The 40,930-nt window shown below is 72.9% G+C and carries 37 protein-coding genes and 3 tRNA genes; 20 read left to right on the top strand and 20 right to left on the bottom strand.

All coding sequences use genetic code 11. The annotated features are described in order from the left end of the window. Positions 1 to 203: 203 nt before the first annotated feature. The gene (locus ACZ4A5_RS28135; protein WP_467590156.1) at positions 204 to 671 is read right to left on the bottom strand and encodes a heme-degrading domain-containing protein; all 468 of its coding nucleotides are present in this window, start codon (positions 669 to 671) and stop codon (positions 204 to 206) included. 82 nt (positions 672 to 753) lie between these two features. Next, the gene (locus tag ACZ4A5_RS28130; RefSeq protein ID WP_467590142.1) at positions 754 to 1,860 is read right to left on the bottom strand and encodes a Gfo/Idh/MocA family protein; all 1,107 of its coding nucleotides are present in this window, start codon (positions 1,858 to 1,860) and stop codon (positions 754 to 756) included. A 278-nt stretch (positions 1,861 to 2,138) separates the two neighbouring features. Between ACZ4A5_RS28130 and ACZ4A5_RS28125 the strand changes: the two genes are divergently transcribed. From ACZ4A5_RS28125 to ACZ4A5_RS28065, 13 genes are all read left to right on the top strand, one after another. After that, positions 2,139 to 3,203: an ROK family transcriptional regulator gene (locus ACZ4A5_RS28125; RefSeq protein ID WP_467590153.1), complete on the top strand. Its 1,065-nt coding sequence runs from the start codon at positions 2,139 to 2,141 to the stop codon at positions 3,201 to 3,203. A gap of 218 nt (positions 3,204 to 3,421) precedes the next feature. Next, positions 3,422 to 4,204 carry a hypothetical protein gene (locus ACZ4A5_RS28120; RefSeq protein WP_467590139.1) on the top strand — a complete coding sequence of 261 codons (783 nt, stop codon included), beginning with the start codon at positions 3,422 to 3,424 and terminating at the stop codon, positions 4,202 to 4,204. A gap of 26 nt (positions 4,205 to 4,230) precedes the next feature. After that, positions 4,231 to 5,016: a GntR family transcriptional regulator gene (locus ACZ4A5_RS28115; RefSeq protein WP_467590150.1), complete on the top strand. Its 786-nt coding sequence runs from the start codon at positions 4,231 to 4,233 to the stop codon at positions 5,014 to 5,016. Between the two features lie 132 nt (positions 5,017 to 5,148). Continuing rightward, positions 5,149 to 6,270, top strand: a complete 1,122-nt coding sequence (locus ACZ4A5_RS28110) for a TIGR03364 family FAD-dependent oxidoreductase (protein ID WP_467590136.1) — start codon at positions 5,149 to 5,151, stop codon at positions 6,268 to 6,270. Between the two features lie 14 nt (positions 6,271 to 6,284). Further along, positions 6,285 to 7,004, top strand: a complete 720-nt coding sequence (locus ACZ4A5_RS28105; protein WP_467590133.1) for a phosphonatase-like hydrolase — start codon at positions 6,285 to 6,287, stop codon at positions 7,002 to 7,004. Further along, positions 7,001 to 8,068, top strand: a complete 1,068-nt coding sequence (locus ACZ4A5_RS28100) for an ABC transporter ATP-binding protein (protein WP_467590131.1) — start codon at positions 7,001 to 7,003, stop codon at positions 8,066 to 8,068. Before ACZ4A5_RS28105 ends, ACZ4A5_RS28100 begins: the two co-directional genes overlap by 4 nt. A gap of 184 nt (positions 8,069 to 8,252) precedes the next feature. After that, positions 8,253 to 9,239 carry a 2-aminoethylphosphonate ABC transporter permease subunit gene (locus ACZ4A5_RS28095; RefSeq protein WP_467590128.1) on the top strand — a complete coding sequence of 329 codons (987 nt, stop codon included), beginning with the start codon at positions 8,253 to 8,255 and terminating at the stop codon, positions 9,237 to 9,239. After that, complete coding sequence (locus tag ACZ4A5_RS28090; protein ID WP_467590125.1) at positions 9,226 to 10,023, top strand: ABC transporter permease; 798 nt, start codon at positions 9,226 to 9,228, stop codon at positions 10,021 to 10,023. Before ACZ4A5_RS28095 ends, ACZ4A5_RS28090 begins: the two co-directional genes overlap by 14 nt. A 46-nt stretch (positions 10,024 to 10,069) precedes the next feature. Continuing rightward, entirely contained in the window at positions 10,070 to 11,125 is a 1,056-nt protein-coding gene (locus tag ACZ4A5_RS28085; protein ID WP_467590122.1) for a 2-aminoethylphosphonate ABC transporter substrate-binding protein, read from the top strand. 91 nt (positions 11,126 to 11,216) lie between these two features. Next, the gene (locus ACZ4A5_RS28080; RefSeq protein ID WP_366004169.1) at positions 11,217 to 11,996 is read left to right on the top strand and encodes an HAD-IIA family hydrolase; all 780 of its coding nucleotides are present in this window, start codon (positions 11,217 to 11,219) and stop codon (positions 11,994 to 11,996) included. A gap of 114 nt (positions 11,997 to 12,110) precedes the next feature. Then, entirely contained in the window at positions 12,111 to 12,671 is a 561-nt protein-coding gene (locus ACZ4A5_RS28075; RefSeq protein WP_467590118.1) for a hypothetical protein, read from the top strand. 19 nt (positions 12,672 to 12,690) lie between these two features. After that, on the top strand, positions 12,691 to 13,353 hold the full coding sequence (locus ACZ4A5_RS28070) for a class F sortase (RefSeq protein ID WP_467590115.1): 663 nt from the start codon (positions 12,691 to 12,693) through the stop codon (positions 13,351 to 13,353). Positions 13,354 to 13,516: 163 nt separating this feature from the next. Then, entirely contained in the window at positions 13,517 to 14,569 is a 1,053-nt protein-coding gene (locus tag ACZ4A5_RS28065; RefSeq protein WP_467590113.1) for a glycoside hydrolase family 6 protein, read from the top strand. 170 nt (positions 14,570 to 14,739) lie between these two features. On the opposite strand, the gene glxA is transcribed toward ACZ4A5_RS28065, so the two are convergent. The 3 genes from glxA to ACZ4A5_RS28050 all read right to left on the bottom strand — a co-directional run bounded on the left by glxA (position 14,740) and on the right by ACZ4A5_RS28050 (position 18,969). Then, entirely contained in the window at positions 14,740 to 16,695 is a 1,956-nt protein-coding gene (glxA, locus tag ACZ4A5_RS28060) for a radical copper oxidase GlxA (protein ID WP_467590110.1), read from the bottom strand. Then, positions 16,692 to 18,560, bottom strand: coding sequence for a glycosyltransferase family 2 protein (locus ACZ4A5_RS28055; protein ID WP_467590108.1), 1,869 nt, complete (start codon positions 18,558 to 18,560; stop codon positions 16,692 to 16,694). Before ACZ4A5_RS28055 ends, glxA begins: the two co-directional genes overlap by 4 nt. 335 nt (positions 18,561 to 18,895) lie before the next feature. Further along, positions 18,896 to 18,969, bottom strand: a tRNA-Lys gene (locus ACZ4A5_RS28050). A gap of 216 nt (positions 18,970 to 19,185) precedes the next feature. Between ACZ4A5_RS28050 and ACZ4A5_RS28045 the strand changes: the two genes are divergently transcribed. Continuing rightward, on the top strand, positions 19,186 to 20,106 hold the full coding sequence (locus tag ACZ4A5_RS28045) for a C40 family peptidase (RefSeq protein ID WP_467590105.1): 921 nt from the start codon (positions 19,186 to 19,188) through the stop codon (positions 20,104 to 20,106). A gap of 317 nt (positions 20,107 to 20,423) precedes the next feature. Beyond that, positions 20,424 to 21,014 (top strand): lytic polysaccharide monooxygenase auxiliary activity family 9 protein, encoded by a 591-nt coding sequence (locus ACZ4A5_RS28040; RefSeq protein WP_467590102.1) that lies wholly within the window; start codon positions 20,424 to 20,426, stop codon positions 21,012 to 21,014. A 62-nt stretch (positions 21,015 to 21,076) separates the two neighbouring features. Here ACZ4A5_RS28040 and ACZ4A5_RS28035 read toward each other — a convergent pair whose 3' ends face one another. The 6 genes from ACZ4A5_RS28035 to ACZ4A5_RS28010 form a co-directional block, all read right to left on the bottom strand. Continuing rightward, positions 21,077 to 21,916, bottom strand: coding sequence for a cytochrome c biogenesis CcdA family protein (locus tag ACZ4A5_RS28035; protein ID WP_467590099.1), 840 nt, complete (start codon positions 21,914 to 21,916; stop codon positions 21,077 to 21,079). Further along, on the bottom strand, positions 21,913 to 22,659 hold the full coding sequence (locus ACZ4A5_RS28030; RefSeq protein ID WP_467590095.1) for a DsbA family protein: 747 nt from the start codon (positions 22,657 to 22,659) through the stop codon (positions 21,913 to 21,915). Before ACZ4A5_RS28030 ends, ACZ4A5_RS28035 begins: the two co-directional genes overlap by 4 nt. 78 nt (positions 22,660 to 22,737) lie before the next feature. Continuing rightward, entirely contained in the window at positions 22,738 to 23,148 is a 411-nt protein-coding gene (locus ACZ4A5_RS28025) for a hypothetical protein (RefSeq protein ID WP_467590092.1), read from the bottom strand. Positions 23,149 to 23,242: 94 nt separating this feature from the next. Next, a complete protein-coding gene (locus ACZ4A5_RS28020; RefSeq protein ID WP_467590089.1) occupies positions 23,243 to 23,725 on the bottom strand; it encodes a hypothetical protein in 483 nt (160 codons plus the stop codon). Positions 23,726 to 23,945: 220 nt separating this feature from the next. Continuing rightward, positions 23,946 to 24,019: transfer RNA gene (locus tag ACZ4A5_RS28015), tRNA-Lys, on the bottom strand. Positions 24,020 to 24,097: 78 nt separating this feature from the next. Then, positions 24,098 to 24,856, bottom strand: a complete 759-nt coding sequence (locus tag ACZ4A5_RS28010) for an IclR family transcriptional regulator (RefSeq protein WP_467590086.1) — start codon at positions 24,854 to 24,856, stop codon at positions 24,098 to 24,100. A 318-nt stretch (positions 24,857 to 25,174) separates the two neighbouring features. On the opposite strand from ACZ4A5_RS28010, the gene ACZ4A5_RS28005 reads away from it, so the two are divergent. Then, on the top strand, positions 25,175 to 26,260 hold the full coding sequence (locus ACZ4A5_RS28005) for an LLM class flavin-dependent oxidoreductase (RefSeq protein ID WP_467590083.1): 1,086 nt from the start codon (positions 25,175 to 25,177) through the stop codon (positions 26,258 to 26,260). A 45-nt stretch (positions 26,261 to 26,305) separates the two neighbouring features. On the opposite strand, the gene ACZ4A5_RS28000 is transcribed toward ACZ4A5_RS28005, so the two are convergent. Continuing rightward, positions 26,306 to 27,955 (bottom strand): putative bifunctional diguanylate cyclase/phosphodiesterase, encoded by a 1,650-nt coding sequence (locus ACZ4A5_RS28000; RefSeq protein ID WP_467590147.1) that lies wholly within the window; start codon positions 27,953 to 27,955, stop codon positions 26,306 to 26,308. A gap of 522 nt (positions 27,956 to 28,477) precedes the next feature. On the opposite strand from ACZ4A5_RS28000, the gene ACZ4A5_RS27995 reads away from it, so the two are divergent. After that, positions 28,478 to 29,701, top strand: coding sequence for a M6 family metalloprotease domain-containing protein (locus ACZ4A5_RS27995; protein ID WP_467590144.1), 1,224 nt, complete (start codon positions 28,478 to 28,480; stop codon positions 29,699 to 29,701). A 59-nt stretch (positions 29,702 to 29,760) separates the two neighbouring features. Here ACZ4A5_RS27995 and ACZ4A5_RS27990 read toward each other — a convergent pair. From ACZ4A5_RS27990 to ACZ4A5_RS27960, 7 genes are all read right to left on the bottom strand, one after another. Further along, positions 29,761 to 29,834 (bottom strand) — tRNA-Lys (locus ACZ4A5_RS27990). Positions 29,835 to 29,890: 56 nt separating this feature from the next. After that, a complete protein-coding gene (locus ACZ4A5_RS27985; protein ID WP_467590080.1) occupies positions 29,891 to 30,565 on the bottom strand; it encodes a bifunctional DNA primase/polymerase in 675 nt (224 codons plus the stop codon). 133 nt (positions 30,566 to 30,698) lie between these two features. After that, on the bottom strand, positions 30,699 to 31,064 hold the full coding sequence (locus ACZ4A5_RS27980; RefSeq protein WP_398868400.1) for a hypothetical protein: 366 nt from the start codon (positions 31,062 to 31,064) through the stop codon (positions 30,699 to 30,701). A gap of 450 nt (positions 31,065 to 31,514) precedes the next feature. Continuing rightward, the gene (locus ACZ4A5_RS27975; RefSeq protein WP_467590077.1) at positions 31,515 to 32,906 is read right to left on the bottom strand and encodes an AAA domain-containing protein; all 1,392 of its coding nucleotides are present in this window, start codon (positions 32,904 to 32,906) and stop codon (positions 31,515 to 31,517) included. Positions 32,907 to 32,937: 31 nt separating this feature from the next. Continuing rightward, entirely contained in the window at positions 32,938 to 34,569 is a 1,632-nt protein-coding gene (locus ACZ4A5_RS27970) for a hypothetical protein (RefSeq protein ID WP_467590074.1), read from the bottom strand. Positions 34,570 to 34,615: 46 nt separating this feature from the next. After that, a complete protein-coding gene (locus tag ACZ4A5_RS27965; protein ID WP_467590071.1) occupies positions 34,616 to 35,815 on the bottom strand; it encodes a hypothetical protein in 1,200 nt (399 codons plus the stop codon). Further along, on the bottom strand, positions 35,736 to 36,725 hold the full coding sequence (locus ACZ4A5_RS27960) for a phosphatase PAP2 family protein (RefSeq protein WP_467590068.1): 990 nt from the start codon (positions 36,723 to 36,725) through the stop codon (positions 35,736 to 35,738). Before ACZ4A5_RS27960 ends, ACZ4A5_RS27965 begins: the two co-directional genes overlap by 80 nt. 289 nt (positions 36,726 to 37,014) lie before the next feature. Between ACZ4A5_RS27960 and ACZ4A5_RS27955 the strand changes: the two genes are divergently transcribed. Beyond that, positions 37,015 to 37,608 (top strand): histidine phosphatase family protein, encoded by a 594-nt coding sequence (locus tag ACZ4A5_RS27955; protein ID WP_467590065.1) that lies wholly within the window; start codon positions 37,015 to 37,017, stop codon positions 37,606 to 37,608. Positions 37,609 to 37,780: 172 nt separating this feature from the next. On the opposite strand, the gene ACZ4A5_RS27950 is transcribed toward ACZ4A5_RS27955, so the two are convergent. Then, on the bottom strand, positions 37,781 to 39,157 hold the full coding sequence (locus tag ACZ4A5_RS27950; RefSeq protein WP_467590062.1) for a tetratricopeptide repeat protein: 1,377 nt from the start codon (positions 39,155 to 39,157) through the stop codon (positions 37,781 to 37,783). A gap of 307 nt (positions 39,158 to 39,464) precedes the next feature. Here ACZ4A5_RS27950 and ACZ4A5_RS27945 point away from each other — a divergent pair, with 307 nt between their 5' ends. Both ACZ4A5_RS27945 and ACZ4A5_RS27940 read left to right on the top strand, forming a co-directional pair. Further along, positions 39,465 to 39,911 (top strand): hypothetical protein, encoded by a 447-nt coding sequence (locus tag ACZ4A5_RS27945; protein WP_467590060.1) that lies wholly within the window; start codon positions 39,465 to 39,467, stop codon positions 39,909 to 39,911. 56 nt (positions 39,912 to 39,967) lie between these two features. After that, a complete protein-coding gene (locus ACZ4A5_RS27940; RefSeq protein WP_467590057.1) occupies positions 39,968 to 40,837 on the top strand; it encodes a spermidine synthase in 870 nt (289 codons plus the stop codon). The last annotated feature ends 93 nt before the right edge of the window (positions 40,838 to 40,930 follow it).

Below are 40,930 nucleotides of genomic sequence, written 5' to 3'. Positions count from 1 at the left end.
CCCCCCCCCCCCCCCCCCCCCCCCCCCCCCCCCCCCCCCCCCCCCCCCCCCCCCCCCCCCCCCCCCCCGCGCCCGCAGGGCGCTCCCGCCGCAGGCGGCAACGAAACCCGCACCTGACAGCCGGCACCCCCCCCAAGGCTCCCGCCGCAGGCGCAACGCCCCGCAGAATCACCCGCACCCAGCGGAAACCGCCCCCGACACCCTCAGCCCCCCGCCGCCCCCAAAAACCGCTCCAACCCCGCAACAACCAACGCATGATCCTCCCCCTGAGCCAGCCCAGAGACAGCTACCACGCCCACAACCCCCGTACCACGCAGCCGAATCGGAAACGCCCCACCATGCGCCGCATAGCGATCAGGATCAAGACGGGAGTGAGACTCGAAGGTACGCCCCTTGGCCCGGAACCGCGCCCCGACCAAGAAGGAGGACTCCGCATACCGCTCAACCACCCGGCACTTGCGGTCGACCCACGCGTCGTTGTCGGCGGACGTCCCCGGCAACGCGCAGTGGAAGAGCCGCTGCGAACCCCGCCGGATGGAGACGGTCACCGCCGCACCACGCTCGCGGGCGAGAGAAACGAGCAGTGACCCAAGCTCCCAGGCGTCGTCGTTCCCGAACCGGTCAAGAACGAGCCGCCGTTCATCGTCCTCCAGGCGGGCAACCTCCTCCATCACGCCTCAGCCCCCTCAACCCGCACGGCGCACCGCTCGACGCCATCGATCTGAAGCGCTTCCAGGCAAGCAACCCCAGCCATCACGCCGAAGCCTCGATCCGCACGACACGCCCCTCATCCGCAGAGACCCGAGCCGCTTCCAGCACCCGCAGAGCCGCCGCAGCCTCCCGAGCCGACACCGGCGGCCGACCACCCGAGAGGAGGGCCTCCACCACGGCCGAGTAATAAGCGGGGTAGTCACCAGGCAGAGTGCGGACGGGTTCGCCGCCACCGGTACGGGGAGACTCGCCGGCACCGATCCGCCCCCAGGCGGACTCGGGTTCGACGCCCCAGGCCGTACGGTCGTCCGACGGGCGGAGCCCCTCGCGCAGGGCCGCTTCCTGGGGGTCGAGGCCGTACTTCACATAGCCGGCGGCGGTGCCGAGCACCCGGAAGCGCGGCCCGAGTTGGGCGGTGACGGCACTCACCCACAGATGGGAGCGGACACCATTGGCGTGGGTGATGGCGATGAACGTGTCGTCGTCGGCCTCGGCACCGGGCCGGCGGATGTCGACCTCGGCGTACACGGTGGCGGCGGGCCCGAAGAGGGCGAGGGCCTGGTCCACGACGTGGCTGCCCAGGTCGTAGAGGAGCCCGCCGATCTCGGCCGGGTCGCCGGACTCCCGCCAGCCGCCCTTGGGCCGGGGCCGCCACCGCTCGAAGCGGGATTCGAAGCGGAGGACGTCGCCGAGCGCGCCGTCGCGGACGAGCTGCTGGACGGTGCGGAAGTCGTTGTCCCAGCGGCGGTTCTGGAAGGCGCTGAGCAGCAAGCCGCGTTCGTCGGCGAGGTCGGCCAGGGCCTCGGCCTCGGCGGCGGTCGCGGCGAGGGGCTTGTCCACGACGACGGGCAGCCCCGCTTCGAGGGCGGTGCGGGCGAGCGCGACATGCGTGCGATTGGGAGAGGCGATGACGATGAGATCGAGCTCGTCGGCGCGGGCGAAGAGGGCGTCCGTGTCGGCGACGGTACGGACACCGGGGTGCTCGGTGACGGCCTGGCGCTGCCGCTCGGGGTTGGCGGTCACGACGGTGTCGAGGGCGAGACCGTCGGTCGCGGCGATCAGCGGGGCGTGGAAGACGGAGCCCGCGAGGCCGTAACCGATGAGCCCGACGCGGTAGGGGGTGCGGGGGGTGTCAGGGGTGCCATCCATGCCCCCCACTTTGGCAACGCTGTTGCGGAAGTGCAAGCGGTGACGACAATGGTGAGGTGAGCAGCACGAACAACCCCGACTCGGACGCATCCCCGGACGCTCGCCCGGCCACGGACCCGGGTGCCCGCCCGGCCACGGGTCCGGACGCCCGCCCGGCCGTGCGTCCAGGCACCGTCCCGGCCACCCGCCACGACGTCGGCCCAGGCGTCCACCCCGGCACCTGCGGAGACCTCGGCCTGGGCGGCGGCCTGGGTACCCGCCCGGACACCCGCCCGGACATCCGCCCCGTCGGCCCCACGCCACTCGGGCCCGCCGGGGCGAACCTCGCCGCGCTGCGGGATCACAACACCGCCGTGGTCCTCGGCCTGCTGCGTGACGCGGGGCCGGAGGGCGCCAGCAGGGCCGAGCTGGCGGCGGGCGCCGGCCTGACCCCACAGGCCGTGAGCAAGATCGGCGCGCGGCTGCGGGCGGCCGGGCTGGCCACGGACGGCGGACGCCGGGCCTCGACGGGCGGCAAGCCGCCGATGCTGTTCCGTCTGGTGCCGGAGGCGGGCCACGCCGTCGGCCTGCATCTGGACCGGGACGCGATGACGGCGACCCTGGTCGACCTGTCTGGCGCCGAGGTGGAGACGCGTACGGCTCCGCTGGCCTTCGGGTCGGGGGCGGAGGCGGTGCTGGCCGAGATCGGGGCGCTGCTGGACGGTCTGCTTCCGGCCGCCGTCCTGGGCGTCGGGGTCGCCGTGCCGGGCCCGCTCGACCACCGTGGCGGCGTGCTGGGGAAGGTGACGGGCTTCCCGAGGTGGGACGGATACCCGCTGCGGGACGCGCTCGCCGGGCGGCTCGGCGTGCCGGTGGTGATCGACAAGGACACGAACGCGGCGGCGCTGGGGCTGCTGCCGCGCGGTGGGGCGTCGTCCTTCGCCTATCTCCACCTGGGTACGGGGCTCGGCGCGGGGCTGGTGCTGGGCGGTGCCGTGCACCGGGGGGAGCGGACGGGAGCGGGGGAGTTCGGCCACCAGGTGCTCCAGCTCGACGGTCCGCTCTGCGCGTGCGGCAGCCGTGGCTGCGTCGAGGCGCTCTGCCTGGAGGCGGTGGCGTCGGGGGATGTGGGGCGCGCGGCCTGGCTGTTGGGCGTGGCGGTGAAGAACCTGGTGCGGCTGCTGGACATCGACCTGGTGCTGCTCGGAGGGAGGACGGTGCTGGCGGATGCCGCCCGGTTCGAGGAGGGGGTGCGGGCGGTCGTCGGCGAGGTGACCCGGGTGGAGGTGGCGGAGGCGAGAGCGGTAGTGGCGGGTGCGGCCGAGCTCGCGCTGGCACCGCTGTTCGGCGGAGCGGCTGGTTAGAGCTGGTCAGAGAGGGGGCCTCGTCCCCGATCCCCACGGAGCTCCGCCCGGCCCTGTGCCCGGCCGGAGGCGCCCCGCCCGTACGGATCAAAAGAAAATACGCACATCGGGCGGAATCGCACCCCCACTCGGCCCACCCGAGCCGTGCCGGGCCTTCGGCCTCGGGCCCGCGCTGCCAGCGTGACTCGCGTTCCCGGACCCTCCGGAAAGGTCTCGCGATGTACCTGCCCCGTGCGCTCGTCGTCGGCGCCGTCGCGCTCGCGATCGTTTCGTCGGCGGCACCCACCTATCCCCGGCCGCCCCTCGACCGGGCGCCGGTCCAGTCGCGCTGCGGCCGTCCGGGGAACGCCACCTTCCCGATCGCCGCGCGGCTGAAGGGCGGGCCGGTGACGTACGAGCGCGGCGGTGACCAGCAGGTCTGGGAGCTGGAGCTGCGCAACGGCACGGCGGCCGACTGCCGGGACGTGCACCCGGTGGCGGTGTTCGCGGACCGGGCGCGCGCGCTGCGGCCGGGCGACATCCGGTTCGACTTCTACGACACGGCCGCCGCCCGCTGGCGGCCGGTGCGCTTCGAGCGCACCGACGAGGCCGAGAACGTCGGCGTTTTCGAGGGCACTTCGCCGGACTTCCCCGGCTTCGCGGTGCCCGCGCACGCTTCCGTGCCCGTACGCGTGCGGCTCGGCTTCACCGGCGGCGCGCCCGAGGGCCCGGTCACGTTCAATGTGACCGCCGTGCAGCGGCGCGGTGGGGACGGGGACTGGGTGGGGGAGTCCGACAACTACACCTTCGGCGTCGCGGGCACCGCCGCGAGCGCGGCCCCCGGCGCGGGTCGCGCCGATGACGAGGCGCCCGGCGAAGGGGAGGCCGCAGAGACAGGTCACCGCTCCCTGCTCGCCGACACCGGCTCCCAGCGGCCGCTCTTCGCGATCGGCGCGGCCGCCTTCGCGCTGCTCCTCGCCGGCGGTTCCATGATCTTCGGGGCGCGGCGCGCACGGCGCTGAGGTGCGAGGATCGCGCCGTGGACTTCATGGACTACCCCGGCGGCACGGGGGAGCAGACACCCGGCGCCGCACCCGGCGCCCCCATCCGCGCGGGCATTCCCGAGCACGGCCGCATCCCGAAGTACTACGCGGTCAAGACCCGAGTGGCCGCCCTGCTCGACGAGTTGGGCGAGGGTGAGCTGCTGCCGACCGAGCGCGACCTCGCGGTGCGCTTCGAGGTGTCACGCGAGACCGTCCGCCAGGCCCTGCGTGAACTGCTGCTGGAGGGGCGGCTGCGGCGTGCGGGGCGCGGCACGGTCGTCGCGGGCCCCAAGCTGGAACAGCCCCTCGCCCTCGCCAGCTACACCGAGGGCGTCCGCAGGCAGGGCCGCCGGCCCGGCCGCTCCCTCATCGGGCTCGACCGTTTCCCCTGCCCGCCCGCGCTCGCGCCCGATCTCGGCGTCCAACAGGGCGCGCCTGTCTGGCACATGGAGCGCGTACTGCTCGCCGACGACGAGCGGGTCGGCCTGGAGAGCACCTATGTGGCGGTCGAGCGCGTGCCGCGCCTGGACGCCGACTTCGAACCGGACTCCTCCTTCTACGGCTATCTCCGCGACCGCCTCGGCATCTCCTTCGGTGACGCGGACGAGCGGCTGGAGACCGTACTGGCCACACCGCGCGAGGCCCTCCTCATCGGCACCCCGCCCGCGCTGCCGATGCTGCTGATCCACCGGCTGTCCCGGGACACGGAGGGCCGCCCGCTGGAGCGGGTGCGGTCGCTCTACCGGGGCGACCGCTTCTCCTTCACCACACATCTGGGAACGAAACGGTAGAAGGTGACCGCCCGACAGCCCCTTGGTATGTAACGCAACGATAACGGGTCTAGGCCAAGTTTGACAGCCCGTTCACTGTCCCGTCGCTGTGCGGACCGCTTCGGGTCACTCGCCCCGAGGAGCGTTCCCGGCATGCGAGTCATAGTCGTCGGAGCCGGCGTGCTGGGAACCCTGCACGCCTGGCATGCGGTCCAACGCGGCCACGAGGTCGTCCACATCGAGCGCGAGGCCGAGGCCAGGGGAGCCTCCGTCCGCAATTTCGGCCTGGTCTGGGTCAGCGGCCGGGCCGGTGGTGAGGAGCTGGACACCGCGCTGCGCGCGCGGGAGCTCTGGGCGGAGATCGCCGACGGCGTCCCCGGCCTCGGTTTCCGGGCCAACGGTTCGCTGACAGTCGTCACCAACGAGGCGGAGCTGGCCGTCGCCCGCGCCGCCCTCGCCCGCCCCGACGCGGCCGCCCGCGGCTTCGCCCTCCTCGGACCCGAGGAGACCCGCGAGCTCAACCCCGCCCTGCGCGGCGACTTCCGCGGCGCCCTGTGGTGCCCGCGCGACGCCGCCGTCGAACCGCGCACCGCCCAGCGCGCCCTCAAGGACGCGCTCCTCGCCTCCGGCCGCTACACCTTCCTCGGCGGCCGCGAGGTCCGCGAGACCATCGGCGAGCACGCCGTCCGCGACGACCATGGAGTCACCCACACCGGCGACGCCGTCGTCCTCTGCACCGGCGCCTGGCTGGGCGGTCTGGTCCGCGAGCTCGCCCCCGACCTGCCCGTACGCCGCGTACGCCTCCAGATGATGCAGACCGCGCCGCTCGGCGAGCCGCTCACCACCTCCGTCGCCGACGCCGACAGCTTCCGCTACTACCCCGCCTACGGCGGCCCCGCCCTGGACGCGCTCGCCGCCGCGCAGAGCCAGCCGCCCGTCGCCGCCGGGCACCGGATGCAACTGCTCATGGTCCAGCGGGCGGACGGCGGGCTGACGATCGGCGACACCCACGAATACGAGGCGCCGTTCGCCTTCGACGTCGACGAGGACCCGTACGAACACCTGACGGCCGTCACCGAAACGCTCCTCGGCCGGCCCCTGCCGAAGATCCGGCGCCGCTGGGCCGGGGTGTACGCGCAGTGCGTCGACACCACGCGCGTCGTGCACCGGCAGCAGGTGCGCGACGGCATCTGGCTGGTGACCGGGCCCGGCGGCCGCGGCATGACCTGCGCGCCCGCCATCGCCGAGACCACCGCGAACGCACTGGGCTGGTGAAGGAGATGGCTTCCGTGACCGAGGGGAATAACGTGACCGACGGGAAGAACGCGCCGATCGGGCTCGTCGTCCTGGACATGGCCGGCACGACCGTCGCCGACGAAGGACTCGTCGAGCGGGCCTTCGAGAGCGCCGCGGCCGAGCTCGGCGTACGGCCCGGCTCGGCGGAACACGCCGCCCACCTCGCCCATGTCCGCGCCACCATGGGCGAGTCGAAGATCTCCGTCTTCCGGCACCTCTTCGGCGACGAGGAGCGGGCGCGGCGGGCCAACGCCGCCTTCGAGGCGGCCTACGGACGGCTGGTCGGCGAGGGGCGCTGCGCTCCCGTGCCCGGCGCCCGCGCCGCCATCGAACGGCTGCGGGCCGAGGGCCGGACCGTCGTCCTCACCACGGGCTTCGCCCGCGTCACCCAGGACGCGATCCTCACCGCCCTCGGCTGGACCGGCCTCGCCGACCTCACCCTCTGCCCCGCCGACGCGGGCCGCGGCCGCCCGTACCCCGACATGATCCTCACCGCGCTGCTGCGCACCGCGGCCGTCGACGCCGTCCAGCGGATCGCGGTCGCGGGCGACACCTCCTACGACATGCTCTCCGGACGGCGGGCCGGTGCGCCGCTCGTGGCGGGCGTGCTCACCGGGGCGCACGACGAGACGGCCCTACGGGCCGCCGGCGCCACAGCCGTCCTGTCGTCGGTGGCCGAACTGCCCGGCCTGATAGCGGAGTACGAGTCGTGACGACCACCACCACGAGCGGCGGCATCCGCTTCGACGAGGTGTCCGTCGCCTACGGCGGCACCGTCGTGCTCGACGCGCTCGACCTCACCGTCGAACCCGGCGAGGTCATGGCACTCCTCGGCCCCTCCGGCTCCGGCAAGACCACCGCGCTGCGCGCCGTCGCCGGGTTCGTCCGGCCGGCCTCCGGGCGGGTGCTGATCGGCGGCCGGGACGTGACGGAACTGCCGCCGCACCGGCGGGGCATCGGCATGGTCGTCCAGCAGTACGCGCTCTTCCCGCACCTGCGCGTCGACGCCAACGTCGCCTTCGGCCTCAAGGCCCGAAAGGCACCCCGCGACCAGATCGCCGGGCGGGTCGCCGACGCGCTGGAGATGACCGGCATGAGCGCGTACGCCAAGCGCTACCCGCGCGAACTCTCCGGCGGTCAGCAGCAGCGCGTCGCCATCGCCCGGGCACTCGCCGTCCGGCCGGGAGTCCTGCTCCTCGACGAACCCCTCTCCGCGCTCGACGCGCGACTGCGCGGCGACATGCTCGCCGAGCTGGCCCGCTTGCACCGGGACCTGCCGGACGTCTCCATGCTCTACGTCACCCACGACCAGTCCGAGGCCCTCACCCTCGCCGACCGTATCGCGGTGATGGACCGCGCCCGCCTCCAGGACTGCGGCACGCCAAGGGAGTTGTACCGGAATCCGGGCAGCGCGTTCACGGCGTCGTTCGTCGGCAGCGCGAATGTGCTGCGGGGCGCGTGGTCGGGCCCGGGAGTGGTCGAGGTGGGCGGTGCGCGGCTCCGCGTCCGCGAGGGAGCGGGCGCGGGGGAGGTGACGGTGTGCGTACGGCCGCACCTGATCCGGCTGGGGGAGTCCGACGATCCGTCGGTGAACGTGGTGCGGGGGGTGGTGACGGGGCTTCAGTGGCGCGGGGCGTCGCATCGGGTGACCGTCACTGTGGCTGAAGGTTTCGAAGTGACGGCTGAGGTGCCGGAGCTACGCGTGGTGCCGGAGTTGGGGGAGCGGGTGGCTGTGCGGTTCGCTTCCGGGGACGTTGTGGTGGTGGCCGATGCGTAGGGTTGGGGCCGGTGGCTTTTCCCCTGCCCGCCCCTTCCCGAAACTGGGGGCAGGCCCCCAGCCCCCCGGCGGCCCGCGGTTCTCGGACCACGGTCCGCCCGGTCGAGCCCGTCCGGCGTTCGAGGACACCGCGCTAAGCGCGGTCAGGAGGCCCGGGGCCTCCCCGGTTCCGGGAAGGCGCGGGGTGGGGGAAAAAGCGCCGCAGGCGGCAACGGCGGGACAGCCGGGGGCCCGGGGCACGCGCCCCCCACGCGGCGGAGCCGCACCTCAGACGCAGCCGGGAAGGCGCGGGGCGGGGAAAGGGCCCGCAGCGGGTGGCGCACCGGCCCGCCGCCGGCGCCCCGTACGCGCCCTATGGGTCCTGCCCCCGCTCTGCGCCCTGGCGTTCTTCTTCCTCTATCCCCTCGCCCTCGTCATCCGCCAATCCGACGGCTACGGCGAGACCTTCCGGCAGACCGCCTTCCGGGAAGCCCTCCGGAACACGGTCACCATCGCCGCCGGCGCCACGGCAGGAGCTCTCGTCCTGGGGTTCACCCTCGCCCTGGTCATCGCCTTCGTGCCGTTTCCGGGCGCCAGAGCGCTGAGCCGGTTCATCGACATCTTCCTCGCGTTCCCCTCCTTCCTGATCACGCTCGCCCTGCTCTTCGTCTACGGCTCCCGAGGCATGGCCAACGGACTGTGGACGGACGTCACGGGGGCCTCCGACGGACCGTTCGACTTCCTGCACACGCCCTGGGGTGTGCTGCTCGCGGAGATCACCTACTTCACACCGCTCGTCATGCGGCCCCTGCTCGCCGCCTTCTCGCAGGTGGAGACCGCGCAACTGGAGGCCGCGGCCTCGCTGGGCGCGCGGGCGCCGCGGATCGTGCGGCAGGTGATCCTGCCCGAGGCGATCCAGGCGCTCGCCGCGGGCGGCAGCCTCGTACTCGTCATGTGCCTCAACGAGTTCGGGATCGTGCTGTTCACGGGGGCGAAGGGCGTCACGACCCTGCCGATGCTGGTCTACAGCAAGGCGATCCTGGACGGCGACTACACCGGCGCGTGCGTCGTGGCCGTGGTCAACGTCGCCCTGTCCGTCGCGCTGTACGGCCTCTACCACCTGCTCCTCGCCGGGAAGCCCGGGAGATCCCGCACCTCCGGAAAGGGGGACACCCGCCGTGCTCGTGCATAGCCGCCGCGCCCGCTGGGCCGCGTGGACCGTCTTCTTCGCGCTCTTCCTGCCCGTCTTCGCCCTGCCGTTCCTGGTGGTCCTCGCCGCGTCCCTCGCCACCAACTGGAGCGGCGCGCTCCCCTCCGGCGCCACACTGACGCACTATCAGGACATCGCGCGCGGCGACTCGCTGAGCGCGCTGACCACCAGCCTGCTGACCGCCGTCGCGGCGAGTGCCCTCGCCCTCGTCACCGGCACCTGGGCCGCCCTCGCGGCCGAGCGCCTGGGGCGCCGCGTACGCCGTGTGGTCGACGCGCTGTTCATGCTGCCGGTCGCCGTGCCGTCCGTCGTGGTCGGGCTGTCGCTGCTGGTCGCGTTCTCGGAGCCGCCGCTGCTGCTCAACGGCACCCGCGCGATCGTCGTCATCGCGCACACCGTGCTGGTCACGGCCTTCGCCCACCAGTCCGTGACCGCCGCCCTCGCCCGCCTCGACCCGGCGTACGAACAGAGCGCCGCGAGCCTCGGCGCCCGCCCCTCCTACGTCCTGTGGCGCGTGAGGCTGCCCCTGCTCCTGCCGTCCCTGACCGCGGCCGCGGGGCTCTGCTTCGCCCTGTCCATGGGGGAGTTGAGCGCCACGATGATGCTCTACCCGCCGGACTGGCTGCCGCTGCCCGTCAAGATCTTCGGCACCACGGACCGCGGCGCCCTCTTCGCCGGAGCCGCGCTCGCCGTCGTCCTGATGGTGACGACGCTCGCCGTCCTGCTCGGCGTCGCCCGGATCCGCACCAGGGCGTCCTACCGCTGAGCGCACCACCCTCCCCGTCATTCCCACGCAAGGAGCCCGACACGTCATGCCCCGCCTTCACCGGTCGCTCACCGCCCCCGCACTCGGCGCGGTGGTCCTCGCCGCCACCCTGACCGGCTGCGGCGGCACGTCCGCCGACGCCGATGAGATCACCGTCTACAGCGCGGACGGCCTCAAGGCCGAGGACGGCTCGGGCTTCTACGACACGGTCTTCACGGAATTCCGGGAAAAGACCGGCATCAAGGTGAAATACGTCGAGGGCGGCTCCGGTGAAATGGTGCAGCGGCTGGCCCGGGAGAAGTCCCGTACGAAGGCCGACGTGATCGTCACCCTGCCGCCGTTCATCCAGCAGGCCGACGGCAAGGGACTGCTCGCCGCCTACCGCCCCGCGGGTTCGGACAAGATACCCGTCGGCGACCGCTCCGCCACCGGCACCTGGACCCCCGTCGTCGACAACTACCTGTGCTTCATCCACAACACCCGGGAACTGAAGGACCCGCCGAAGACCTGGGACGACCTCCTGGACGGTCGGTTCAAGGGCAAGGTGCAGTATTCGACGCCCGGAGTCGCCGGTGACGGCACGGCGGTGCTCGTGAAGGCCGTCCACGACTTCGGCGGCGAGGAAGCCGCCATGGCCTATCTGAAAAAGCTCCAGAAGAACAACGCCGGCCCGTCCTCCTCCACCGGACAACTCGCCCCCAAGACGGACAAGGGCGAACTCCTCGTCGCCAACGGCGATGTCCAGATGAACTACGCGAACATGAAGTCCATGCCTCACCAGGGCATCTTCTTCCCCGCCGACAGCAGCGGAAAGCGCACCACACTCGCCCTCCCGTATGCCGCCGGGCTGGTGAAGAACGCCCCGCACGCCGACCGGGCGAAGAAATTCCTGGATTTCCTGCTCTCCGCAGAGGTACAGCGGCAGGCGTCCTCCGTCGCCGGCGGATTCCCGGTCCGTACGGACGTCAAGGCCACCGACAAGAACGCCGCCGCCCTCGCGGAGATCATGCAGGGCGTCGAGATATTCCGCCCGGACTGGGCCGAAATAGACAAGAACCTCGCCTCGTACGTCGACGCGTGGAAGTCGGCCACCGGAAGCTGATTAGGCTGGAGGTGTCGGGGCGGCGCACGAGTGGCGCTGTCCCGGCGTTCCCCCGCCCCGGCACGGGGCGCAAGACCGCAGGAGTCCCACCGTGGCAGAGCGCAAGCCGATCGAATCCTGGCTCACCGACATGGACGGTGTGCTGATGCACGAGGGCATTCCGGTGCCCGGGGCCGACGCCTTCATCAAGCGGCTCCGCGAATCCGGCAAGCCCTTTCTCGTCCTGACCAACAACTCCATCTACACCCCCCGCGACCTGCACGCCCGCCTGGAGCGGATCGGGCTGGACGTGCCGGTGCAGAACATCTGGACCTCCGCGCTGGCCACCGCCAAATTCCTCGACGACCAGCGGCCCGGCGGCACCGCCTATGTCATCGGCGAGGCCGGGCTCACCACCGCGCTGCACGACATCGGCTACGTCCTCACCGACGCGGAGCCGGACTACGTGGTGCTCGGCGAGACCCGCACCTACAGCTTCGAGGCGCTCACCAAGGCGATCCGGCTGATCAACGGCGGCGCCCGCTTCATCGCCACCAACCCCGACGAGACCGGCCCCTCCGCCGAGGGTGCGCTCCCGGCGACCGGCTCCGTGGCCGCGCTGATCACCAAGGCGACCGGCCGGGAACCGTACTTCGTCGGCAAGCCGAACCCCCTGATGATGCGGGCCGGGCTGAACGCGATCGGCGCCCACTCCGAGACGAGCGCGATGATCGGCGACCGGATGGACACGGACGTCCTGGCCGGCCTGGAGGCGGGCATGGAGACGTTCCTGGTCCTGACCGGACTGACGCGCCCGGAGGATGTCGACCACCACCCCTTCCGCCCCTCCCGCGTCGTCGACTCCATCGCGGACCTCGTCGACCTCGTCTGATCGCCGCGGTCCGGCATTGGGCTGGTTCCGCGACCGTACGGAGCAATGGCGCCACGCAGCGGATGCGGCGCCCCGCGAAGGCGAGTGAGTCTCTGGGATACCAGGAGGTTTCCCATGGACCCAGCCCGATCCGCTCTGTGCGGCGCCCTGGCGGCAATCGCCGTGTGCGCGGCGCCCGCGTACGCCCAGGACGGCCCCGTGACCAGGCCCGGCGCGGTCTCCCTCGCGCCCGTCACCGGCACCCCCGGCTCGCGCGTCCAGCTGCGGGTCGCGGGGTGCGCCACCGACAAGGCGACCGCCACCTCCCCGGCGTTCGTCACCGACGCGCGGCTCGCCAAGGACGCGGCGGGGCTGCTCGCGGAGACCACCGTCCGCTCGACCGCGGCGCCCGGCACCTACGCGGTCAAGGTCCGCTGCGACGGCCGCGACGGCACGGCCGAGGGCCGGCTGACGGTCGTCGCCCCTCAGGGCGCCCGCTCCCCCGAGCACACCGGCCGCGCCCTGCTCCGCCCCCCGGTGGCCTCGCCCGTGGCGCCCGTACCGGCCGGTGGCGGCGGCACCGTGGCGGCCGCCGATCCCCCCGGCGTCCCCGGGCTCGTCCTCGCGGGCGGCACCGCGCTGGCCGCCGCCGGGGTCACCTGGTACCGCCGCCGGACCGACGCCGGCCGACGGTGACGGAAGGGCGGCCGCCGAGATGTCCGAAGAGCGCAGCAGCGGCCACGGCCGCCTCCTGACCGGAGTGGCCTGGGCCGCGCTACTGGTGGCCCTGTGGCTCTGGGGCCGTGAGATCACCGACGGGACCGTGGCCGCCACCCCCACGGCCGGTGACGTCGCCGCCGCGGGCCGCCCGAGCGCCCACCCGCTGCCCCCGGCCCACGCCCCGCTCCCGGCGGCCCACCCCCGCGGCCTCGTCATCAGGTCCGTCGGGGTCAGGGCGCCCATCGAGGACCGCGGCCTCGACCTGTCGGGCGCGGTCGACCCGCCCCCGTACCAGCGGGCGGGCGCCGTCGGGTGGTACCGCGGCGGACCCCGGCCCGGCTCGCCCGGCGCGGCCGTCCTCGTCGGCCATGTCGACACCGACCACGCGCCGGCTGTCTTCTACGACCTCGCCGGCCTCAAACGCGGCGCCACCGTCACCGTCGACCGGGCGGACGGCTCCACCGCCGAGTTCACGGTCGAGGACGTCTCCGTCTTCACCAAGGAACACTTCGACGCCCACCGCGTCTACGGCCCGCGCCGGGCCGACCGCGCCGAGCTGCGCCTGATCACCTGCGGCGGCACCTACGACCGTGCCCGCCGCTCCTACAGCGCCAACGTCGTCGTCTCCGCCTACCTCACCGGCGCCGGACATGTCTGACCCCGCCGCACGCCCCTCCCCTGCTCCAACAGGGCGACTTGACAGCGGGTCGTCGTCCGACCACCCACGGACGCGGCGATTTCTGTGCAAGCATGGAAAAGCCCGGTCATGTCCCGTGGGGCCGGGGGGAGACCCCACAGGAAGTACACCCAAGGGGGAATGGATGTACGGCAGCTACGCCGGCCGCACATGTCGTGCCCGTACGGCCCGCAGAGGAGCCGGTGCCGCGGTGGCGGCCCTGCTGCTGCTCGCCGGATGCTCATCCGATTCCTCCTCCGCGGAGCCGCCCAGGGCCGCCGACGCGCCGCCCCGGCAGCCCGCCCAACTGCCCAAGTCCCGGGTTCCCTTCTGGGTGAACCCCGAGTCCACCGCCTCCAAGCGGTCGGCCGAGCTCCGCAAGGGCGGCAGCGCCGACAAGGCGGACCTCCTGTCGAAGATCGCGACCCAGCCCGTCGCGGAGTGGATCGGGGTGGACGACCCCGAGGGCCAGACCCGCGGCTATACGGAGGCCGCGGCCGCGGCCGACCGGGTCGCGCTGCTCGTGCTCTACAACATCCCGCACCGCGACTGCGGTCAGTACAGCCAGGGCGGCGCCTCCGACGGCAACACCTACCGCGACTGGCTCGACAAGGCGGCCAAGGGCATCGGCGACCGCGCCGCGACCGTGATCCTGGAGCCGGACGCCCTCCCGCACATGGAGGACGGCTGCACGCCCCAGCAGTTCCACGAGGAGCGGTACGCCCTGCTCAAGGAGGCCGTGGGCAAGCTCAAGGCACTGCCCCGCACCAAGGTCTATCTGGATGCCGGCAATTCCAGCTGGGTCACGCCCGCCGACCGGATGGCGGATCCGCTGAAGCGGGCCGGCATCGACCAGGCCGACGGATTCGCCCTCAACGTCTCCAACTTCCAGACCACGCAGGACAACAAGGAATACGGGCACACCCTCTCCGCCCTCCTGGGCGGCAAGCACTTCGTCATCGACACCAGCCGCAACGGCAACGGCCCGCTGTCGGGCGCGGACCACGAGAAGTCCTGGTGCAATCCCTCGGGCCGAGCGCTGGGCGAGCCGCCGACGACGCGCACGGGTGACGCGCTCGTCGACGCGTATCTGTGGGTCAAGCGGCCGGGGGAGTCGGACGGCACGTGCAAGGGGGGACCGGAGGCGGGGCAGTGGTGGGAGAGGTACGCGTTGGAGCTGGCGCGCAACGCGAAGTGAAGTGACGGGGGTTGGGCGCGGGCCGGTTGCCGCCTGCGGCGGGCTTGTTCCCCAGCCCGCAACACGCTTCGCGCGTTGTCCTCAATCTCCCCCAGCGGTAGCTGGGGGAGATTGAGGACGCTCCCCCAGACTTCGTCCGGGGGGACCCCCAAGGGCGCTCCCGCCGCCCCCTACGCCTCCTTGACCTTCAGCCACACCGCAGGCGACGGCACCCCCCGGTCGTCCACGGCATTGAGCATGTACCAACCAGGCGGCACCAGCGACGGATCCTTGGGGAGGGTCACAGCGATACCGTCCCGCTCCTTCGTGAAGTCCAGTGCGATCGACCGCTGTTCCACATTCGTGACGTGAGTGAAGGACCCGGGCCGGATCAACCGCACCTTCGCGATCGGCCGCGGCCCACCCGCCCCGTACGTCACCTTGTCGCCCAGCGACAGCGTCTTCGGCCCGCCGGTGTCCTTGAGTTCGGGCCGGGCGCCGCTCTTGAAGAGGTACGGCGGGGTGTAGAGGTCGATCTCCTGCTGGAAGGTCGCGGGCCTGCTGTTGGCCTTGTCGCCGAAGAGGGAGTCGGAACCGAAGGTCATCACCCGGCCGTCGGGCAGCAGCAGGGCGCCCGAGTGGTAGTTGCGTCCCACCAGCGGATCGGCGGCCGGGTGCCGGGAGTTGTCCTTCGGGTCGTAGATCTCCGCCTTGAGGATGTTGGAGTCGCTGCGTCCGCGGTAGTCACCCGAGCCGTTGGTGGTCAGGACCGTGTCGTCGGGCAGGATGACGCTGCTGGGATAGCGGGCCTTGGCGTAGAGATCGGGCCCGTTCTTGAAGCGCGGCTGCGGTGCGTGCAGGTCGACGATCCGGGTGCGGGCGGTCGCCTTCTTGTCCTCGCCGACCCCGCCACCGCCGAGGACCATATAGCGCTGGTCCTGGGCGGGCGGCAGCAGCACGGACATCGAGGTCTCCAGGGCGTCCGGGTCGCTCATCCCCGGCACCTCGGTGAAGTCGTTGCTCCCCAGGTCCCACACGCCGGGGACACGGCCCTTGTCGGCCGGCCCGTAACCCGCGTTGGAACCCGTGTAGAAGATCCGCCCCTTGTCCGTGAGGAAGAGCGCGGGATAGGTCGGGAAGAAGCGCTCCTTGGGCAGATAGGCCCACTTCTTGGTCTTCGGGTCGTAGATCTCGTTCTTCCCCGGCACGACCTGGCCGATCTCGTCGAGACCGGAGACGGAGAGGACCTTGCCGTCCTGGAGGGTGGTGAGGGTGGGATACCAGCGGGCCTCGTTCATCGGGTCGACCGTGACATAGCGCTCGGCGACCGGGTCGAACTCATAGGCGTCCTTGATGCCTTGGAAGTCCTTCTTGTCGAACGAGAGCTTGTTGGCGATTCCGTAGACGTTGCGGGTGTCGGTGCCTTTCAGGCCCTGGATGCTGTAGTTGTCGGTGAGCCCGGTCTCGTACTGGTGGCCCTTTTGCAGAGCCTCCACATAGACGCGCGCGGTGCTGACCGTGACGGTGACCTTGTGGCTCTCGTCGTCCTGCACCTTCTTGGCCCGGGGGACGAGCACGGCGTCCTTCGACTCGAACGTCTTCCCGTTGTTCTTGCCGGTGAATCTGGTGCCCACGGGCAGCGTGATCGGTTTGTCCGGGTCCTCGTTGTGCACGACCATCAGCCCGCCGGCCTTGGTGACGTCACCGCCCAGCTTTTCGTAGCGCTGAGTGCCGCCCGCCACCAGGAGATTCCCGTCGGGCAGCTGGGTGTGCCCGGCGCAGAAGAGGTCCTTCGGGGTCGGGATGTTCTCGAAGGTGTTCTTCTCCGGGTCCCACAGGACCGAACGGAACGACTTCGCCTTGAAATTGGCGGCGTTGTTGCCCGACCCGGCGACCAGCAGCACCTTGCCGGTGTGCAGCAGGGCCGCGTGAATGGTGTTGATGCGGTATTCGTCGGGGACGTCGACCATGTCCCAGTGGCCGTTCTTGGCCTTGTACTCCGGCTGGTTGATCTTGTAGTCGTGGTATTGGTCGGAGGCGTAGCCCCACAGCGCCGGTCCGTTCATCCCCGCCAGGGCGAGCACCACCGCCGAGCCGACGGCCATGCGTCGGGTGCGGCGGCTGACACGGAAACGGGGCTGGTTCATCGGCTGACCTCCACGGCTTGCTTGGCGTTGCGTACGGTCCACCACCACGCGAGGACCGGCGCGACGGTGATGGCGAGGGCCAGGGCCGCCCACGTCCGCATCGCCACGTGCGTGTGGCCGAGCCAGAACGAGGCCAGCAGCGAGCCGCCGAACACCACCAGGAAGAACAGGTGGACGCGAAAGGTGCCGAAGAGGGTGTCCGGGCTCGCCGAGTCGCCCTTGGGGGTCACCACGAAGGTGCTCCTGCGGCGCAGCACCGCGTCCATCAGTGAACGGGCGTAGATCGGCGCCGACAGCGCGGACATCACCATGCCCGCGAGCCCGCCGGAGCCCTCGGGCTCGTGCGGGGAGACGTTGTGCCGGCGATTCCAGATGTAGAGCCCGATCTGGAGGGCCGCGGCGTCGCTGTAGAGCATCATCCAGACCTCGGAGTCGATCTGGATCCCCGAGGCGCCGAGTCCCAGGAAGAGCGCACAGCTCATGGCGCCCAGCAGCCAGTTGAGCGCGGTCATCGGATAATAGATGACCATCAGCGTGTAGTTGACGAATGTGCCCGGCGACAGGGTGAACGGCCCTTTCCAGAACTGCTTGATGATGGTCTCGTACGTGCCCCGCGACCAACGCAGTTGCTGGGTGAAGAAGTCCGTCCAGGAATTCGGCCCTTCGCCGACCGCGAGGACGTCCGGGGTGTACACGGAGCGCCATTTGCGACCGGTCGCGGGATTGCGGTGGCGGTGCAGCTCGAAGCCGGTGGCCATGTCCTCGGTGATCGAGTCGTAGAGCCCGCCGATGCCCTTGAGCGCGCTGATCCGGACGGCATTGTTGGTGCCGACGAACATGGGTGCGCCATAACGGTTTCCGGCGCGTTGGATCAGGGCGTGGAACAGGAACTGCTGGCTCTCGGCGGCCTTGGTCACGGCCGCATCGTAGTTCCCGTACACCTGCGGTCCAACGACAAACGCGATATCCGGGTCACGGAAGTAGCCGAGCATGCGCTCGAGGAAGTTGGGCAGTGGCACGTGGTCGGTGTCGACGGAGGCGAAGAAGTCGTAGTCGTCGCCGTGGGCTTCCAGCCAGGCGTTGTAGTTCCCGTGTTTCGTTCTCGCGCGGTGCGGGCCCTTCGGCTGATTCCACTTCTCGACGCCCTTGCGGGAGAAGTGATGGACGCCGAGCCGTCTGCACACCTCCCTGACCCCGGGGTCGTCGCCCTCGTCCAGCAGCCATACGTGCAGGGGCCCGCGGTGCCGCAGTCTGGTGGCCGCCTGGAGGGTCCGGGTGACCATCTCGAGGGGCTCCTTGCCGGGCACGAACGAGGTGAGGAAGGCGACCTTGGTGCCGCTCTCGGGCACCACCGGCACGGGGTCGCGCGCGACGAGCGTGGCGTGCGCGTTGGACACCACGTTCAGGGTGCGGAAGAGCTCGATCAGCCCGATGGACACCAGCATCACGGTGTCCAGGGACCGCATCAGAGGAGTGGAGTGGTCGCGGTGTGTCCAGTGGGCGGGCTGCATCAGCCACAGCAGCAGGCCCAGGGAGACCACGGGCGCGGCGCCGAGCAGGAGGGCGCCGAGGACGCGGTGCGTCTCGTCCGCGAGCAGGCTGCGGTAGCGGACGCGGTACGGCCGGCCCGGCTCGGGCTCGGTGAGCGGGCCGGCCAGCCTGCTGTAGTGCTCGTAGTCGAAGCGCGGGCGCGCTTCGGGCGGACGGACGGGCGACCGGACCGTGGTCCGGTCGCCCGTCGTATCGCCGGGTGGTGTCGTCCTGGGCCCGGCGGGCTGCTGGGGCACGCCGGGTGCCCGTGGCGGGCCGCCGACGGCCGCTGGGGCGTGGGTCTGCTGCCGGGCATCGGCAGGCGTGGTCGTCATGGTCATTCCCCCCGCACGCATGCTGATCGCGTGTGTCCGTCGTGAGTCCGTCGGCCCCCCACAGCCGCATGGACCCTGTGCGCACCGGCTCCCCACCGGCACGCGTGACTCATTGGTCACTTATTGACGTTGAGTCATTGCTCTCCGCTCAGGATCTCGGACGGCGCATCATGATCACAAGGGCGAAACGAGGTGTTTACCGGGCAAAGTGGTGTGTGATGCGAAGATACGTACGAATGAGGGTGAAGTATTCGGAAGCGGCACCCGGTCCTCCGGGGATCTTCCGGGCGCACGAAGAAGGCCCCCCACCGAGGTGGGAGGCCTTCTTCTGTCTGTGCGCCGCCAGGGACTCGAACCCCGGACCCGCTGATTAAGAGTCAGCTGCTCTAACCAACTGAGCTAGCGGCGCCTGCTGACAGAGAAAACTCTACCTGATCCCAGAGGGTGCTCCTGACCACCTCCCGGGCCGGTGGGAAGGGGAAGCGCCTGCGTGCGGCGCTGTGCGGGCGGTGCGGGCGGGGGTGCGGGGTCTTCGCCCCCTGGGGGGATCGTCCGCAATTTCCGGCATGCGGTTTTCCGTGGCCCTTGAGAAGCTGTGCCGAGTACGACGGAAGGCAGCGGTGCCGTGCGAATACCGGCTTTCACCGAGGCGATACCTGGCGACTGCGCGTGTGCGCTCTGCGTCGACGGGGCCGCCGCGGTGGCCGTGGGGAAGCGCCGGCCGGCCGCCGGGCCCGTACGGCACCGGTGTGCTCTCCGGGGTGCGGTGGCGGTGGCGGTGGGGGCGGTGGTGCTGGCGGGGCCCGGGGTGGGCGCGGCGGTGGCGTCCCCGCAGCCGGGTCCGGGGCAGGCGGAGAGCGCGATCGCCCCACTGGGGCCGCCGAGCCCGCACCCGGGCGCCGTCTCCGCGGGTGGGGATGCGGAGGAGGAGCAGGGCGCGGTCGAGGCCGTGCCGGAGTCGGAGGCGGATCCGGACACCGTCGACGCCGAGGCGGCCCCCGACGGCGAGGTCGAGGAGGGCGACGCCGAGGAGGAGGGTGTCGAGGAGGGGGACGACGAAGGGGCCGCCGAGGAGGAGGCGGAGGCGCCCGCCGAGGAGTCCGGCCAGGAGGAGACGCGGGAGCCCCCGGCGCCCCCCGAGCCGGCGCGGCCCCAGCATCCCCAGCGGCCGGCCGCCGGGCGGCGGGATCTCGAACCCGCGATCGCCTTCGCGATGGCCCACATCGGGGATCCGTACGTGCTGGGCGGCAACGGCCCGCACCGCTGGGACTGCTCCGGGCTCATCCAGAAGGCGTACCGCAAGGCGGGGGCCAGGCTGCCGCGGATAGCGGCCGACCAGTACCGCGCCACGACCCGCATCCCGCGGTCGGCCCTGCGCCGCGGCGACATCGTCTTCTGGTCGACCAACGGCAAGGCGTCCGGGGTGCACCACGCCGCGATCTATCTGGGCGGCAAGCGGTACATCGAGGCGCCGAGGCCCGGCAAGAAGGTCCGGGTCTCCACGTTCGCGCACTACGACCCGAACCTGTACGGCCGGGTGCGCTGACCCTGGCCCGGCCCGTCGCCCGTACCGCCGCGGTACGGACTGTCCGCCCGGTGGTCCGCGTCAAGGGCGCGTCCTTGAATCACGAAGTGCCGCGAGGCCGGCGCGTGCCCGGACGCGGGACAACCGTCCTCCGGCGGCGAACCGGTGACGTCCTCGCGGGTGAACTTCGGCCGGATGACTTCCTCCATTGGCCTGGACATGACTAAAGGCTGGTACTAGCCTCCGCCTTGGTCTAGACCGCAGTTTTTGTTTGGTCACAGCACTCGGCTCACAGCACTCGGCTCACAGAACCCCCCACGTTCTTCGAGGAGCGAAGCATGCGCAAAAAGATCAGTGCGGCGATCATCGGCCTCGGCATCGCCGCCGTCTCCCTGCTCGGCACGGGCAGTGCCGGCAGTCACGGCTACACCGACTCTCCCACCAGTCGCCAGGAGTTCTGCGCGAACGGCACCGCGCAGGACTGCGGTGACATCCAGTGGGAACCCCAGAGCGTCGAGGGCCCCAAGGGGTTCCCCTCGCACGGGCCGTCCGACGGGACGATATGCGCGGGCGGCAACAGCCGCTTCGCGCAGCTCGACGACCCCCGGGGCGGGCAGTGGCCCGCGACCCCGGTCACGGCCGGGCAGGACTACACCTTCCGCTGGCGGCTCACGGCCCGGCACGCCACGACGGACTTCCGCTACTACCTCACGAAGCCCGGCTACGACCCCACCCGGCCGCTCACCCGGTCGGACCTGGAGGACGAGCCGTTCCTGACCGTCCCGTACGGCGGCCGGATCCCGGACGCGACCGTCACCCACCAGGGGACGATCCCGGCCGGGCGGACGGGCAAGCAGCTGATCCTGGCGGTGTGGACGATCGCGGACACGGGCAACGCCTTCTACGCCTGTTCCGACGTGCAGTTCTGACCGGTCCCGGTGCGCCGGCCGGGCCCGATCCAAAGGGGTCGGGCCCGGCGGCCGGCCGGCCGTCAGTCCTGTCCCGGCTCCGGCCGCTTCTCCGGGCGCAGGGCGATCCGGGCCAGTACGCCGGCCACCACCAGCGCGACCACCGCGAGCAGCGCGTAGTCCGGCACCGCGTTGCCCACCCGGGACGCGAGCTCCTCCAGGCGGAACTCCTGGTCGGCGTCCAGGATGCCGGGCAGGCCGGTCGTCCCGTCGTAGGCGAGGAAGAGCACGCCGATGCCGATGAAGAAGAGGCCGGACACCAGCGAGGTGGTGTGCAGCCGCAGCCGGCCCACCCGGAGCTCGCGGCCGCGCAGCCAGCGGCGGCGGCCGAGCTGGAAGCGGTCCCAGAACAGGGCCAGCACGAACAGCGGCAGGGCCATGCCCAGGGCGTAGACGGCGAGCATCGACGCGCCGAGCGCCGGGTTGCCGGTCGCGGCGGTCAGGGTCAGCACCGCGCCGAGGATCGGCCCGGCGCAGAACCCGGCCAGTCCGTACACACAGCCCAGCAGGAACGTCGACGCCGCGGACCGCGGAGTGATCCGCCCGGCCGCGGCCTGCGCCCGCTTCGACGCGAAGCCCAGGCCGAGGATCTGCGCGACGCCCATCGCGATCACCAGCCAGCCGCCGACGGTGATCAGTACGTCGCGGTGGCCGTTGAAGAGGCGGCTGGCGGCGGTGGACGCGGCGCCCAGAGGGACGAGCGTGGTCGCGAGCCCGAGGTAGAAGACGCCGGTGCGGGCGAGCAGCCGGCCTGGGCTCGCGAGGGAGTACGCGAAGAACGCCGGCAGCAGCAGCGCGCTGCACGGGCTGACCAGGGCGAGGGTGCCGCCGAGGAAGGCGGCGAGGTAGCCGATGTCGGTCACTTGTCGCTCTTCTTCGCCGCCTCGGCCTGCGCGATGGCCTCGTCGAAGGCGCTCATGGGCTGGGCGCCCGCGATCGGCCGCCCGTTGACGAGGAAGGTCGGGGTGGACTGCACGCCGATGGAGTACCCCTCCTCCTGGTCCTTCTTGACCGCGGCCGCGGAAGCGGAGCCGTTCAGATCGGCGCGGAACTTGTCGAGGTCCTCGACGCCACCGGTGCGTGCCATGTCGACGAGCTTGTCCTCGGCGAGCGCGTCACCCTTGCGGGTCTTGGCGTAGACCTCGTCGTGGAACTGCCAGAACCGGCCCTGCTGCCCGGCGGCCCAGGACGCGCGGGCGGCCCGCTCGGAGTCCTTGCCGAAGATCGGGAAGTTGCGGAACTCGATGCGCAGCGTGCCCTCGTCCACGTACTTCTTGATCAGCTCGGGCTGGCTGTCGCGGGTGAACTTGCCGCAGTACGAGCACTGGTAGTCGGCGTACTCCACGAGCACCACGGGCGCGTCGGCCTTGCCGACGGCCAGCGGGTCGTCGCCGCCGCGGCGGACGCTGGCCTTCTCCAGCTGCGCGTAGACCTTCTGCCGCTCGTCGGCGGAGGGGGCCGCGTCAGCGGCGGCGGGCTGGCGCTTGCCGGAGCCGCCGGCGTTCTTGCCGATCGCGATGCCTGTGGCGACGAGCGCGACCACGAGGGCGACCACCGCGCCGATCGCGGCGATGCGGCGGGAGGGTGAGGAGAGACGTGCGGACATGGGGGAGTGCTCCCTGGGGCGTACGGAAATCTGGACATGCCGGGGCACGGCCCGGTGCGCGGGCCGTGGGCGGACGGTCTAGATCCGTAGGACGGGGAGGAGCTCGGCGCAGCCGCCGACCGGGACGGGCGGCGCGCGGGGGGCGCCCGGCCGGGGCGCGTGGCCCTCGGGCAGGGCGGTGCGGCCGGTGCCCGGGCCGGTCAGCGGGTCGGTGTGAGCGTGGGGGACGACCGCCTGGGTGCCACTGAGGGGCGCGTCCTGCTGCTTGCAGGTGCCGCCCGAGCCGAAGGCGTCCGCGGCGTGCGGCCGGGCCGCGGAGCCGGGCGCGGACACAGGGGTCTGCCGGGCGGCCTCCGCCACCTTCGAGACGGCGGTCCCCTTCCCGGACGCGGACGCGAAGGGGCCCGTCCCGGCGAGGGACGGGCCGAAGACGACCGTGAGGAGGAGCAGGAGCACGGCGGCGGCCGATGGACGGCGGTGCTGCGGCACGTACTGCTCCTTCCTGTCGCTCTGCTCGCACGGGCTCGGCGACGCGGGCTTCTCGTGCGAGCGGGGTGGGCCCTCCATGCTACGGGCCCGCCCCTCACGCCTCCCGGGCGGCGAGCTCCGCCGTGCGGGCGTCCTCGGCGGCGAGCGCCCGCAGCGCGGTGCGCTGGGCGAACCAGAGCAGCGGGCCGGATATCGCGGCCATCACCGCGGCGAAGGCGAGGTGGCCCGCGGTGGAGACGACCGACAGGCCCAGCAGGGCCAGCGCGAAGTGGCTGCCGAGCCGGAGGGCGAGCAGCCCGAGGGCGATCTTGCGGGTGCTCTTGCCGCGCCACAGCCGCTTGGCCAGCTGGAGCCGGGAGCGCAGGACGGTCAGCGAGACGACGAGGTTGACCACGGCGAGCGCGCCCAGCACCCAGAGGATCTGCGGGAACGCCTTGTAGAGGTCGTACGCGCCGGAGGCCACGGCCTCGAAGCCGAAATACCACAGCGGCAGCGGCTTGATGTCGGCCGGCTGCGCGGGGGTGGTGGCAGCGGCGGTGCCGGTGGCGGTGGCGGGTGCGATCGTCGCGTTGTCCATGGGAAAAATTCTGTCGGCGGGGGTGGCCCGGCGGCAGGCCCGGACATCATGGGTCCGCGATGACTTTTGTCATGATCCCGGTCACGTACCGGATTCCGTACCTGGATTCCGTGCGCGGCCCCCGTGGTCCGTGCCCCGTACCCCTGGCGCCCCGCCCCGTACCCCTGGCTCCGCGCACGAAGAAGGCCCCTCACCGGAGTGAGGGGCCTTCTTCTGTCTGTGCGCCGCCAGGGACTCGAACCCCGGACCCGCTGATTAAGAGTCAGCTGCTCTAACCAACTGAGCTAGCGGCGCCTGCTGACAGAGATAAATATACCTGGTCCGAACGGGTGCTCCCGACCACCCGCCTGCCCGGGGCCCGGACCGGCGGGATCAGAGGGCCATCGACAGCAGCACGGGCGTCGCCCGCCGGTTCAGGGTGTCGGCCGCCTGCCGCAGCCGGTGGGCGTGGGACAGCGGGAGCGAGAGCGCCAGGCAGCCGACCGAGCGCCCCGCGGTGATCGGCACGGCCGCGCACACCGTGCCCACCGCGTACTCCTGGAGATCGAGGACGGGCACGGTCGCGGGCTGGGCGTCGAGCCTGCGGAAGAGGGCCTTCTCGCTGGTGATCGTCCGGGAGGTGAGCCGGGCCGTCTTGTGGCGCGAGAGATGGTCGCGGCGGTCGTCGTGGTCGAGCTGGGTGAGCAGGCACTTGCCGATGGCGCTGGCGTGGGCGGCGGAGCGGAAGTCGACCCATTCGTGGACCTTGGGGGTCTGCGGACTGTCCGCGAAGTCCGTGATCCTGATCTCGCCGTCGACGTAGCGGCTCAGATAGACGGCGGCGCCGACCGAGTCGCGCAGCTCCGACAGCGACCGCCGCAGCTTGAGCCGCAGGGCCTGGGTGCGGTCGTCGGCGGAGCCCAGCAGGGCCAGGGTGTCGCCGGCGGCATACGCGCCGTCCGCGAGCCGCTCGACGTAGCCCTCGCGGCGGAGCATCAGCAGCAACGGCGCGAGGTGCTCGGTGGACAGGCCGGTCTCGCGTGCGATGAGCGCTTCGGTCACACCGCTGGGGCGATTCGAGACCGAGTCCAGCACCCGGAGGGCGTACTGCACCGAGTGGAACGGCGCGGTCGGCTCGTGTTTGAGCGCCACGGTTTCCCCCCTAGCGGGCTTGCCGTCAAGTTTCCCGCTCTCACGATAACCGCGAAAGGGCTACCAGGGAGAGGGTGTTGACCAGACCGCGGCCAACGGGCAAGGCGCTGTCCTGGGGCGCGGCACTTTGGCATATGCGCTTGTCATGTGGGTACGGCGAGACCGGGGGAAGATCGGGGAAGCGGCCTGCCACGGGAATAAGCGGAGAGTCGCTCCGGTTGCTCCCGGCGAAAGCGAGACGACCGGAGCGCGGCACGGGAGTGCCGCGGGCGATCAGGAAGGCGGACCACCGTGGCCGATGTACAGGGCGGTGCCCCCGTGAGTGACGGTATCCGGGGCACGGCGGAGGGCAGCGCGCCCGTCCCTCTGTCCGTACTGGACCTGGCGACCGTCGGCAGCGGCCGGACCGCCGCGCAGGCGCTCCGCACCACCGTCGAGCTGGCGCGGCTGGCCGAGCGGCGGGGCTTCCACCGCTTCTGGGTCGCCGAGCACCACTCGATGCCCGGCATCGCCAGTTCCTCCCCGGCCGTCGTCCTCGCCCACATCGCGGCCCATACCGACCGCATCCGCCTCGGCTCGGGCGGCGTGATGCTGCCCAACCACGCGCCGCTCGTCATAGCCGAGCAGTTCGGCACCCTCGAGGCGTTCGCCCCGGGGCGCGTCGACCTCGGCCTGGGGCGCGCGCCCGGCACGGACGGCGCGACCGCCGCCGCGCTGCGCCGCGCGGACCGGCTCCGGGAGGACGCGGACGACTTCCCGCAGCAGCTCTCCGAGCTGACCCGCTTCCTGGACGACGACTTCCCCGACGGGCACCCCTACTCCCGCATCCACGCGGTGCCGGGCCCCGTCCAGGGCCGGGTTCCCGGCGGGGTGCAGCGGGCCGACCGCCCCTCCATCTGGCTGCTCGGCTCCTCCGGCTTCAGCGCGCGGCTCGCCGGTGTGCTCGGACTGCCGTTCTCCTTCGCGCACCACTTCTCCTCGGCGAACACGATCCCGGCGCTCGACCTCTACCGCGAGTCCTTCCGGCCGTCCGAGATCCTCGACCGGCCGTACGCCAAGATCGGCGTCCAGGCGTTCGCCGCGCCGGACGCGGCCGAGGCCCTCCGCCAGGTGCGCACCGGGGCGCTCTCGATGCTGCGGCTGCGCACGGGGCGGCCCGGCCTGATCCCGACGCCGGAGGAGACGGAGTCGTACGACTACCGCGCGGGCGAGCGGGAGTTCGTCGACAGCTGGCTGGCGAACGTCGTCCACGGCACGCCGGACGAGGTGGCCGAGGGGCTGCGGGGCCTGGTCAAGCGGACGGGCGTGGACGAGCTGATGATCACTTCCAACGCGCACGGCGCGGACGCGCGGCTGCGCAGCTTCGACCTGATCGCGGACGCCTTCGGGCTGCCGGGAAAGTAGGGCGGCTCGTTCTGCCGGACGGGCACCCCGTCCGGCAGAACGCCCTCAGAACCGCCCCACCCCCACCGTCCCCAGCAGGGCCGAGATCGAGTCCGCCGCGACGGGGCGGGAGTAGAACCAGCCCTGGCCCGTGTCGCAGCCGATGCGGCCCAGCCGTTCCGCCTGCTCCGCGCTCTCCACACACTCCGCCGTCACCTTGATGCCCAGCCGGTGCGCCAGTTGGACCAGCGCCTCGACGATCGTCTCGTCCGCCGGGTTCGGCGGCTCCTCCGAGCGGAAGCCGTGGACGAAGGAACCGTCGAGCTTGAGCGTGGAGACCGGCAGCCGGCTGAGGTAGGCGAGGTTGGAGTAGCCCGTGCCGAAGTCGTCGATGGCGATGGCCACGCCCATGTCGCTGAGCTGCTGCAGCTGTTGCAGCGGCCGTCCGGCCGAGCCCATCACGGCGGACTCCGTGAGCTCCAGCTGGAGCAGCCGCGGCGGCAGCCCCGTCTCGGCGAGGATCGCCGCCACATCCGCGACCAGGTCGGAGTCCCAGACCTGCCGCACGGCCACATTGACGCTGACGACGATCGGCGCCCGCGGGTGGTCCAGCTGCCAGCGCCGCGCCTGGCGGCAGGCGGTCGCGAGCACCCAGCGGCCGAGCGGGACGATCGCGCCCGTCTCCTCGGCCAGCCCGATGAACCGATTCGGCGCGAGCATCCCGAACTGCGGATGGCGCCACCGCACCAGCGCCTCCACGCCGCGCACGACCCCGTCGCCCAGCCCCACCAGCGGCTGGTACTGGAGCACGAACTCGCCCCGCTCGACCGCCGGGCGCAGCGTGCTGGAGAGGGCCTGACGGGTCATCCGGTGGGCGTTGCGCTCGGGGTCGAAGAGGGTCCAGCGGGCCTTGCCGTCGGCCTTGGCCCAGTACAGCGTGGTGTCCGCGGCCTGCATCAGCTCCGTGGCGTGCGTACCGGCGGCCGGCCGCTCGACGACCCCGATGCTCGCCGACACGGACAGCCGCTGGCCCGCCACCTCGAACGGCCGTTGCAGCTTGGTCTGTACGGCCGCGGCGAGGGCGATGAGCTGCTCCGTGCCCGCCGACTCCTCGACCAGCAGGGCGAATTCGTCACCCCCGAGGCGGGCCACCAGATGGCCGCCCGGCGCCGCGCACTCCGTCAGCCGCTTCGCCACCGCGCTCAGCAGCCGGTCGCCGGCCCGGTGGCCGAGGGTGTCGTTGATCGCCTTGAAGCCGTCGATGTCGAGATAGCAGAGCCCGATCCGGCCGCGCCCGCCGTGCGCGACCGCTCCCGTGGTGAGCGCCGTCGTCAGCCGCTCGAAGAACAGGCTCCGGTTGGGCAGCCGGGTCACCGGGTCGTGCATTCTCAAGTGCCGCAGCCGGGCGCGCAGATCGCGCCGGTCGCTGATGTCGGCGACCGACAGCAGGGTGTCGCAGCTGTCGGGCAGCGGCGTGACGATCACTTCGGCCCACATCCCCTGTCCGCCCCGCGGCCGCAGCCGGCGGGTGCAGTGCAGCCGCTCGCGGCGGCCGAGCAGCACCTCGCGATAGGCGAGCCAGGTGCGCGAATCCTCGCGCAGCCCGGTGAGATCGGCGGCCGGCGCGTCGGCGAGCCGGGCCGGGTCGGTGCCCAGCAGCTCGCCGAGCGCGTGGTTGGCGGTACGCACCAGCCCGTCGCGGCCCACCACGGCCATGGCGAGCTGCGCGGCGTTGAAGGCGGCGCGAAAATCGCTGGATTCATTACGTTGCGTGACGACTGTAGGCGTTGAACCGGGCGCGCCGCCCTGGCTGTCGAGGGTTCCGCTCACCGCTCGCTCCCGCATGGCATTCGTTCCGCACTGGCTTCGTATGGGTCTCATGGATCTCGTACGTACGTCCGAACACACGGCTGGCGGCCGCCTGTCCGGGGGAATCCGTGCTGGAAATGTGGCGATCATAGAGCGCGCACGTGGCCCGTTCCAGCGGCCCGGCCCTCGGGGCTCCGGGTGCCTTCTCCCCTTTGTCCCTTCCTGATCGACCCTGCGCGCTCCTGGCTGAGCTGATGGCGCCACGCCGTCTCGATTGACCGTCAGTGACTGAGTGTGATGTACCCAGAAGTCGGCTTAGTCACTCGACCGGGGTAACAGAAACGGGCATATCACCACAAATCCAATGAGGCTGGGTGAGGTGTCCCGAATCCGTCCCGGGAGGTCGACGTGGTGCGTCCGCAGACACCCATGGGGGTGGACCGGCCGCGGCCGCGACTGCGCCGCGTCGGAGCCGTCCTGACCGCCCTTTGCGCGATCGCTACCACCGTCGTCGCCGGGCCGGCGCACGCGGTGGGGCCCGGCGGGCCGTGCGCGCTGCCCCGCAGCCAGGCCCACCACTCCGAGGGGCTCGACACCTGGAACCCGGCCTACCCCCGGCCCGTCGGCCGGCTCGACGCCGTGATGATCTTCCTGTCCTTCCCGGACTCCAGGCCCGAGGTCGCCCCGGAGCGGCTCGCGGCCGATCACTTCCCCGCCACCTCCCGCTTCTTCGAGCGGGCCTCCTACGGGCGGTTCTCCCTCGAGGCCCACCCGCTGAAGAAGTGGCTGCGGATGCCCCGGCCCGCCACCTCGTACCACATACAGCGGGACTGGGACGGCGACCAGCGCTCCGAATACCTGCGGGACGCCATCGCCGTGGCCGACGGCGACGTCGACTTCAGCCGCTACGACCTCGTCTACTTCGTCGCCGACCCCGACGCCCCCGGCGTCGACTCCGACGCGACCAAGGTCGTCAACCTCGACCACCCCGTCCAGGTCGACGGCACCACGCTGCGCCGCGTCGTCACCGTCTTCGAGCACCACCCGCCCGACCGCAACGTCCTCGCCCACGAGACCGGCCACGTCCTGGATCTGCCCGACCTCTACCACCGTCCGCAGGACGGCAAGGGCGACTGGGACACCCACGTCGGCGACTGGGACCTCATGGGCAGCCAGTTCGGGCTGGCCTCGGACCCCTTCGGCTGGCACAAGTGGAAGCTCGGCTGGCTCGGCTCGCGGCAGGTCGCCTGCGTCCGGGGGCGCGGCGGCAGCCTGCACACCCTCCAGCCCCTGGAGGCCCCGATGAAGCCGGGCGGCGACAACCGGACCCGCCTGATCGTGGTTCGCACGAGCCCCGAGAGCGCCATCGCCGTCGAGGCCCGCTCCGCGTCCGGCAACGACGCCGCCACCTGCACGGAGGGCGTGCTCGTCTACCGCGTGCAGAGCGACACCGCCTCCGGCAACGGACCCGTGCAGGTGCTGGACGGTCACCCCGGCCACCAGGCGTGCTGGGGCGAGTCGGTCTACCCCGCGCTCGCCGACGCGCCGCTCGGCGTGGGGGAGTCCCTGCGCTCGGACGCCGACGGGGTGCGGGTGTCCGTACGGGGCCGGACGGCGGGCGGCTCCTGGACGGTCGCGGTGACCCGGGACTGACAGCGATTTCCGCGCACGAAGAAGGCCCCCCACCGAGGTGAGGGGCCTTCTTCTGTCTGTGCGCCGCCAGGGACTCGAACCCCGGACCCGCTGATTAAGAGTCAGCTGCTCTAACCAACTGAGCTAGCGGCGCCTGCTGACGTGGAAGACTCTAGCACCCTGATCCGGTGGAACGAAAATCCGCATGTTTCAGCCGGGAGAATGCGCGGGTGTGCTGGTCACACGGGTGGCCGGGGCATCCTCGGGGTACGCGCGGCCGCTCCTGAGATCCGGGCCGGCGGCCTCCCGGGTGACCCGTACGCACGCCCACAGCAGCACCTCGGCGTCCGGCAGCCAGGGGTGGCGCGTCTCCGGGGCGACCAGCCAGCGTGAGGCCGGGGGCACGGGCTCGTCGTCGGCGGGCGGATAGAGCGGGGGGACGGTCACCGCGTCGCCCGTCCCGTGGCACAGCAGCGGCGGCATCGCGCGGGCCCACTCCTCCCACGTGAGCAGCGCGGGCAGCCGCTGGGCCGTGCCGGGGGCGGCGAAGAGCAGCAGGCGGCCACGCTGGACGGCGACCGGCCCGGACCCCGGTCCGTTCGCCCATAACCGGTCCAGGACCTTGCGGCCGAAGAGAGCCGGGAGCCCGACCACGTCGAACGCCGTGCCGCACGGCAGCACCATGGGGGCGCCCGGGTTCTCCGCCCACAGGGCGTGCACATGATGCGGCGCGGCGCCGGCGGAGGCGAGCCAGTCGGCCCCCGCGAGCGTGACGTAGGAGGCGGCGGGGCGGTACGCGGCGTGCGGCGGTGCGGCGCGCCGGGGGCGGGCGGGGGCGGTCCGCCGGAAACGGATGGAGCGCGGGTCGTTCGGCCGGGAGTTCATGTCCTATGGTCTGCGCCACGCCCCCGCCCGCTCGCGGTAGTTACGGGAAATCGGGACAGCGTGGCGGGCGGTGCGCTATCTTCCGCCGCGCATATGCCAACGGCCCATGGTCCTGGACCACGGGCCGTGCGGGTCAGTCGACGGTGCTGCTGCCCCGCAGCAGGTCACGGCCGAACTCGACCATCTTCTTCGCGTAGTCCTCGCTCCACTCGGCGCGCGCCGCGATCACCGCGGTCGGCAGCCGGTCGAAGCGCCGGGGGTCGGCGAGCTGGGCCGCGGCGACGGCCTGGAACTCGATCGCTCTGTCGGCCGCCGCGCGGAAGGCCAGCGCCAGCTCGGTGGAACGGGCCAGCAGCTCGCGCGGGTCCTCGATCGACTCCAGGTCGAAGAAGTGCTCCGGGTCGGCGAGGGCCTCGGGCGGCTCGAAGAGCAGCTGCGCGGGCTTCAAACGACGCGGCCCACTGTCGCGCGCGCCGGGAGCCGGCTTCGGCTCGCACATGTACATACCTCCAGGATCGTCTGCACCGCCATCCATTGTCCTGCGCCGCGCAAGTGGGCCCGATGGGCGGGCCGTGTCCCTTCGTAGTGGCGCGATGCGGTGGCGCGGGTTCAAGGGGCTCGGAAACCGCGCGACCAGCCGGACACGACCCGCGGCCGCGAACCGGGCTGACGAGTCACCCGGTAGGCGCGAACGGGGCCAGGGACGTGACCATTGGCTGCCCCCCCGGCGGTCGGGCGGCGTGGTGCTTGCCGCTATACAGGCGGGACCGGAGTGCCGGTCACGGTCGCCAGGTCACCCGGTGTTCCAGCAGGTGTGCCCACACCGCGTGATTCGCCTCCCACCCGTCCGGGGCTGTGACCGCTGGCCGCCTCCGGCGGCGTGCCGGACTCCGTCCGGCGGTTGGGCGGCGTGGTGCTTGCCGTCGGCCGGGCGGGGCCGGGGCGCCGGTCATGGCCGCCAGGTCACCCGGTGTTCCAGCAGGTGTGCCCACACCGCGTGATTCGCCTCCCACCCGTCCGGGAACTTCACCGTCACCCCCAGGCGCACCGGATCCGTCGACGGGTGTTCGTCCAGGAGCTGGTCGACGCCCGCCCGGCCCACCACCACGCACGCGTGCCGGTGGCGTGACGCCAGCACGCACAGGCGGCCCGTCTCCAGGTGGAAGGCGGTCGCGTCCGGGCGGCCGGACAGCGGGTGCAGCACCACCGTGACGTCGAACTCCCGGCCCTGGAGCCGGTTCGCCGTGTCCACGGTCACCCCGCGCACCCCCAGGCCGGCCAGCGCCGACCGCACGGCGGCCGCCTGGTCGCGGTGCGCGGTGCCCACCGCGATCCGGTCCGCCGTGAGCGGCACCGGGTCGGGGGAGAGCTCGCTCGTGGCCGCGCCGCCGCGGTCCAGCAGCCGCCGGACGACGTGGGCCACCGCGCCCACCGCCTCCGGGTCCGTGCGCGGCGTCCGGCGGGCGGGCAGCTCCAGCAGGCCCCAGCCCGTCTCGGCGGCCTCGTCGAGCACCCGGTCCGGTGCCGAGCCGTCCGACGGCACCCCGAAGGCCAGCCGCCGGTCGCCGTACCCGGTGCCGCTGCGGAAGGGGGTGTACGGATAGAAGGCCGCCGAGACCAGCGGCGCGGCCGAGGCGGGCAGCCGCCAGGAGACGGGCAGCCGGTGCTGGGGCAGGCCCGGATTGTGGGCGAGCAGCGTGGACACCGCGCTCGCCGAAGGGTCGTACGACAGCCCGGCCCACTGCGCCGCCCCCTCCGCGCCCACCACGCTGAAGGGGTCCAACTGCCCCGGGTCGCCGACGAACAGCGCCCGCTCGAAGAGCCCGGCCACCGCCAGCAGCGCGTCGGAGCGCATCTGGTACGCCTCGTCGACGATCGCGTGCCCCCAGGGCTCGGTGACCTTGGTGTGGGCCCACTTCGCGGCCGTGGAGACCACCACGTCGAGCCCCGCGAGGTCGGCCGCCCGCGCCGACTTCACCACCGAGGGGAGCGCGTCCAGCGCCAGGTCGTACGGCTGGGCCTCGTTGCTGTGCAGCCGGCCGACCGGCAGCTCCGGGTCCTTCGCGGCCAGGCGCAGCACCAGGTCGTCGACCTGGGCGTTGGTCTGCGCGACGATCATCAGCGGGCGGCCCGCGGCCGCCAGCTCCCGCGCCGCCCGCACGACCAGCGTCGACTTGCCCGCGCCCGGCGGGGAGTCGACGACGACGCCGCGGTGCGTGCTGTGCAGGGTGTCGCGCAGGATCGCGTCGGTCGCGGCGCCGGCCGCCGCGGACGGGTCGAATCCGGGGGCGGGGCGGGACCGCGCCGCCGGGACGGCGTGCGCCGCGTCGGTCGGGTTCACAGCCGGTCCTCCGTCACGTTCACCGTCACGTTCACAGGTGGTCCTCCGGAGTCACCGGATCGGGGGCTTCCACGGCCTCGCCCGGCGGGCCGCCGTGGGTCCAGGGCGTCCGCTCGGGGTCGGGCAGCTCGGGCCCGCCGCGCGGGGCGTGCTCGAAGAGGGTCCAGCAGACGCGGTCGCCCTTCTCCGGCACCGAACCCGCGTCGGGAACCTTGCCCCGGCCCATGCCACCGGTCAGCCGCACCGTCAGCACGCCGGGCTCGCCCGCCACCGGGCCGACGAACTCCGCCGTCTGCGACGTCGCGCCGTGCGCCCGGTGGACCTTCGCGCCCTCGGCGAGCAGCGGGGTGTCGTCCGTGCGCACTGTCACCAGGGGCCGCGGGCGCGGCACCTTCGCCGTCGAATACTCCATCACCACCTCGATGACCTCGCCCGCGAACGCCTCCCCGGACAGCCGCCGCGCGGCCATCACCAGCGGGTCGTCCAGCGCCTCCTGGGCGTCGAGCTGCGCGAGCGCCGTCTCCCGCGCGGCCAGCTTCCGGGCGGCCGTCACCGCGTCGTCCCGCCGGGGCTGCGGCGGTTCCCCGGCCCGTACGCGATCGCGGTGCGCTGTGTAGGACCACCGGTCCCGCTTCCACCGGTCGGCCACCCGCTCGCCCGCGGGCAGGCCGCGCAGCAGGTCGACGCCCTGCCACACGGCGTCCCACGTGGGCCGCAGCTGTGACTCCAGCAGCGCGCGGATCTCCCGCTCGGCGCTCTCCAGGGCGGCCGCGGCGGCACGCTGCCGGGCCTGGGCCATGGCCGCGCCCGCCGGCCCGGCCGCCGCCAGTGCGGCGGCCGCCTCCGCCGCCTCCGCGCGGGCCCGGTCGAAGCGGGCCGTGGCGGGCGCCAGCCGTTTGTTGTCGAACGCGGGGTCCGTCGCGGGACCCGCCGGGGGATGGAGCAGCAGCCCGTCAGCGTCCCGGGCCAGCTCCGCGCGCAGCGCCGCCGCCGCGCCCGTCGAGCCCGGCGGCGGGGCGATCCAGGCGAGCAGCGCGCCCAGGTGCTGGTCCTCCAGATTGCTCTGCCCCGTCGCCCAGTGCCTGCTCAGCAGCTGCGTCATCGGCAGCAGCAGCGACGAGCCGGGCACCCGCGCCCGCTCCCCGAAGTGCGTCAGCCAGCGGCCGAGCAGCGGCACGCGCGGGGGCGCGGGATACGCCGCCTCCGGATCCTGCTCGGCGGTGCGCCGGAACCGCATGGAGCGGCCCAGCAGCCGTACGTACTCCACCGCCGCGGTGCCCGGCACCAGCAGCTGCGGAGCCTGTGCGCACAGCTCGACCTCGACCGGCACCTTCCTGCCTGTCTCCGGGTCGGTCTCCTTGCGCTCCTCCGTCTCCACCGCGTCGGCGAATCCCTCGACGTAGGGCAGCACCGCGTCGGCCAGCTCGGCGAGGAACGCGAACCGCAGGTCCCTGTCGCGCGGCTGCGGCACCACCAGCAGCCGGGGCGCGTCCCGGTCGGTGCCCACCAGCGCGCCCAGCGGGGCGCCCGCCTCGCCGGCCGTGGTGAGGGGCACGAACACGAGCGGCCGCTCCGCGAGGTGCCGGTGCCGCACGGTCGCGAGGGGACGGGCCCTGCCGTCCCGCACGGCCTCCATGCGCGCGAGCGAGGTGATCAGCGACATGCGGGCCCCTTCTGTCCGCCGGCGGGGGAGGAGCGGTGGAGAGTCGTCATACGGCGGCCTCCGTGCCCGCGCCGGCCAGGGCCAGCGCCTCGGCGCGCAGGGCGGCCGCGCGGCGCAGGGCGGCGACGGCGGGGTCCTCGGGGTCGCCGGTCTCGCCCAGGGCGGCGGACAGCACCGACTCCACCGTGGTCAGTCCGCCGAGCTCCCCGCGCAGGCCGCGCCCCAGGGTCTCCACCGCGCCCGCCCGCCGGGCCCGCGCCCGGCAGCGGAAGGCCAGCTCGCACGCGGCCAGACACTCCGGGGCGTACGCCGCCTCGACGCACTCGACGGCGTCCAGCAGCTCCTCCGCGGGGCGCGTCGCCGTGCGGCCGTCCTCGGCGAGGCGCAGGTCGAAGGTGGTGCCCTTAGGCAGGCCGGCCGCGATGTCCTCGACGCGGGACAGCCGGCCGAGCTGCCGCCGGGTGGTGGCCAGTTGCTTGCGTACGTCGAGGAGCTCGGCGGCCGGGAGGTTGGAGAAGTCCTTGGGACAGACGAGCAGCACGCGCGCGTGCACGCGCGGGGCGGCAGCCAGCCGCGCCGCGACCTCCTCCAGGGCGAGGACGTAGACCGCGGCCTGCCGGGCCGCCGCGCCCACCTTCGTGGCGTCCGCCGCGCCGTCGACCATCGCGAAGGACTTGATCTCCACGACGGTCCAGCTCCCGTCGGGGTGGACGACCACGGCGTCCGGCTCCAGATAGGCGGGCGTACCCGCGACGCCCAGGGCCAGCAGAGGGTGGTCCAGGAGCGCCCAGCGTCCCGCGGCGGTGGCCTCGCGCAGGGCCAGCGCCGTACGCGCGGTGCGGCCCTCGGGACCGGCGGCGGAGAGGTCGGGGGTGTCGACGGAGCCCGGCTCCGGCGCGGGTGTGCCGTCGGCCAGCCGCTCGTGCAGCAGGCGGATCAGGGCGGCCCCGCCGTCGGCCTTGACGCGCTGCTCGAAGGAGTGGCCGCGCACCAGGGCGAACTGCGACTGCCCGAAGGTCGCCGGGGCGCCCAGGGCCCGTGCCAGCGCCCCCTTGTCGACCCCCGCGCCGTCCAGCAGCGCCCGGCGCCGGCAGCCGGGGTTGGCGGCCAGGGCCGCCAGGGCACGGGCGTCCAGCGGGCGGGCAGCGGTGCCCGGCCCGCGCAGCTCAGCGAGCCGCTGCCGCAGCGCCGTCGGCGCGGCTGTCTCCGGCCTCGCCGGTGGCCGGCTGTCGAGGGATCTGGTCACTGGCGTCCGCCTCGCGAAGTCTCTCCGGCGCGCCCCGGGAGCCGTCTCCGGCCGGGGAGCCGGAGGCCGCGCCCCGGGGAAGCGCTGTACCTGCCGAAGTCTCGCATCCGGCACCGACATTCGCGGGCGTACCGGCGGTTTCCTTGCCTGTCGACCGGGAGGAACGGTCCGTGATCCGGTCGACGCACCGCAGCGCGGGCTTGGCCAGCAGGAAGCCCACACCCATGACGGCCGCTCCCGCGACGGCGTCCAGGAAGTAGTGGTTGGCGGTGCCCATCACCACGAAGGCGATCGACAGCGGGTAGACGACACCGGCGATCTTCGCCAACGGGGTGCGGCCGTAGCGGTACATCACGACGCCGCACCACAGGGCCCAGCCGACGTGCAGGCTCGGCATCGCGGCGTACTGATTGGTCATCCCGCCGAGGCCCCGCGGGGCACTGGCGTCGCCGCCCCACCAGCCGTACTCGGCGTACATCCGCATCGTGTCGACGAAGCCCTCGGCCGGGTCCAGCAGCCGGGGCGGGCAGGTGGGCAGCAGGGTGAAGCCGATGAGGCCGATGAGGGTGGAGATCATCAGCCAGCTGCGCAGGAGGCGGTAGTCGGCCGGGCGGCGGCGGAAGGCCCAGACCAGGAGTGCCGGGGTGAGGATGTAGTGCAGGGACGCGTAGGCGAAGTCGGCGGGTATGCCGAGGGCCGGGTGGTCCGTGAGCAGCCGGTTGAGCGGGTGCTCGAAATTTATTCGGAAGGTCTTCTCGAGGTCGAGGATCGACAGCCCGTGGTCGACGGCCGTCTGCACGTCCTGCCTGACCAGCAGGCGGCCCGCGGAGTACAGCGCGTACACCACGGCGATCAGCGGCAGCTCGGTCCACCAGCGCGGCCGCTTCCCGAGTGGTGCGGTGCGGTACATCCGGACGCTCTCCATTTGTTCAGGCGGCCAACAAGCGCGCATGCCACCGTACGGTGTACGCCGCGTCGTTCGCACACCGCCCCGCGGCTTATCGGAAACGCCCAGTTCGCCCGCCGTTCGGCGAGGGTGGGCGGAGTGCGAGGGAGGAGACGCCGGAAGCCACTGGAGGGTTGCCTGAGGCGGGTGTGAGCGATGATGGAGGACGAGCGGATGGGTTCTGGCAGGGCTTGTAATTATCTGCCGCCGTCTGTAGTGAAAATCACCGAAATCTTCTGAAGGGTCCCTCGTCATGGCACCGCGCATCCTGCTGGCCCGGCACGGACAGACGGAGTGGTCGCTGTCCGGCAAGCACACCGGCCGCACGGACATCCCGCTCCTCGACGAGGGCCGGCGCGGCGCGAAGCTCCTCGGCGAGCGCCTGCACCGCGCCCCCTGGGACGGACTGCCGGACGTCGAGATCCGCACGAGCCCCCTGGTGCGCGCCAAGGAGACCTGCGAGCTGGCCGGCTTCGGCGACCGGGCCACCGACTGGGACGCGCTGATGGAGTGGGACTACGGCGCCTACGAGGGGATGACCCCCGCCGAGATCAAGGCGCGGCGCCCCGGCTGGCTGATCTGGCGCGACGGCGTGCCGGAGGGCGAGACCCTGGCGGAGGTCAGCGCCCGCGCCGACGAGGTCGTCCAGTGGGCGCGCTCGGCCGACCGCGATGTGCTGATCTTCGCGCACGGCCACATCCTGCGGACGATCGGGGCGCGCTGGCTGGGCCTCGACGCGTCCTTCGCGGCGCGCATCCGCCTGGACCCCACGTCGCTGTCGATCCTGGGCTGGGCGTACGACGCGCCGGCGATCGAGCGGTGGAACGACACGGGGCACTTGGCTTGAGGGGCGGTTCCGCGGGCTGGGCCGAGTCGTTGTCCGCGGGGTGAGTCGTCCCGCACCACCGCTGCGCGGCGGTGTCCTCGAGCGCCGGACGGGCTGGATCGCCTGACTGCGGCGTCTTTCGCCTGCGGGTCACCGATTGCGGGATGCCGCCACCCCGCGCTGCCGCGAGCGGCTAGCCGCCGCTCGCCACCGCGTGCCGGTACCGGCTCAGGAAACCTTCCGCCTCGTGTGGGTGGTGGCGGAGGCGGCGGGCCGTCGTGGCCAGCATGGTTTTGATGCGCGTCGAGTGGACCTCCGTCAGCAGGTCCAGCGCGCGGTCACCCGCGGCAGCCGCCTCGTCCGGCTCGCCGCCGTGGGCCAGGTCGCTCGCGAGCTGGGTGGTGAACAGCGCGATGTTGCGGGCGAAGTGCGGGCTCTGCAGGTCGACCGCGCGCCGCGCGTGGTCCGCCGCGCGCGCCCAGTCGCCGAGCGCCGACCAGCACTGTGCCTCCAGCCCCTCCAGCTCCGCCTCGCCGAAGAAGGACATCCACTCCGGGTCCGCGTCGGCGGTCCCGCGCTCGAAGAGCGCGCGCGCCCGCGTCAGTGCCTCCTCGCACGCCCCGCGGTCCTCGAGCCCGGCCCAGCCGCCCGCCTCCCGCAGGGCCAGCAGCGACATCAGCCGCGGCGACGCCAGCCGGCGGCCGGCCCGCTGTGCCGCCTGCGCCGCCCGGACCGCCTCCCGCGGGCGCCCCGCGTCGCGCGCGAGGAAGGAGGTGTTGCAGAAGGCGTGCGCCTCCAGCGCGGGGTCCCCGGCGACCCGTGCCGTGGCGAGCGCCTCCGCGTAGTGCGAGCGGGCGTCCGCGAAGCGGCCCGAGTCGTGGGCCAGCCAGCCGACGGAGATGGCCAGTTCGCCCGCCCCCGCGTGCAGCCGGTCCGCGACCGACTGCCGCCGGGTGTCCGCGTCCAGCAGTTCGTACGCCACCCGCAGCGGCCGCGCGGCGCGCCGGTAGAGGCCGTCCGCGCCGTGCCGGTCGTCCAGCAGCCGGATGCGGCGTACGGCCTGTTCGACGGCCGCCGCCTCGGGTTCGCCCGCGTGGCGCGGGGAGCGGGGGGCCGGGACGACGGCCCCCAGGGAGACCGCCGCCATCGCCGCGGTGCCGCTGGTCATGAACGCGCGACGCAACACGTCGCTCTCCTTGTGGCTGTCGAAGGGAATGCCGGGAGCGGCCGGGGCGTGCTCGGCGAGCGGCTCCCCGGACTCCCGTGGCGACGTCTCGGCGGTTCCGCGCGCCTTCTTTCCGCGTACCACGTTCCGCGGCGTGAAACCCATGTCCGCCGGTTCCCTGCCGGGGAACATATGCCGGAACACGCGCTCGTAGGCATAGTTGGGGCAGCGGATCTCGCCGGACTCCACGCGCCCGATGTAGCGCGCGTCGCACGAGACCTGCTCGCCGATCTCCCGGGCCGCGCGCCGTACGGCCGCCGCGAACTCGGCCGGTGAGCGGCTGCCCCGCAGTTGCCGGAACGTCTCGTTCGGGCGGGGTGGAGGTGACGCGTGGGACGACGCCATGGCCGGCCCCTCTTCCTGGCGAATGCCGCCCCGCGGGATGCGAACGGGGGCGTGGGCTGTTGCTGCCCGTCGGGCTGCCGGAGCGGCGGAGCTGCCGCTCGGCGGAGAAGACCGTACCGGCAACGAGGGGGCCACTACCCCGTGTTTGGCTACAAAACGGATATCTCACTTGCGATCCGCCATGAAGTGCCATCCTTTGTGACGGCATGGCACCGTTGCCGTTGACGTGGTTCGCGCGTTGTACCCATGAGCGCGCTCGACGCGGAGTGGCACGGCGGAGGAGGGGTTTCCCTTGGTGGAGGCCGGAGTGGACATCAGCAGCTCGCGTACGACGGCCCTGCACCTGCCGTGTGAGGACCACAGCCCGTCGCCGTCCCCGTGCGCGGCCCAGGCGGCCGTCGACGCCGGGCAGTGCGACCTCGTCACCGTGCCCGCCCGGCAGGGCCTGGAGGCGGTCGACATCCTGCGGCTGCGTGACGGCGTCGGCCCCGTGCTGCACGACGGCGAGTGCGACACCCTCGGCTTCCTGGTGCCGCCCGGCACGGCGGACGCCTGGGACGTCCCGGGCAGCGCCTGCACCCAGCCGCGCGGCCGCGGCTTCCAGACGGACCCGGCGGAGCCGCCGCCGCTCACCGGCACCGGCTGGCTCGTCGCGCCGGAGGCCGCGTTCTCCGAGGCGACGGATCCCGTCGTGCTGCGGGCGGCGCTCGGCGAGGCGGCGCGCACGATCGCGGCCGTCGACCGCTGCCGCTAGGCGGCCCGCCGCCGGTGGCCGGGCGGCCCGGGGGCGGCGCGGGCGATAATTGCCCGATGGGCAAGAGCAGGCAGAAGCAAGGGCGTGGGCGGGCGGCGGAGCCGGTCACCGAGCAGGTGGCGGGCGGGACCGCCGCCCTCGTGCCGGACCGTGACCGGCCACGCGGCTTCACCCTGACGATCGACGGGGCGCCGCAGTCCCACGTCGACCTCGACGACCCCGCGTATCTCGCATTCGCCTATCAGCGCAGGCTCGGCCACATCGCCGACCTGGTGGCCCCGCCCGGCAAGCCGGTCCAGGTGCTCCACCTGGGCGGCGGCGCCTTCACCCTCGCCCGCTACGTCGCCGCGACCCGGCCCCGCTCCACCCAGCAGATCGTGGAGATCGACGCCCCGCTCGTCCAGCTGGTCCGCCGCGAGCTGCCCCTGGACCCCTCCTGGCGTGTCCGGGTGCGCGGCGGTGACGCCCGCGAGGGTCTGGCCAAGGTGCCGGACGGCTGGGCGGATCTGATCATCGCCGATGTCTTCAGCGGCGCCCGCACCCCCGCGCACCTGACCAGCGCGGAGTTCGCCGCCGAGGTGCGGCGCGCGCTGCGGCCGGGCGGCTTCTACGCCGCGAACCTCGCGGACGGGCCGCCCCTGTCCTACGTCAAGGCGCAGATCGCCACCGTGCGCACTGTCTTCCCCGAGCTGTGCCTGACCGCCGACCCGGCGGTCCTGCGCGGGCGCCGCTTCGGCAACGCCGTGCTGCTGGCCTCCGACCACGAGCTGCCGGTCGCCGAGCTGACCCGGCGCGCCGCCACCGACCCGCACCAGGGAAGGGTCGAACACGGCCGCGCCCTGGCCGACTTCACGGGCGGCGCGGCACCCGTCACCGACGCGAGCGCCAAGCCGTCACCGGCGCCGCCGCCCTCGGTCTTCGAGTAGCGGGGGGGGGGGGGGGGGGGGGGGGGGGGGGGGGGGGGGGGGGGGGGGGGGGGGGGGGGGGGGGGGGGGGGGGGGGGGGGGGGGGGGGGGGGG

Source organism: Streptomyces sp. NPDC025618, assembly GCF_055558795.1.
Note: the sequence above shows the minus strand (reverse complement) of the source record. Positions and strands in the feature narration are given on the sequence as shown.

Bases quoted from the DNA above. Each gene is read 5' to 3' on its own strand.
- ACZ4A5_RS28040 (WP_467590102.1), top strand. From the start codon at position 20,424: ATGCGCAAAAAGATCAGTGCGGCGATCATCGGCCTCGGCATCGCCGCC.
- ACZ4A5_RS27985 (WP_467590080.1), bottom strand. From the start codon at position 30,565: ATGAACTCCCGGCCGAACGACCCGCGCTCCATCCGTTTCCGGCGGACC.
- ACZ4A5_RS28000 (WP_467590147.1), bottom strand. From the start codon at position 27,955: ATGGCCGTGGTGGGCCGCGACGGGCTGGTGCGTACCGCCAACCACGCG.
- ACZ4A5_RS28020 (WP_467590089.1), bottom strand. From the start codon at position 23,725: ATGGACAACGCGACGATCGCACCCGCCACCGCCACCGGCACCGCCGCT.
- ACZ4A5_RS28065 (WP_467590113.1), top strand. From the start codon at position 13,517: ATGTACGGCAGCTACGCCGGCCGCACATGTCGTGCCCGTACGGCCCGC.
- ACZ4A5_RS28120 (WP_467590139.1), top strand. From the start codon at position 3,422: ATGTACCTGCCCCGTGCGCTCGTCGTCGGCGCCGTCGCGCTCGCGATC.
- glxA (WP_467590110.1), bottom strand. From the start codon at position 16,695: ATGAACCAGCCCCGTTTCCGTGTCAGCCGCCGCACCCGACGCATGGCC.
- ACZ4A5_RS28030 (WP_467590095.1), bottom strand. From the start codon at position 22,659: ATGTCCGCACGTCTCTCCTCACCCTCCCGCCGCATCGCCGCGATCGGC.
- ACZ4A5_RS28135 (WP_467590156.1), bottom strand. From the start codon at position 671: ATGGAGGAGGTTGCCCGCCTGGAGGACGATGAACGGCGGCTCGTTCTT.
- ACZ4A5_RS27970 (WP_467590074.1), bottom strand. From the start codon at position 34,569: ATGTCGCTGATCACCTCGCTCGCGCGCATGGAGGCCGTGCGGGACGGC.
- ACZ4A5_RS27940 (WP_467590057.1), top strand. From the start codon at position 39,968: ATGGGCAAGAGCAGGCAGAAGCAAGGGCGTGGGCGGGCGGCGGAGCCG.
- ACZ4A5_RS27955 (WP_467590065.1), top strand. From the start codon at position 37,015: ATGGCACCGCGCATCCTGCTGGCCCGGCACGGACAGACGGAGTGGTCG.
- ACZ4A5_RS28075 (WP_467590118.1), top strand. From the start codon at position 12,111: ATGGACCCAGCCCGATCCGCTCTGTGCGGCGCCCTGGCGGCAATCGCC.
- ACZ4A5_RS28070 (WP_467590115.1), top strand. From the start codon at position 12,691: ATGTCCGAAGAGCGCAGCAGCGGCCACGGCCGCCTCCTGACCGGAGTG.
- ACZ4A5_RS28055 (WP_467590108.1), bottom strand. From the start codon at position 18,560: ATGACGACCACGCCTGCCGATGCCCGGCAGCAGACCCACGCCCCAGCG.
- ACZ4A5_RS28130 (WP_467590142.1), bottom strand. From the start codon at position 1,860: ATGGATGGCACCCCTGACACCCCCCGCACCCCCTACCGCGTCGGGCTC.
- ACZ4A5_RS28085 (WP_467590122.1), top strand. From the start codon at position 10,070: ATGCCCCGCCTTCACCGGTCGCTCACCGCCCCCGCACTCGGCGCGGTG.
- ACZ4A5_RS28115 (WP_467590150.1), top strand. From the start codon at position 4,231: ATGGACTACCCCGGCGGCACGGGGGAGCAGACACCCGGCGCCGCACCC.
- ACZ4A5_RS28110 (WP_467590136.1), top strand. From the start codon at position 5,149: ATGCGAGTCATAGTCGTCGGAGCCGGCGTGCTGGGAACCCTGCACGCC.
- ACZ4A5_RS27995 (WP_467590144.1), top strand. From the start codon at position 28,478: ATGGGGGTGGACCGGCCGCGGCCGCGACTGCGCCGCGTCGGAGCCGTC.
- ACZ4A5_RS27980 (WP_398868400.1), bottom strand. From the start codon at position 31,064: ATGTGCGAGCCGAAGCCGGCTCCCGGCGCGCGCGACAGTGGGCCGCGT.
- ACZ4A5_RS27960 (WP_467590068.1), bottom strand. From the start codon at position 36,725: ATGTACCGCACCGCACCACTCGGGAAGCGGCCGCGCTGGTGGACCGAG.
- ACZ4A5_RS27950 (WP_467590062.1), bottom strand. From the start codon at position 39,157: ATGGCGTCGTCCCACGCGTCACCTCCACCCCGCCCGAACGAGACGTTC.